Below are 54565 nucleotides of genomic sequence, written 5' to 3' on the forward strand. Positions count from 1 at the left end.
CGCCCCGCCGCGCCCGCCGCCCCGGCCACCCCGGCCGCGCGCGTGAGCGAGCCGCCGCCGGTCACCCTGTCCGACCCGGCGCGCCCGAAGGTGACGCCGCTGGCGGCGCGGGCGCAGTTCGCGCCCCTGCGCACCACGCCGCAGCCCTCGACCCCGCAGGCGCGCCTGTCCCTGACGCCGCGCGCCCGCGACGAGGGCGGCGAGGATGACCGGCGCGGCCCTGCCCGCCGTCCCGGTGGCGGCCCCGGCGGCCCGGCCGGCGCCCGCCGGCCCGCCGGCCCGCCGCCCAAGAAGACCCCGCTGGCCGGCCCGCGCCGCGAGGGCCGCATCGACGTCAACGCCGCGATGGAGGGCGACGACGACCGCGGCCGCTCCATCGCCTCCATCCGCCGCGCCCGCGAGCGCGAGCGCCGGCAGGCCGAGCTGGCCCGGCTGCGGTCGGGCAGCGAGCGCGTGGTGCGCGACGTGGTGATCCCCGAGACCATCACGGTGCAGGAGCTGGCCAACCGCATGGCGTCCCGCGCCGGCGAGGTGGTGAAGGCGCTGTTCCGCATGGGCGTGATGGCCACCATCACCCAGTCCATCGACGCCGACACCGCCGAGCTGGTGGCGCAGGAGTTCGGCCACCGCGTGAAGCGCGTGGCGGAGGACGACATCGAGGTCGGGCTGGAAGGCGCGGTGGACGAGGACGAGGCCCTGGCGCCGCGCCCGCCCGTCGTGACCATCATGGGCCACGTGGACCACGGCAAGACCAGCTTGCTGGACGCGCTGCGCAAGACCGACGTGGCGGCGAAGGAAGCCGGCGGCATCACCCAGCACATCGGCGCCTACACGGTGGACACCGCGGCCGGCCGCGTGACCTTCCTGGACACGCCGGGCCACGAGGCCTTCACCGCCATGCGCGCCCGCGGCGCCAAGGTGACGGACATGGTGGTGCTGGTGGTGGCCGCCGACGACGGCGTGATGCCCCAGACCATCGAGGCCATCAAGCACGCCCAGGCGGCCGAGGTGCCGCTGATCGTGGCCGTCAACAAGATCGACAAGCCCGGGGTGAACCTCGACCGCGTCCGCAACGAGCTGCTCCAGCACGAGGTGGTGGTCGAGTCGCTGGGCGGCGAGACGCAGGAAATCCAGGTCAGCGCCAAGAACGGCACCAACCTGGACAAGCTGCTGGAGGCCATCGCCCTGCAGGCCGAGATCCTGGACCTGCGCGCCAACCCGAACCGCGCCGGCGAGGGCACGGTGATCGAGTCCAAGCTGGACCGCGGCCGCGGCCCGGTGGCGACCGTGCTGGTGCAGAAGGGCACGCTCAAGACCGGCGACATCGTCGTCGCCGGTTCGGAATGGGGCCGCGTGCGCGCCCTGGTGGACGACAAGGGCAAGCCCGCCAAGGCGGCCGGCCCGTCCATCCCGGTGGAGGTGCTGGGCCTGTCCGGCGTGCCGGGCGCGGGCGAGACCGTGCTGGCCGTGGAGAACGAGGTCCGCGCGCGCGAGGTGAGCGAGTTCCGCCAGCGCAAGGCGCGCGACAAGGCGGCCGCCGCCCTGGGCGCGGGCCGCGGCACGCTGAACGACATGCTGGCTCGCATCGCCGAGGGCAAGCAGAAGGAGGTGGCGGTCGTCGTCAAGGCGGACGTGCAGGGCAGCGCGGAGGCGATCAACGCCACGCTGTCCAAGCTGGGCAACGAGGAGGTGCGCGTGCGCGTGCTGCACTCGGCGGTCGGGCAGATCACGGAATCCGACATCCAGCTGGCCAAGGCGTCCAACGCCGTGGTGGTGGCTTTCAACGTCCGCGCCACCTCCCAGGCGAGGGAGATGGCGCAGCGCGACGGCGTGGACATCCGCTACTACTCGATCATCTACCAGGTACAGGACGACATCGAGGCGCTCTACAAGTCGCGCCTGGCGCCGGTGCAGCGCGAGAACTTCATCGGCTACGCGCAGATCCTCCAGGTGTTCGAGGTCAAGCGCCTGGGCAACGTGGCCGGCTGCCGCGTGACCGAGGGCGTGGTGAAGCGCGGCTGCGGCGTGCGCCTGATCCGCGAGGGCGTGGTGATCCACGAGGGCGAGCTGAGCACGCTGCGCCGCTTCAAGGACGACGTGAAGGAAGTCACGAACGGCTACGAATGCGGCATGGGCTTCAAGAACTACGACGACATCCGCGTCGGCGACCAGATCGAGTGCTTTGAAACGGAGACCGTCGCCGCGGCCTGACGGCGCGGCGCGGCCTTCCGCCAGGGGCGCGGCGCTTCGGTGCCGCGCCCTTCGCGTTTCCCGAGGACCCCTCCCCATGGCCAAGCGCCCCCAGCACCATCCCGAAGGCCCCTCCCAGCGGCAGCTCCGCGTCGCCGAGGAGGTGCGCCACGCCCTGTCCGCCGTGATCGAGCGCGGCGACTGGCCGGACGACAGCCTGTGGGACGTGCGCATCACCGTCACCGAGGTGCGCGCCTCGCCCGACCTCAAGCACATGACGGCCTTCGTCTCCGGCCTGGGGCGCGACCTGCCGGCCGACAGGATGGCGGCGCTGAAAGCCCAGGCGCCCTGGCTGCGCCAGCAGGTGGCGCGCCGGGTGCGGCTGAAATACGCCCCCGAGATCCATTTCCAGACCGACACCGCGCTGGACACCGCCATGCGGATGGACGCGCTGATGCGCCGCCCGGAGGTGGCGCGCGACCTGACCCAGAAGGACGAGGATGCGTAACCACCCCCGCCGCAAGCCCAAGGGCCGCCCGCTGGACGGCTGGCTGATCGTGGACAAGCCCTCCGGCATCGGCTCGACCGACGTGGTCAACCGGGTCAAGCGCGCCTTCGACGCGCAGAAGGCCGGACATGGCGGCACGCTGGATCCGCTGGCCACCGGCCTGCTGCCCGTGGCCTTCGGCAACGCCACCAAGACCGTGCCCTACGTGATGGACGGCACCAAGGTGTACCGCTTCACCCTGCGCTTCGGCGAGGCGCGCGACAGCGACGACGCCGACGGCCAGGTGACCGCCACCAGCGAGGCCCGCCCGGACGACGCCGCCATCCAGGCCGCGCTGCCCGCCTTCCAGGGCGACATCATGCAGGTGCCGCCCATCTATTCCGCCATCAAGGTAAATGGCGAGCGCGCCTACGACTTGGCGCGCGACGGCGTGGCGGTGCAGCTGGAGGCGCGCCCGGCGCGGGTGGACCGCTTCGCGCTGGTGGAGCGCCCGGACGCCGACACCGCCATCTTCGAGGTGCAGTCGGGCAAGGGGGTGTACATGCGCTCCCTGGCGCGCGACCTGGCGCTGGCCTGCGGCACGGTGGGGCACATCGCCGCCCTGCGGCGCACGCGGGTCGGTCCCTTCCTGGAGGAGCACGGAATCCCCCTGGACAGGATCGTTCCCGCGGGCGATACCCCGCCTCCTTCGCTGGACCTCCTGCTCCCCCTCGCGACCGCGCTGGCCGACATCCCGGCACTGGCCGCGACGGAGGCGGAGGCCGCGCGGCTCGGCTTCGGCCAGGCGCTCAGCCTGGTGGACCTGATGGGCCGCGTTCCGGACGGCGCCGATCCCGAAGGGGGGCTGGTGCGCGTGCTGGCGGCGGGGCGGTTCGTGGGGCTGTGCCGGCTGGAGGATGGCTGGCTGCACCCCGAGCGCCTGATGGCGCCCGAGCCGGCACGCTAACCACCAGAGCAAGGACACCGCCGATGTCGATCACCGCCGAGCGCCGCAGCGCGCTCATCACCGAATACGCCACCAAGCCGGGCGACACGGGCTCCCCCGAGGTGCAGGTCGCCCTGCTCTCCGAGCGGATCTCCAACCTGACCGAGCACCTGAAGACCCACGCGAAGGACTTCCATTCGCGCCGCGGTCTCCTGGTGCTGGTGGGCCAGCGCCGCGGCCTGCTGGACTACGTGAAGAAGAAGGACCAGGCCCGCTACGAGGCCCTGATCGGCCGCCTCGGCCTGCGCCGCTGAGGCGCTTTGGAGATCACGCGGCCAGCCGCGTGATCTCCGCCACCAGGGTTTCGGCCGGGACCGGCTTCAGCAGCAGGGGGAAGCCCTCGCGCGCCGCCTCGCCGGCGGCGTCGCTGTAGCCGCTGACCAGCAGCACCGGCAGCCCGGGCCAGACGCGCCGGATGGCGCGCGCCAGGGCCAGCCCATCCATCTCGCCCGGCATCACCAGGTCGCTCAGCACCAAGTCGAAGCGCGCCTCGCCCTGCAGGGCGGCCAGCGCCGCCTCGGCTCCGTCGGCCAGGGTCACGGCATGGCCGCGCGCCTCCAGCAGCCCGGCGGTCGCGGCCGCCACCTCGGGCGTGTCCTCCACCAGCAGCAGGCGCAGCGGTCCGGCGGCGGAAGGGCCCGCCGGCATGGGCGGCTCGGCGGGCGCGGCCGGCGTGCCGGCGGCGGCGCGCGGGAAGCGCAGCACCAGCCGGGTGCCGGCGCCGGGCGCGCTCTCGGCCTCCACGCGGCCGCCGCTCTGCTGCACGAAGCCGAACACCTGCGCCAGGCCCAGCCCGGTGCCGCGGCCGCTTTCCCGCTTGGTGGTGAAGAAGGGCTCGCCCAGCCGGGCCAGCACCTCGGGCGGCATGCCCTCGCCGGTGTCGGCCACCTCCAGCGCCACCTCCTCGCCCTCCACCCGCAGCCGCACGGCCAGGGTGCCGCCGCGCGGCATGGCGTCGCGCGCGTTCACCGCCAGGTTGATCAGCGCCGTCTGCATCTGCGCCGCGTCCAGCTCCACCCAGGCCGGGACGGGGGAAGGGGCCAGCACCAGCCGGATGTCGGCGCGCAGGGAGCGCAGCAGCATCCCTTCCACCTCCGCCAGCAGGGCGTTCAGCTCGGTGGGCTCGGGGCGCAGGGGCTGGCGGCGGCTGAAGGCCAGCAGCTGGCCGGTGATGCGGCTGCCCTGCTCGGCGGCCTGCAGCGCGGCGCCGATCAGGCGTTCCCGCCGCGCCTCGGGCGCGCGGCGCAGCATGTCCAGGTTGCCGACCACCACCTGGAGGATGTTGTTGAAGTCGTGCGCCACCCCGGCGCTCATCTGCCCCAGCGCCTCCATCCGCTGGGCCTGGCCCAGCCGCTCCTCCAGTGCGCGGCGCTCCGTCACGTCGCGCGAGGCGCCGACGAGGTGGGTGACGCGCCCGGCCTCGTCCAGGATGGGGGCCAGGCTGCTCTCGAAGCGGCGGCGGCCGGCGGGCACCTCCAGCTCGTCCTCGTAGGTGATGGGGGCGCGGGCGGCGGCGCAGGCGGCGAAGCGTGCGCGCAGGACTGCGGCGGTCTCGGCCGGCACGGCCTCGCTTAGCTCCTTGCCCTCGACCTTCCTGGCGTCCAGGCCGCTGATCGCCTCGTTGGCCGGGCTCAGCGCCTCGATCACGAAGCGCTGCGGCTCCTCGACCGCGATGACGAACAGGCCTTCGGAGGCGTGGGCGAACCAGGCGCGGTAGCGCGCGTCCAGGCGGCGGCGCGCGGCCTCCGCCTCCTCCGCCCGCGCGGTCTCCTCGCGCAGCGCGGCCAGGGCCTCCGCCTCCCGCCCGGCCTGGCCGAGGGCGACGCGCGCCAGGGCGAACAGCGCCAGCGCCGCCGGCAGGCCGATGGCCAGCGGCAGCACCAGCCCGCGCAGCCAGGCGGCCCGCACCGTCTCGCGGCTCATGCCCACCACCACGTAGAGCGGGTGGCCGGACAGGCGGCGGTAGGCCAGCGACACCGGGCCGCCGCCCTGGGCGGACACGCCCAGGTAGGTGCCGCCTTCCGGGTTGCGGGCCATCGCCTGCGGGAAGCCGGCATTGGGCACCAGCCGCGCCTGGCCGGGGGCGATGGCGGGGTGGCGCGCCAGGATGTAGCCGTCCGGCCGGATCAACGCGGCGGAGGACAGGCCGAAGGCGCGCACCCGGGCGAAGTAGTCGCGGAAGTAGTCCGGCTGGACCGACACCGCGACCACCCCGCGGAAGGCGCCGTCCGGCCCCGGCGACAGGCGGCGCGCGTACTGGAAGAACACCGCGCTGCTCTGCGCCCGCCCTTGCAGCACGTCGGACAGGTAGGGTTCCGGCACCCCGTCGCGCAGGGCGCGCCAGTAGTTGCGGTCGCTCAGGTCCAGGTTGGGCGGGATGGGAAAGACGTTGGCGGCGGCCAGGCCGCGGCCCTGCCCGTCCACCAGCCAGACGTCCTGCACCTGGGGCAGCGCCTCCTTGAAGCGGACCAGCCGGGCGTGGATCTCCGCCTCGTCGGCGCGGATGCCGGCGGGGGAAAGGTCGCGCACCAGCTCGTCGGCGTAGGAGGCCAGCAGCTCGTAGGTGTCGAAGACGCGGGTGGCGTGCTCCAGCAGCAGGTCGGCGGCGCGGTCCAGCCGCTCCTCCGCCAGGCGCTCCTGCTGCTCCCAGGTCAGGGCGGCATAGCCGGCCAGCACCATCGCCGGCACCAGCAGCGCCAGCAGGGCCAGCGCGCGCAGGGCGCGCAGCCCGGGCGTGCGGCCCGGCGGCAGGAAACGGCGGAGAAGGTCGGAGGCCATGGCGCGGGTGTGATTCTCGGGCGTCCGGGGAAGCTGCCCGCGGATGTCAGCGTTGGTGTCGCGAACATCCTGGCCAGGGGAAGGGTTGCGCGTCCAGCGCCCATTTCGCCCGCCGCCATGCGCCGGGCGATGCGACTTTCCGCGGGCTTCCCACGTTGGGGGCTGGATGCCCGTTCCCGCCTTCCTCCACGCCGTCGGCACGGCCTGCCCGCCGCACGACGTGCACCAGGACTTCCTGGCCTATGCCCCCGCCCTGCTGGCCTCGGAGCGCGAGCGCGCCCTGTTCGCGCGCATGGCGGAACGCAGCGGCATCGCGCACCGCTTCTCGCCGCTGACGGCGGCGGAGGGGTTCTACGTCCCCGGCGCCTTCCCCTCCACCGCGGCGCGGATGCGGCGCTACGCCGCCGAGTCGCTGCCGCTGGCCCTGGCCGCGCTGGCCGAACTGGGCCGCAAGCTGGGCCGCGACTGGCGCGAGGGGGTGACGCACCTCATCCTCGTCTCCTGCACCGGCTTCGAGGCACCGGGGCTGGACCAGCGCCTCATCGCCGCCGCCGGGCTGGACCCGCGGCTGGAGCGCACGGTGGTGGGCTTCATGGGCTGCAACGCCGCCTTCCACGCCCTGAAGCTGGCGCGGCACATCGTGCGCTCCGAGCCGGCCTCGCGCGTGCTGGTGCTGAACCTGGAGCTATGCACGCTGCACTTCCAGGAAACCGCCTCGCTGGAGCAGGCGCTGTGCTTCATGCTGTTCGCTGATGGCTGTTCCGCCGCGCTGGTGGGCGCGGAGCCGCGTGGGCTGGAGCTGGAGCGCTTTCGGCAGGAAACCCTGCCGGACGGCGAGGACCTCATCACCTGGCGCATCGGCGACGACGGCTTCGACATGCGGCTGTCCGGCCAGGTGCCCGGGGCCATCCTGCGCCACCTGCCGGCGCACCTGCGGGCGCTGGACGCGCCGGGCGCCGCGCTGTGGGCCATCCATCCCGGCGGGCGCTCCATCCTCGACGCCGTGCAGCTGGCGCTGGAGCTGCCGGAGGCCGCCATGGCGCCCTCGCGCGCGGTGCTGCACGACCACGGCAACATGTCCTCCGCCACGGTGATGTTCGTGCTGGCGCGGCTGCTGGCGGCGGCGGGGCAGGGGCGGCGCGGCGTGGCGCTGGGCTTCGGCCCCGGGGTGGGCGTGGAATCCCTGGCCTTCCGCGAGGCCGGCTGATGCGGCGCGCCCGCGGCGTGACGGAGCGCATGGACGAGCCCGGGCTGGACCCGGCGGAATACCGCGGCTGCCTGCGCCAGCTGGAGCGCATCAACCGCCTGTCGCTCGGCTACCGGCCGACGCTGCGCTGGCTGGAGGGGATGGCGCGCGGGCGCGAATCGCTGTCCGTGCTGGACCTGGGCTGCGGCCACGGCGACACGCTGCGCGCCATCCATCGCTGGGGCAGCGCGCGCGGGCTGCGCCTGCGCCTGACCGGGCTGGACCTGGCGCCGCTGGCCACGCAGGCCGCGCGCGACGCCACCCCGCCCGGCATGGGCATCCGCTGGGTGACGGGCGACGCCTTCACCTGGGAGCCGCCGGAGCGGCCGGACGTGGTGGTTTCCGCCCTGTTCATGCACCACCTCGAGGAGGCGCAGGTGGTGGCGCTGCTGCGGCGGATGCAGGGCATGGCGCGGCTGGGCTGGTTCGTGAACGACCTCCATCGCCACTGGCTGCCCTGGGGCTTCCTGCGCGCCGCCTTCGCCCTGCCCGGGGTGAACCCCATCGTGCGGCATGACGGGCCGCTCTCGGTGCGGCGGGGCTGGACGCGGGAGGAATGGGCGGCGCTGTGCGCCCAGGCCGGGGTGGCGGCGCGGGTGCGCTGGCACCTGCCCTTCCGCTGGGGGGTGGGCACCGATGCGCCCGCCTGAGGTGCTCGTCGCCGGCGGCGGGCTGGCCGGCGGCGCCGCGGCGCTGCTGCTGGCGCGCCAGGGCCGCCGCGTGCTGCTGCTGGAGCGCGAGGCGGCGCCCGCCCACAAGGTCTGCGGCGAGTTCCTGTCGCCCGAGGGCGCCGCGGTGCTGGCGGGGCTGGGCCTGCCCCCGGAGGCGCTGGGCGGCGCGCCCATCGAGCGCCTGCGCCTGGCCGCCGGGCGCTGGGACGCCGGGGCGGCGCTGCCCTTCCGGGCCTGGGGCCTGTCGCGCCGCGGGCTGGACGCCCGCCTGCTGAACGCCGCCGCCGCGGCCGGCGCCGAGGTGCGCCGGGGGGCGCTGGTGCGGGAGGTGACGCCGGACGGCGCCGTGCGGCTGGCCGATGGTGCGCGGCTGCGCGGCGGGCGCACCCTGCTGGCCACCGGCAAGCACGCGCTGCGCGGCTGGGCCCGCCAGCCCGGCCGGCCGATGCTGGGCTTCAAGATGCACCTGCGGCTGGCCCCCGGGGAGGCCCGCGCGCTGGAAGGCCATGTGGAGCTGCACCTGCTGCCCGGTGGCGGCTATGCCGGGCTGCAACTGGTGGAGGACGGCGTGGCCAACCTGTGCTGGCTGCTGCGCGCCGGCGGGCCGCAGCTGCCGCGCCCGCCGGGCACGCTGCTGGCCCGGCGCCTGGCCGGGGCCGCGCCGCTGTGGCCCCGCCCCCTGGCGGTGGCCCGCGTGCCCTACGGCCACCTGCACGCGCCGGAGCCCGGCGAGCAGGTGTTCCGCCTGGGCGACCAGGCGGCGGTGACGCCCTCCTTCACCGGGGATGGCATGGCCATCGCGCTGCATTCGGCGGCGCTGGCGGCGGCGATGGTCGAGGGGGGCGCGCCCGCCTTCCACGCCGCGCTGCGCCGCGACGCCGGGCCGCAGCTTCGCCGGGCCGGGCTGCTGCTGGGGATGCTGGGCCCGCCCGCAGTGTGGGCCGCCCGCCTCCTGCCGGGGCTGCTGGGCTGGGGCGCAGCCTGGACCCGCCTGCCCGCCGCCGCGCCGCGCGCGCCCTGAGGCGGTTTTCATCGGGGGCGTTCCGGGCTAGGGCATGACCGCTCCATGACCCCCGTCCGCATCGCCCCGTCCCTGCTCGCCGCCGACTTCACCCGCTTGGGCGAAGAGGTGCGCGCCGTGGCCGCCGCCGGGGCGGACTGGCTGCACCTGGACATCATGGACGGGCACTTCGTTCCCAACATCTCCTTCGGGCCGGGCCTGGTGAAGGCGCTGCGGCCGCTGACGGACATTCCCTTCGACGTCCACCTGATGATCGCCCCCGCCGACCCTTACCTGGCCGCCTTCGCCCAGGCCGGGGCGCAATGGATCTCCCTGCACCCGGAGGCCGGGCCCCACCTGCACCGTTCGCTGCAGACCATCCGCGCTCTGGGCTGCAAGGCGGGGGTGGTGCTGAACCCCGCCACGCCGGTGGAAAGCGTGGCCCATGTGCTGGACCTCACGGACCTCCTCCTGGTGATGACGGTGAACCCGGGCTTCGGTGGGCAGTCCTTCCTGTCCTCCCAGCTGGACAAGATCGCCACGCTGCGGCGGATGATCGCCGAAAGCGGGCGCGACATCGCGCTGCAGGTGGATGGCGGGGTGACGGCGGCCACCGCGCCGGCCTGCCGCCGCGCCGGGGCGGACGTGCTGGTGGCCGGCACCGCGGTGTTCGGCGCGACGGACTACGCCGCGGCCATCGCCGCGCTGCGCGAGGAGGCGTGAGATGAGCGGCATCCTCCGCAAGGCCCAGGAGGCGCTGACGCGCCTGAAGCCGGTGAAGGTGCCCGAGGCCCCGGCCCGCGCCTTCCGCGACCTGTGGCCGGGCGACGCCGGCCGCGGCGCCCGCCTGCTGCGCGGCGAGTTCGAGCTGCTGGGCACCACCCGCCGCTTCGCCGGCTGGGGACCGGAGGGCGGGCCCGTGGCCTTCCGCGCCTGGCTGCACGGCTTCGCCTTCCTGCGCGACCTGCGCACCCTGGGCACCGACGCCGCCCGCGTGGCGGCGCGCGACATGGCGGAGGACTGGCTGGCCCGCGGCGCCCGCGACCCGCTGGGCAACGCGCCCGAGGTGGCGGCCGCGCGCATCTGCGCCTGGCTGGGCCATTGGGAATTCTTCGCCGCCACGGCGGATGACGGCTTCCGCCGCTCCCTGATGCAGCGCCTGGCGCAGGACGGGCGCGAGGTGGTGGCCAGGCTGCCCGGCGAAGCCGCCCACCGCGGCGCGCTGCTGATGCTCAAGGGCGCCGTCGCCGCCGCCATCGCCTTCGAGGAGGAGCCCTGGCTGATCCGCGCCCTGCGCTTCCTCCCCGCCGAGATGGAGCGCCAGTTCCACCCCGATGGCGGCCATGTGGAGCGCAGCCCGGCAGTGCAGCTGCTGGCGCTGCAGGACCTGATCGAGATCCGCAACTATCTGAACGGCTGCGGCGTCACCGCCCCCGCCCAGCTTTCCACGGCGCTGGAGCGCGCCGGCCAGGCGCTGCGCCTGTTCCGCCACGCCGATGGCGGGCTGGCCCTGTTCAACGGCACGCGGGAGGAAGCGGCCGGCGCGGTGGACGCGGTGCTGACCCAGGGCCAGGCCCGCGGCCGCGCGCCCATGCTGCTGGCGGAGACGGGCTTCCACCGCCTGGCAGCCGGCCGCACCCTGGTGATCGCCGATTGCGGCGCGCCGCCGCCGCCCCGCCCGGGCGACGCCGCCACCGGCCTGCCGCGCGGCGCCGACCGCCTGGCCCATGCCGGCACGCTGAGCTTCGAGATGAGCGTGGGCCGGGACCGGCTGATCGTGAACTGCGGCGCGGTGCCGGCCGCCGACCCCGGCTGGCGAGACGCCATGCGCTCCACCGCCGCGCATTCCACCCTGACCCTGGCCGACACCAACAGCGCCGAGCTGCGCGAGGACGGGCTGGGCCGCCGCCCCGAGCGGGTGGAGATCGAGCGCCACGAGGCCAACGGCGCGCAATGGCTGGAGGCCAGCCACGATGGCTGGCGCCGCACCCATGGCGTGGTGCATCGCCGCAGCCTTTACCTGAACGATGCCGGCGACGACCTGCGCGGCGAGGACACGCTGGAGCCCTTCCCAGGCGCCGGGGTGGCGGCGGTGGTGCGCTTCCACCTGCACCCCGCCGTCACCGCCTCCCTTCAGGAGGAGGAGGGCGGTGTGCTGATGCGCCTGCCCGGCGGGCAGGGCTGGCGGCTGCGCGCCCGCGGCGCCCGCGTGGCGCTGGAGGACGGCGTGAGCATGGCCGGCGAGATGCGCCGCGCCCAGCAGGTGGTGCTGACGGCGGAGGACGAGGCCGAGGGCATCCAGTGGGGCATCACGCGGGTTCCCTCGGAACCCGCTTGATTTGCTCGTGCCCTCAGACGCCGGGCGGCCGCACCCGCGGCCTTGGCTTCGCCGCGCTGCGGATGCGCCCGGCGGCACGGGCAGGTGGGCGGCGCCGGCCGTCTTGCGGCCGGGCCCCCGCGAGGTGTCGCGGCTCCTCCGAACGTAGCTCCGGTTGCACGCGATGAAGGTGGCGCAGGTCACCAACGTGGATTTCTCGTTGCGGCATTTCCTGCTGCCGCTGATGCGCGGCGCCCGCGCGCGCGGGCACGAGGTGGTGGGCATCTGCGCCGAAGGCCCGCTGCTGGACCTGCCGCGCGCCGAAGGGTTCCGCATCCTGGCCCCGCCCTTCGCGCGCTCGCTGAACCCGCTGGCGCAGGGGCGGGCGCTGCGGGCGCTGCGCGGGCTGATGCGGGAGGAACGCTTCGACCTGGTGCACGCGCACATGCCGATCTCCGGCCTGCTGGCGCGGGTGGCGGCGCGGGCCGAGGGCGTGCCGCGCGTCGCCTACACCTGCCACGGCTTCCTGTTCAACCAGCCCGGCCCGGCGTGGCGGCGCGGCCTGTCGCTGGGCCTGGAATGGCTGGGCGGGCGTCTCACCGACACCTTCCTGACGGTGAGCGAGGAGGAGGCCGCCGACGCCCGGCGCCTGCGCATCCACGCGCAGGCCATGGCGGTCGGCAATGGCCGGGACCCGGCGCTGTTCTTTCCCGATGCCGGGGAGCGCGCGGCGGTGCGCGCCGAGCTCGGCGTGGCGGAGGACGCGGTGGTGGTGCTCGCCGCCGCGCGGCTGGTGCGCCACAAGGGCTGGCCCGAACTGCTGGAGGCCGCGGCCGCCGTGCCCGGCCTGCACCTGTGGTGCATCGGCGCCCGCCTGCCCAGCGACCACGGCGAGGACATGGCGCCCCACTTCGCCCGCGCCCGCCACGCGATGGGCGAGCGCCTGCGCCCGCTGGGCTACCGCCACGACGTGGCGCGGCTGCTGCGCGGGGCGGACCTGTTCTGCCTGCCCTCGCATTTCGAGGGGCTGCCGATGAGCATCATCGAGGCCATGCTGAGCGGCCTGCCGGTGGTGGCGACCGACATCCGCGGCCCGCGCGAGCTGGTGCGGCCGGACGAGACCGGGCTGCTGGTGCCGCCCGGCGCGGTGGCGCCGCTGGCGGCGGCGCTGGAGCGCCTGGCCGGCGACGCCGCGCTGCGCGCGCGCATGGGCGCGGCGGGGCGCGACCGTGCCCTGGGGCGCTTCACCGAGGCCGAGGTGGTGGGCCGCACCCTGGACCTGCTGGGCCTATAGCTGGTCCGCCAGCGGCCAGGACAGCGCCTCGCGCAGCCGCTGGCCCAGGGGGCGCGCCGCCCAGGCCGCCGGGTCCACCGCCGCCGCGCGCGACATCCGCCCTTCCATGAAGCGCGCCAGCACGGCGTTGGAGCCGAGCAGGATGGCGTCGGCCTCGTCGTTCCAGGCGGCGGCGCGGCGGTCGAAGTTGGAGGAGCCGATGGTGCACCAGCCGTCATCCACCAGCGCCAGCTTGGCGTGCATCACCCGGTCCGTCGTTTCCAGCACGCGTACCCCGGCGCCCAGCAGCGTGGCGTAGGTGGCGCGCTGCGCGTGGGTGGCCACCGGGTGGTCCCCGGCGCGGGAAACCAGCAGCCGCACATCCACCCCGCGCCGGGCGGCGGCCTGCAGCTCCCACAACTCGCGGGGGGTGGGCACCAGGTAGCCGGTGGCGAACCAGGCACGACGGCGCGCGCCTTCCAGCGCTGCCAGCCGCACCGCGTGGAAGAAGGGCTCGCCCTCGCCGGGCGAGGAGCCGAGCACGCGCATCGCCGTGCTGCCGGGGCGGCCGGGCGGGGGGAACCAGTCGCGCCGCTCCAGCGGCGGGCCGCCCTGGCGTTGCCAGGTGTGGAGGAACAGGCGCTGGAATTGCGCCACCACCGGGCCGCGCACGCGCAGCGCCGCGTCATCCCAGCAGGCGGCGTTGGCATCCTCCTCCGGGTCCACCGCGCCGGGGCCGCAGGGGTTGGCGTAGACGTGGTCGAAGTTGACGCCGCCGGTGAAGGCGACGCGGCCATCAACCACCAGGATCTTTCGGTGGGTGCGGTGGTTGGGCCGCCAGGGCGCCCGCGCCCGCAGCGGGTTCACGGGGTTGAAGGACAGCAGCCGCACCCCGGCCTGGAGCAGCGCGTCGAACGCGGCGACGGGGGTCGTGGCCGAGCCGATGCTGTCATAGGTGGCGGCAACCGCCACGCCCTGCCGCGCCTTGGCCGCCAGCAGGCCGAACAGCGTGCCGCCGCCGGGCGCCGCCACGTCCGCCAGGGTGTAGAACTCCAGGTGGATGCTGTCGCGCGCCGCGGCCATCGCCTCCAGCTGCGCCGCCACCGCGCGCGCCCCGCCGGCCAGCAGCGCCACCGCGTTGCCCTCCGTCACCGGTGCCGCCGCCTCGGCCGCGCGATGCAGCGGAGCGCCGGCGATGCCGGGTTCCGGCAGGGCGGGGAAGCTGGCGCAGCCGGCGGCGGCCAGCGGCAGCGCCAGGGCGGCGCGGCGGGCGAGGGGCGTCAGGCAAGGCCTCCCTGGTCAGGTTGCGCCTGTGGAAAGCTTCGGGGCCGGCCAGGGTTGCCGGGGTGCGGCGGGCGGGTCTAGACCGCGCGCAAATCCCCTCGAGGCAAGGCTTCCCGATGACCGACCGGCTCCCCATCCGCCGCGCGCTGCTGTCCGTGTCCGACAAGGCGGGCATCGTGGAGTTCGCCCGCTTCCTGGCCGGGCAGGGGGCGCAGATCCTGTCCACCGGCGGCACCGCCCAGGCGATCCGCGACGCCGGCATCCCGGTGACCGACGTGAGCGAGCACACTGGCTTCCCCGAGATCCTGGACGGGCGGGTGAAGACGCTGGTGCCGCAGGTGCATGGCGGCATCCTGGGCCGGCGCGACGACGCGGCGCACCTGGCGCAGATGGAGCAGCACGCCATCGCGCCGATCGACCTGGTGGCGGTGAACCTCTACCCCTTCGAGGCGACGGTGGCCCGCGGGGCCGATTTCGAGGACTGCATCGAGAACGTGGACATCGGCGGCCCGGCGATGATCCGCAGCGCCGCCAAGAACCACGCCCATGTGGTGGTGGTGACGGAGGCTGCGCAGCTGGCCGAGGTGCAGGCGGAGCTGGAGGCCGGCGGCACCACCCTGGCGCTGCGCCGCAAGCTGGCGGCGGCGGCCTACGCCCGCACCGCGGCCTATGACGCCGCGATCAGCCAGTGGTTCGCGGCGCAGAATGGCGAGGAGTTCCCGCCGCGCCTCGCCTTCGCCGGCACGCTGGCCCAGACGCTGCGCTATGGCGAGAACCCGCACCAGCGCGCGGCCTTCTACCTGGATGGCTCGGCGCGGCCGGGCATCGCCACGGCGCGGCAGGTGCAGGGCAAGGAGCTGTCCTTCAACAACCTGAACGACACCGACGCCGCCTTCGAATGCGCCGCCGAGTTCGAGCAGGCGGCGGTGGTGATCGTCAAGCACGCCAACCCCTGCGGCGTGGCCGAGGGCGCGACGCTGAGCGAGGCCTGGGACCTGGCGCTGCGCTGCGACCCGGTGAGCGCCTTCGGCGGCATCATCGCCGTGAACCGCCGGCTGGACCGCGCGGCGGCGGAGAAGATGGCCGCGCTGTTCACCGAGGTGGTGATCGCGCCCGAGGCCGATGACGACGCCATCGCCGCCTTCGCGCGCAAGAAGAACCTCCGCCTGCTGCTGACCGGCGCCATGCCCGACCCCGCCGCGCGCGGCACGGTTTTCCGCAGCGTCGGAGGCGGCTTCCTGGCGCAGTCCCGCGATGCCGGGCGCGTGGATGCGGCGATGCTGAAGGTGGTGACGAAGCGCGCGCCCTCGCCCAGCGAGATGGCGGACCTGCTGTTCGCCTTCCGCGTCTGCAAGCACGTGAAGTCCAACGCCATCATCTACGCCAAGGACGGCGCGACGGTGGGCATCGGCGCCGGGCAGATGAGCCGGGTGGACAGCAGCCGCATCGCCGCCTGGAAGGCGGGCGAGGCCGCGAAGGCGGCGGGGCTGGACGTGTCGCTGGCCACCGGCAGCGTCGTCGCCTCCGACGCCTTCTTCCCCTTCGCCGATGGCTTGCAGGCGGCGGCGGCGGCGGGGGCGACGGCGGTGATCCAGCCCGGCGGCTCCATGCGCGATGCCGAGGTGATCGCGGCGGCGGACGAGGCCGGGCTGGCCATGGTGTTCACCGGGATGCGGCACTTCCGCCACTGAGGCCGGCCTTGGTGCCGGAAGTGGCTGCCCTCGCCGCACGCGGCCGGGCGGGCCACGTGCCACGCCGGGCGGCGGGCACCCGGCCGCCTGTGCTTCGGCACCCCGGAATGGGGCCGGCGCGCGCCGTGCGCACGCATTCTCGGTCCGGGGTGGGTGCGCTGACTGGTCGGCGCTCGCTTGCAGCGTTGCGCCTTTCGCGCTGGCGGCGGGGGCGTCTCCGCAGGTGCGCTGGCTGACCGGCGCCCGCTTGCTCCCCCGCGCCACCGAGGCTGGCGTGGCGCGGACTTGGGCGGCATGCCGCATGCCTGGGCACCACACCATGGGTGCCCGCACATGGCGCAAAGATTACGCTTGATTTACAATCCGTCGGGCCGCACATGCGGCGCAGCATCCGCCGGAGACACCGCGCCATGACCCTCGCCGCTTCCCGCCGCGCCCTGCTGCTGGGCGCGCCCGCCACCCTGCTGGCCGCCCCCGCCGTGGCGCAGGCGCAGCAGGTGCGGCTGACGCTGCCCTTCGTCGCCCAGGGCGCCACCGCCTTCGCCTTCGTGGCGCGCGAGACGGGGGCTTTCCGCCGGCGGGGGCTGGAGGTGGAGGTGGCGCTGGGCACCGGCTCGCCGGTCGCGGCGCAGGCGGTGTCGCAGGGGCAGTTCGACATGGGCATCGTCGGCGCCTCCGTGCTGGTGCAGCAGGTGGCGCGCGGGCTGAACCTGGTGGCGCTGGGCACCACCATGTACGACACCACCTTCGCCATCGCCGTGCCGGCCAACAGCCCCATCCGCACCGCCGCCGACCTGGTGGGCAAGCGCGTCGGCGCCAACCCGCGCGGGGCGGACTTCGCCTTCTGGCCGGCCTGGGCGCGGCTGGCGGGCCTGGATGTCTCCCGCGTCAACGTCACCCAGCTCGACCCCGCGGTGGTGGAGCGCACCCTGGCCCAGGGCCAGGTGGATGCCGTGACCTGCGTGGCCTCCTCCTCCCTGCCCACCTTCCAGGCGCTGAACTTCCCCGTGCGCTTCATCATGTGGCGCGAGGCCGGGCTGCAATTCTACCACAACACCATCGTGACGCGCCCCGAGGTGCTGGCCCAGCGCGCGGGCATGGTCGAGGCGGTGTGCGACGGGTTGTTCGAGGCGCTGGGCCTGACCCTGCGCGACCCCGAGGCCGCGCTGGCCGCCTTCATCCGCCAGCGGCCGGAGATCGGCATCAGCGAGGGCTCGCGCGGCTCCGCCCGCATGGGCCAGGCGCTGCTGGCGGTGACGTCCCTGGTGCCGGAGGCGATGCAGCACGGGCTGGGCCACAGCGACATGGCGGTGGTGGAGCGCATGATCGGCACGGTGATGGAGTTCTCCGTCCCCGATGGCCGCCGCCCGGTGGCGTCGGAGCTCTACACCAACCGCTTCGCCGGCAAGGTGAAGCTGAGCGAGGCGGAGTGGGCCGAGGTGCGCACCCGCAACGCCGCGGTGCGCGAGGCGCTGGCGTGAGGGCGCGCCCCGCCGCCAGCGCGCGCTGGCGGCCGACACAGCCGCGGCGCGGCGCAGCCAAGGCCGCGGATGCGGCCGCCCGGCGCCTGAGGGCGCATGATTAGTCTTCGCGGCGTCGGCAAGACCTACGCGACGCCGCGCGGCGCGGTGGAGGCGGTGGCGCAGGTGGACGCCGCCATCCGCCCGGGCGAGTTCGTCTCGCTGCTCGGCCCCTCGGGCTGCGGCAAGTCCACCCTGCTGATGATGATGGCGGGGCTGGAGACGCCCTCCGTGGGCGAGGTGGCGCTGCGCGGGCAGGTGGTGCGCGGCCCTTCCGCGAAGAACGGGCTGATCTTCCAGGACGCCACGCTGCTGCCGTGGAAATCGGCGCTGGAGAACGTGCTCTTCCCCGTCACGCTGATGCGCAAACCCGCGCGCGACTACGAGGAGCGCGCCCGCGCCCTGCTGGCCCAGGTGGGCCTGGCGGGCTTCGAGAGGAAGCGCCCCGCCGAGCTGTCCGGCGGGATGCGCCAGCGCGTCGCCATCTGCCGCGCGCTGATCGACGACCCCGACCTGCTGCTGATGGACGAGCCGTTCAGCGCGCTGGACGCCATCACCCGCGACGAGATGAACGAGGCGCTGGTCGCCATCTGGGACCGCGCGGCGGGCGCCAAGACGGCGGTCTTCGTCACGCACTCCATCCGCGAGGCGGTGTTCCTGTCCGACCGCGTGCTGGTGATGACCGGCCGACCTTCGACCATCGCGCTCGACCTGCGCATCCCCTTCGAGCGCCCGCGCCGCGCCGAGATGCAGGAGACGCCGGAATTCAACGCCCTGGTGCGGCAGCTCAAGGCCTGCATCGCCGATGGCTACGCCAGGGTGGCCGCCTGACATGCCCGATGGCACGACGATGACCCGCCCCCCTTCCGCCGAGGCGGCGCTGGAGCAGGCGCGCGCGGCGGCGCGGCGCGAGCGCATGGTGGGGCTGGTGCGCGGCATCCTCAGCCCGCTGCTGCTGGCGGCGCTGGTGCTGGGCGCCTGGGAATGGGTGGTGGCGGCGCGCAACATCCCCGCGGTCATCCTGCCCGCGCCCTCGGCCGTGGCGGCGGCGCTGGTGGCGCTGTGGCCGCTGCTGATGCAGCACGCCTGGCCCACGGGCAGCGAGGCGGTGGCGGCCTTCGTGCTGGCCTCGCTGGGCGGGGTGGCGCTGGCGGTGGCGATCTCGGGCTCGGCCTGGGTGCGGGCGGCGGTCTATCCCAACATGGTGTTCTTCCAGCTGATCCCGAAGATCGCGCTGGCGCCGCTCTTCCTGGTGTGGCTGGGCATCGGCACGGAGATGCGGCTGACCTTCGCCGTCTTCATCGCCTTCTTCCCTGTGGTGATCTCGACGCTGACCGGGCTGGCGGCGGCGCCGGCGGACATGCTGCGGCTGTGCCGGGGCCTGGAGGCGACGCCGGCGCAGGTGTTCTGGCACGTGCGCCTGCCCTATGCGCTGCCCTCCATCTTCGCCGGGCTGAAGATCGCCATCACCTTCAGCATCATCGGCGTGGTGGTGGGCGAGTTCATCACCGCCCAGGCCGGGCTGGGCTACCTGATCCTCTTCGCCTCCTCCACCGCCGAGACGCGTCTGATCCTGGCCGCCATCTGCGTGCTCTGCGCCGTCGGGCTGGGGCTGTTCGCGGCGGTGGCGGTGGCGGAGAAGCTGGTGCTGCGGCGCTTCGGCCAGGGCGTGGTCAAGTAGCTCGCTCAGGTGGAGGCCAGCGCCGCCGCGCGGCGGATGATGCGCAGCATCAGCCCGGACTCGAAGGCGGCAAGCAGGGCGCCTTCCACGAAGCGGTCCTGGCGAATGACCGTGGTGAGCAGCTTCGCCAGACGCAGCCGGCTGGCGCGCGCCAGCGCCGCCTCATCGTCGCGCAGCGCCGCCGCCTCGGGCGTCTCAAACCACCTCACCCAGTCGAAGTTCATCATCACCCAGCCATCGGCATAGGCAGCCTGGACGAGGTCCTCCACCACGGGGTCCATGGCGGCATGGGGGAACAGCCAGAGGCCGGGCACGGCCGATTCCCTGATGGGCTCCAAGTGCCCGGCGGTGAAGCCCGGCGCCTCCAGCAGCGGCAGGAAGCGGGCGAGGGTGGCGGGGTCCCTCACGGCGCCACCAGCGCGCCGACCGCCGCGCCCGACACCGCGCAGGCCAGAGTCGCCGCCAGCAGCGAGGGCAGGCCCAGGCGCAGGATTTCCGCCCGGCGTTCCGGGCACATCGCGGTCATGCCGCCCAGCATGATGCCCAGCGAGCCGAAATTGGTGAAGCCGCACAAGGCCCAGGCGAGGATGAGGCGCGTGCGCCCGCTCAACGCCGCCCCCGCGCCCTGCGACAGCTCCAGGTAGGCGACGAACTCGTTCAGCACCAGCTTCACGCCGAGCAGCCGCGCCACCGTCTCCGTTTCCGCCCAGGGCACGCCCATCAGCCAGGCGACGGGGCGGAAGGGCAGGGCGGCCAGGCCTTGCAGGGTGAGGGGCGCCAGCGCCTCGTTCACCAGCGCCACCAGGGCCACGAAGACCACCAGCAGCGCCATGATGCCCAGCAGCAGCTGCAAGCCATCCATGGTGCCGCGCACCAGCGCATCCATGCTGCCATCGTAGATGGAGGGCGCCGCGCCGCCATCGGTCGCGCCCTCGCCGGGGCGCATCAGCAGCGCCACCAGCACGGAGGCCGGGGCGGCGACCAGCGAGGCCGCCAGCAGCTGCCCCGCCGCGTCCGGCACCACGTCCTTCAGGAACAGCGCATAGACCACCAGCGTGTTGCCCGAGATGGTGGCCAGCCCCGCCACCATCACCACGAACATCTCCGAGGTGGTGAGCCGCGCCAGCCATGGCTTGATGAGCAGCGGCGCCTCCACCATGCCGACGAAGACGTTGGCGGCGACGGAGAAGCCCGCCGCGCCGCCCAGCCCGAAGGCCCGCCGCAAGGCGCCGGCGATGAGGCCGACCAGGAAGGGCAGCACCCGCCAGTGATACAGGACTGCGGACAGCGCGCCGACCACCAGCACCAGCGGCAATGCCTGGAAGAACAGGATGAAGGCCGCGCCCGGCTGCGTCTCGGCGAAGGGCAGCGGCCCGCCGCCCAGGTAGCCGAAGACCAACGTGGTGCCGGCGCGCGTGGCCCGCGCCAGCGCATCAACGCCCGCGCCGACCCAGCCGAGTGCCGCGCGCAGCGGCGGCACGTGCAGCATCAGCGCCGCGCTGCCCAGCGTGGCCAGCACGCCGCCCACCACCACCCGCGCCGAGACGCCGCGCCGGAAGCCGCCGCAGGCCCAGGCCAGCGCGCAGAGCACGCCGAGGCCCAGCAGGGACTGAAGCTGGCTCACCCCTCCTCATCCGCCGGGGCGTCGAGTTCCAGCAGCTCGGCACCGCGGCCATCGGGCAGCGCCTCCACCCCGCGCAGCTTGCGGGCGATGGCGCGGGTGCGGGTGCGCGCATCGCCGATGGTGTTGGAGACGGTGCCGACCTGCTTGCCCAGCCGCTCCAGCACGCCATCCATCTTCGCCATCTCCTCCTTGGTGGCGGAGAGCAGGTCGCGGATGCCCTCGGCGTTCTTCGACAGGGCATAGGTGGCGTAGCCCAGGTGGATGTTCTTCAGCAGCGCCGGCAGCAGGAAGGGGCCGGCGATGAAGACGCGGTGCTCGCGCGCCACCAGGTCCACCAGGCCGGGCAGGCGGGCGACCTCGGCGTAGAGGCCCTCGGTGGGGAGGAAGAGGATGGCGTAGGCGGTGGTGCGCGGCGGGCAGATGTATTTCTCGGCGATCTTGCGCGCCTCCGCGCGCACGCGGGCCTCGATGGCGCGGCGGGCCTGCTTCTCGCCCTCGGCATCGGCGGCGTCCTGCGCGGCCAGCAGGCGCTCGTAATCCTCGCTCGGGAACTTGCTGTCGAGCGGCAGCAGGGCGCGGTCGGCGTCGCCGCCGGGCATGCGGATGCAGAACTCCACCGCGTCCTGGCTGCCCTCGCGCAGCTGCACGTTGCTGTCATAGGCGCCGGCGGGCAGGAAGTCGTCCAGCATCTGCTTCAGCTGCGCCTCGCCCCAGCCGCCGCGCGTCTTCACGTTGCCGAACAGGCGCTTGAGGTCGCCCACCTGCGCGGCCACCGACTGCACGTTGCCCATCATCTGCTGGATGGCGGCGAACTGGTCGATGACGCGCTGGAAGCTCTCGCTCATCTGCTTCTCGACGGCGCCGGCCAGCTGCTCATTCACGCTCCTCTGGATCTCGGCGAGGCGCTTCTCGCTGGTCTCGCGCATCTCCGTCAGCTTGCGGTCCAGCACGTCGCGCGACTTCTGCGCCTCCTCGGTCAGCGCGGCGGTGACGCGGCCGGTCAGCGTGTCGGTGGTCTGGCGCAGCGCGTCCAGCTTCTCCGCCTGTTCCTTGCGGCCGGCCTGGGCATCTTCGGCCAGCCGCGTCCGCAGGGTCTCGACCGCCAGCTTCTCCTCCTGCGCGGCGGTGGCGATGGCGGTGGCCAGGCGGTCGCTGGCCTCGCGCAGCGCGTCCAGGCGGGTGGCCTGCTCCTCGCGCGCGGCCTTGGCGTCGGCGGCCAGGCGGTCCGTCAGGGCGGCTTGCACGGCGGCCAGTGCCTTGGCCTGGTCGAGCGCGACGGCGGCCAGCTTCTCGCCGGTCAGCGCGGCGGCGCGCTCGGGCAGGGTGCGCTGCTCGGCCAGCAGCTCGCCCAGGCGCTCGCCCTGGCGTTCCACGCCCTGCTGGCAGGTGGCCAAGGCAGGGTCGGTGGGCGGGCGGCGCAGCAGCAGCGCGGCGAGCAGCAGCGCCTGGATGGCGAGGACGGCGAGGAGCAGCGTGGCTTCGAGCGACATGGCCCCGGTATGGAACAGGCCGGGGCCGGCGTCACGCGGGGGCTTGCCGCCCTGCGACCGCTCCTGACGTCAGCTGTGCAGGCCGGGAGCTTCCTGCCCGGTGCGCGCGACGTATTCGGTGTAGCCGCCCTCATAGGGATGCACGCCCTCCGGCGTCAGCTCCAGCACGCGGGTGGAGAGGGCGTGCAGGAAGTGCCGGTCATGCGAGACGAAGAGCATCGTGCCCTCGTATTCCGCCAGCGCGGCCACCAGCATTTCCTTGGTGGCGATGTCGAGGTGGTTGGTCGGCTCGTCCAGCACCAGCAGGTTGGGCGGGTCGTAGAGCATGCGCGCCATCGTCAACCGCGCCTTCTCGCCGCCCGAGAGCACCTTGGCGCGCTTCTCCACGTCATCGCCCGGGAAGCCGAAGCAGCCGGCCAACGTGCGCAAGGAGCCCTGCGGCGCCAGGGGGAAGGCGTCCTCCAGCACGCCCAGCACGGTGCGGTCGCCGTCCAGCACCTCCATCGCATGCTGCGCGAAATAGCCCATGCGCACGCTGCCGCCGATGCTCACGCTGCCCTCATCGGGCGCGGTGCCGCCGGTGACGAGCTTGAGCAGCGTGGACTTGCCGGCGCCGTTCACGCCCAGCACGCACCAGCGCTCGCGCCGGCGCACCAGGAAGTCCAGCCCCTCGTAGATGCGCCGCTCGCCATAGCGCTTGGAGACGCCGCGCAGCGTCACCACGTCGTCGCCCGAGCGCGGCGCCGGCGGGAAGGCGAAGGACACCGATTGCCGGCGCCGCGGCGGCTCCACGCGCTCGATCTTGTCCAGCTTCTTCACCCGGCTCTGCACCTGCGCCGCGTGGGAGGCGCGGGCCTTGAAGCGCTCGATGAAGGCGACCTCCTTCGCCAGCATCGCCTGCTGGCGCTCGAACTGCGCCTGCTGCTGCTTCTCCGCCAGCGCCCGCTGCGTCTCGTAGAAGGCGTAGTCGCCGCTGTAGGAGGTGAGGCTGCCGCCATCGATCTCGATGATGCGGCCGACCACGCGGTTCATGAACTCGCGGTCGTGCGAGGTCATCAGCAGCGCGCCCTCATGCCCGGCCAGGAACTTCTCCAGCCAGATCAGGCTTTCCAGGTCGAGGTGGTTGGAGGGCTCGTCCAGCAGCATCACGTCCGGGCGCATCAGCAGGATGCGCGCCAGCGCCACGCGCATCTTCCACCCGCCCGACAGCGCGCCGACATCGCCATCCATCATCGCCTGGGAGAAGCCCAGCCCGGCCAGCACCTCGCGCGCGCGGCCCTCCAGCGCGTAGCCGCCCAGTTCCTCGAAGCGGGACTGCACCTCGCCGAAGCGCTCCAGGATGGCGTCCATCTCGTCGCCGCGCGCGGGGTCGCACATCGCGGCCTCTAGCGATGCCAGCTCCGCTGCCACGGCGCTGACCGGGCCGGCGCCGTCCATCACCGCGGCGGTCGCGGTCATGCCCGACATCTCGCCCACATCCTGGCCGAACAGGCCGATGGTGACGCCGCGATCCACCAGCACTTGGCCCTCATCGGGCTGCTCCTCGCCGGTGATCAGGCGGAACAGGGTGGACTTGCCGGCGCCATTGGGGCCGACCAGGCCGATCTTCTCGCCGCGCTGGAGCGCCGCCGAGGCCTCGACGAAGAGGAGCTGGCGGCCATTCTGCTTGGTGACGTTGTCGAGGCGGATCATGGGGCGGGGGAGTGGCACGCCCTGGGTGGGGTGTCACCCCGGGGGCGCTGCCCCCGGACCCCCGCCGGGTGGCAGGGCCACCCGGACCCGCCGACTGATGGGATTTGCGGTGGGGCCTTCGGCCCCGCCGAAAATCCCATTGATGGGGTTCCGAGGGGCGTGCCCCTCGGCGGGGGTCCAGGGGGCGGAGCCCCTTGGCGGCTTCACCCCACCCGGTTCTCCACCAGCTCCTGCACCACCGCCGGGTCCGCCAGCGTCGAGGTATCCCCCAGCGCGTCCGTCTCGTTCGCGGCGATCTTGCGCAGGATGCGGCGCATGATCTTGCCCGAGCGCGTCTTGGGCAGCCCCGGCGCCCATTGGATGGCATCCGGCGTGGCGATCGGGCCGATCTCCTTGCGCACCCAGGCCACCAGTTCCTTCTTGAGCGCGTCGGAGGGCTCCTCGCCGGCGTTCAGCGTCACGTAGCAGTAGATGCCCTGGCCCTTGAGGTCGTGCGGCATGCCGACCACCGCGGCCTCCGCCACCTTGGGGTGGGCCACCAGCGCGGACTCAACTTCCGCCGTGCCCATGCGGTGGCCGGCGACGTTGATCACGTCATCCACCCGGCCGGTGATCCAGTAATAGCCATCGGCGTCGCGCCGCGCGCCGTCGCCGGTGAAGTAGAGGCCCTTGAAGGTGGAGAAGTAGGTCTGCGCGAAGCGGGCGTGGTCGCCGTAGATGGTGCGCATCTGGCCGGGCCAGCTGTCGGTGATGACCAGGTTGCCCTCGGTCGCGCCCTCCAGCAGCACGCCCTCGGCATCCACCAGCGCCGGCTGCACGCCGGGCAGCGGCAGCGTGGCGGAGCCGGGCTTCTGCGCCACCGCGCCGGGCAGCGGCGAGATCAGGATGCCGCCCGTCTCGGTCTGCCACCAGGTGTCCACGATGGGGCAGCGCTCCTCGCCCACCACGCGGTAGTACCACAGCCAGGCCTCGGGGTTGATCGGCTCGCCCACGCTGCCCAGCACGCGCAGGGAGGTGCGCCTGTGCTGCTTCACCGGGCCTTCGCCGTCGCGCATCAGGGCGCGGATGGCGGTGGGGGCGGTGTAGAAGATGTTGACCTGGTGCTTGTCCACCACCTGCCAGAAGCGGCCATTGTCGGGCCAGGATGGCACGCCCTCGAACATCAGCGTCGTCGCGCCGTTCGCGAGCGGGCCGTAGACGATGTAGGTGTGCCCGGTCACCCAGCCCACATCGGCCGTGCACCAGTAGATCTCGCCCGGGCGGTAGTCGAAGACCAGCTCATGGGTGAAGGACGCCCAGACCATGTAGCCGCCGGTGGTGTGCAGCACGCCCTTCGGCTTGCCGGTGGAACCGCTGGTGTAGAGGATGAACAGCGGGTCCTCGGCGTTCATGCGCTCCGGCTCGCACTCGGCCGGCTGCGCGGCGCAGAGGGCGTTCCAGTCGTGGTCGCGCCCCTCCTGCATCGCCACCTTCGTGCCGGTGTTGGTGGCGACGATGACGTGGCGGATGGAGGGGCAGGTCTTCAGCGCCTCGTCGGCATTGGCCTTCAGCGGCACCTTGCGGCCGCCGCGGCGGCCCTCGTCGGCGGTCAGCAGCAGGCAGCACTCGCTGTCCTGGATGCGGCTGGACAGGCTGTCGGGCGAGAAGCCGCCGAAGACGATGGAATGGATGGCGCCGATGCGCGCGCAGGCCAGCATCGCCACCGCGGCCTCGACGATCATCGGCAGGTAGATGCAGACGCGGTCGCCCTTGCCCACGCCCAGCGCGCGCATGGCGTTGGCCAGCCGGCAGACCTGCGCGTGCAGCTCGCGGTAGGTCACCTTGCTGTCGCTGGCCGGGTCGTCGCCTTCCCAGATGATCGCCACCTGGTCGCCGCGGCCGGCGGCGATGTGGCGGTCGAGGCAGGAGACGGAGGCGTTCAGCTCGCCATCCTCGAACCACTTGATGCTGACATCGCCGGTGAAGTCGGTGTTCTTGATCCTGGTGGGTGCCTTCATCCAGGCGATGCGCTGCGCCTCCTCGCGCCAGAAGCCGTCCGGGTCGTCCTTGGCGCGCTGCGCCATGGCGGCGCGGGTGGCGGCGTTCACCTTGGTGGTGGACGCGACGGCATCCTTCACCGCGATCAGCGTGTCGTCGGACATGGCGTTCGGCCCCTCTTCCCGTGGTATTGTTGGGGGCACTCACGCATGGCGCCTTGCGCCGCGTCAATGGTGTGATGCCAAAATTCGTGCAATTCGTTGCGCGATACGACTGTATCCTGTTGGATTCTTGCGCGGGGTCCGGCCCGCCCTCCCCCCGGAAGGCGGGCCGTCCCGTGGTGTCAGTTGGCGCGCGGCGCGGTGGGCGCGGGCGCCACGGTGCCGTGCTGCTGGCCCTGGGCGGCCGGGCGCTGCTGGGCGGTGGCGGGCGTGCCAACGGCCTGGGTGCCCGTCGCCTGGGTGCCGGTCGCCTGCGCCGGGCGCGGCGCCTGGGCCGGCGTGGCGCTGGACTGGGTGACGGCGGGGCGCGCCGGGGTGGCGGCCGGCGCCTGGGCCGGGCTCACCGCCTGGGCGAAGGCGGGCGCCGCGCCGAGCAGCAGGGCGGTGGCGAGCAGCGAGAGGCGGAAGGTCATCGGCAAGTCCTCCATCGCGTCCGCCGGGTTCGGTGTGGGGCGGCGCGTGGGATGGAGGTTGCGGGCCGGCCGCGGCGGGCTTGCGATGCGGGCAAGGTGATTCCGCGGCAGGCGTGGCGAAGACGGGGCGACCATGGCGGCGTGCCATGATCTCCCCCTTCGCGCTGGGATCAGCGCGCGCGCATCCGCACGTTGCGCAGCTCAAGGTCCTCATTCACCCGCAGGGCGAAGTCCCCCACCGTCTCGCGCACGCCGAAGATCTGCGGCTCCTGGTGCAGCGGGATCATCGGCACCAGCTCGCGGAAGCGGGCCCAGTACTGCCGGGCCAGGGCGTCGCGCTCCGCGCCCAGCGCCGTCTGGCCGATCTGGGTGGCCAGCGTGTTCATGTGCTCGTCATCCAGCTTGCCCCAATTGAAGGAGCCGGCGCCCAGCAGCTCGCGCGCAGGGTTGGTGATGTCGAAGTTGCCCGGCGTCCAGCCCAGCAGCCAGAACTGGAACTCGCCATTGCCGCCGCGCTGCAGGAAGCGGCCGAAGGGCATGGCGTCCAGCCGCGCCTGGATGCCGACGCGCTGGAGCATGGCGACGATGGACTGGCAGATCGCCTCGTCATTCACGTAGCGGTTGTTGGGGCAGCCCAGCGCCACGCGGAAGCCCTGCGCGAAGCCGGCCTCGGCCAGCAGGCGGCGCGCCTCGTCGGGGTTGAAGGGCAGGCGCTCGTTACTCTGCGCGTCGAAGCCGACGATGGCGGGCGCGATGGGCAGGCCGGTCGCCGTCGTGGAGTTGCGCAGCACCACGCGGCGGATCGTCTCCATGTCGATCGCCTGGTACATGGCGCGGCGCACCCGCACGTCGCGCAGCGGGTTGGGCGTGCCCGGCGCCTCCAGGCTCTCGGGGCGCGACACGTCCAGGCCCAGGTAGATGGTGCGCGCCGTCGGCCCCTGCACCACGCGGATGCCCTGCTGGCCCTGCAGCCGCGGCAGGTCCTGCAGCGGCACGTGGTACATCACGTCCAGCTCGCGGCTCAGCAGCGCCGCGACGCGCGTGGGCGCCGAGGCGACGGGGCGGAAGACGGCGCGGGTGATGCCGTGCTCGGCGCGGTCCCACCAGTTGGGGTTGGGCACCAGCACCGTGCGCTCATCGGCCAGGCGCTCGGCCACGCGGAAGGGGCCGGTGCCGTTGGCGTTGAGCTGCACGAAGGAGTTGGTCGCCCCCGCCTGGCCGGCGCGCGCCACGGCGAAGGCGTTGTTCGCCTCGATCCAGGGGCGCGAGGTGATGAACAGCAGCGTCAGGTCCTGCAGCAGCACCGGGTTGGGGCCGCGGGTCTCGATCTCCACCGTCAGATCGTCCACCGCGCGCACGGCGGCGATGCTCTGCGCGGTGTAGGCCATGTCGTTCTGGCGCACGCGCTCGACGCTGTGCACCACGTCGGCGCTGGTGAAGGCCTCGCCGCCGTGGAAGCGCACGTTGGGGCGCAGGTGGAAGCGCCAGGTGGTGGGGTTCACCGTCTCCCACCGCACCGCCAGCGCGGGGGAGAGCGAGCCATCGGCGTCGCGCCGCACCAGCGGCTCGTAGACGTTGCTCTTCATGGCGTTGGTGACGCCATGGTTGTTGGCATGCGGGTCCAGGCCGAGGATGTCGTTGGCCGTGGCCCAGGTGAAGGTGGTGGCCTGCGCCGCAAGGGGCGCCACGGCCATCAGCGCGGCGACGAGGGCGCCGCGCAGGGCGGAGAGACGCATGGTTCCGGTTCCCCCAGGAATTGTGAAGCGCGCGTAACATCGGCGTTGCCCGGCGGCTTGTCCAGCCGCGCCGGCGCTGGTTTCCTCCCCGCCCATGATCGTCATCGAGAACGCGGCCATCGTGGATGGCGCGCTGGACCACCCCCTGCCGGGCATGCACGTCGCCATCGAGGGCGGCAGGGTGCGCGAGGTGTCCGACCGCCCGATCCGGCTGGAGGGCGCCGCGCGGCTGGACCTGAGGGGCGGCACGCTGATGCCGGGGCTGGTGGACTGCCACGTGCACGTCATCGCCACGCTGGTGAACGTGGGCGCCAACGCCCTGCTGCCGGATGCGCTGGTGGCGCACCGCGCGGCTGCCATCATGCGCGGGATGCTGCATCGCGGCTTCACCACCGTGCGCGACCTGGGCGGCGCCACCCTGGGCCTGCGCCTGGCCTGGGAGGAAGGGCTGTTCGACGGCCCGCGCCTGGTGCTGTGCGGCAAGGCGCTGAGCCAGACCGGCGGCCATGGCGACTTCCGCGGCCGCCACGACGCCCGCCCCTTCGATTTCTTCGAGCGCCGCCTGGGCAGCCTGGGCCGAGTTGCCGACGGGGTGGACGCGGTGCGCCGCGCCGCGCGGGAGGAGCTGCAGGCCGGCGCCGACTACATCAAGGTGATGGCCAATGGCGGCGTCGCCTCGCCCACCGACCCCATCGCCTACCTGCAATACTCCGAGGAGGAGCTGCGCGCGGCGGTGGAGGAGGCGCGAATGGCGCAGACCTACGTCGCCGCGCACCTGTACACGGACGAGGCCATCGCCCGCGCCCTGCGCTGCGGCGTGCGCAGCCTGGAGCACTGCAACCTGATCACGCCGGAAACCGCCCGCGCGGCGGCGGCGGCCGGCGCCATGGCCTGCCCCACCCTGGTCACCTACCAGGCGCTGAAGGAGGAAGGCGCGGCGCTGGGCCTGCCGCCCGAAAGCGTGGCCAAGGTGGACGACGTGCGCCTCGCCGGGCTGCGCTCGCTGGAGGTGATGCGCGCCGCCGGCCTGCCCATGGCCTTCGGCACCGACCTGCTGGGCGGCATGCACCGCCGCCAGAGCGAGGAGTTCCGCATCCGCGCCGAGGTGCTGCCGGCGCACGAGGTCATCCGCTCCGCCACGCTGGACGCGGCGCGGCTGCTGCGGATGGAGGGGCGCATCGGCTGCCTCGCGCCCGGCGCGCATGCCGACCTCATCGTGGTGGCGGGCGACCCGTTGCGGGACATCGCCGTGCTGGAGCACGGCGTGACCCACGTCATGCAGGGCGGGGCGTGGAAGAAGCAGCCGAACTGAGGGCCTCGGCCAGGGTGGGCAGCGGGCGGTCCTCGTAGGGCAGGTCCCAGGCGGCGCAGTTGGCGGCGTCCACCAGCGCCACCGGCAGCTCGATCTCCTCCGGCACCGCCTCGCCCCGCCCGTGGCGGATGGCGCATTCGGTGGCCAGGTGGCACAGCGCCATGGCGTTGAAGTCCGCCGTCACCAGCATCCGCCCGGCCTGGATGGCCCGGATGGCCTCGGGGATGGCGTTGATGCCGGCGATGGTGGCGCGGCGCCCGGCCTCGTCCAGCGCCTCCAGCGCGCCCAGCGCCATGGCGTCGTTCACCGCCAGCACGGCGTCCAGCCGCGGCAGCCGCGGCAGCAGGGCGGCCATGGCGGCGCGGCCGGGCCCGCGCAGGTTCAGCCCGGTGGCGCGGCCGGCGACGGCGATGCCAGGGAATTCGGCCAGCGCGGCGGCGATGCCGCGCAGCCGGTCGGTGTTGGTGACGGCGCCGGGCGGACCTTCCAGGATGGCCACCTGCCCGGCGCCGCCCAGCTGGGCGAACAGCCGGCGCGCCACGTCCGCGGCCAGCGCCGCGTCGTCGGCGCCCACATGGGACACGGCGCGCCCGGGCGCCAGCCGCCCGACGAAGGAGAACACCGGGATGCCCGCCGCGCGCACCGCGTCCAGCGCCGGCTCCAGCCGGGTCTGGTGCACGGCGGTGAACACCAGCGCGTCGGGCCGCTCGGCCAGCGCGGCGTGGACCAGGGCGATTTGCTGGTCGGCGTCGTCGGGCGTCTCGGGCACGTAGTGGCGCAGGGTGGCGCCCAGCCGGGCGGCCGCGCGCTCCGCGCCGATGCGCGCGGCCTCGTAGGCCGGGTTGGAGCGGTTCTTGGTGAACACCGCCAGCCGCAAGGCGGCGCTCATTCGGCGGTGATGTTGGCGGCGCGGACCACGCCGTTCCACAGCGCCGTGTCCTCGCGCCGCTTGCGCTCGGCATCGGCCAGGCTGCCGCCCAGCGGGGTGATGCCCAGCGCCGCCCAGCGCGGCCGCAGCTCGGGCGCCATGATGGCCGCGTTGAGGTCGGTGTTCAGGCGCTGGAGGATGTCCGGCGGCGTGGCGCTGGCGACGGAGAAGCCGTACCAGGCCTCGAAGGCGTAGCCGGGCACCCCGGCCTCGGCGATGGTGGGGATGCCGGGCAGGGCGGGGCTGCGCGCGTGGCCCGTGACGGCCAGGGCGCGCAGCCGACCGGCCTGGATGAAGGGCAGCGCGCTGGTGAGGTTGTCGAAGACGGCGTTGATCTGCCCCGCCAGCAGGTCGTTCAGCGCGGGGGCCGAGCCGCGGTAGGGCACGTGCGTCATCCGCACCTGCGCCATGTGCTCGAACAGCGCCGCGCCGAGGTGGATGGCCGAGCCCGCCCCGGCCGAGCCGTAGGTGACGCCGCCGGGGCGTTCCCTGGCCATGGCGATGAACTGCGCCACGTCCCGCGCGGGGAAGGCCGGCGGCACCGCCAGCACGCCCATGCTCTCGCCCACCAGGATGGCGGGGCGCAGGTCGGCCAGCGGGTCGTAGCCCAGGTTCTGGTAGATGGCGGTGACGGCGTTGTGCGCCATGGTGGTCAGCAGGATGGCGTGGCCATCCGCCGGGGAGCGCGCCACCTCCGCCCCCGCCGCGTGGCCGGAGGCGCCAGGGCGGTTCTCCACCATCACCGGCCGGTCCCAGATGCGGCCGAGCTGCGGCGCGACCAGGCGGCAGATGATGTCCGAGATGCCGCCGGGCGCGTTGCCCGAGACGACGCGCACCGGGCGGCTGGGGAAGCGCGCCTCCTGCGCGGCGAGCGGGCGCGCGGCCAGGAGCGCCGCCGCCACCGGGGCCAGGGTCCTGCGGTGCATGTGTCCTCCGTCGCGCCCTTGGCGGGCGCTGCCGGACATTCATGCAAGCCGGCGCATGCGGCGCAAGCCCAAAGCTACAGCCCCTGCGGCTCCCCCGCCACGGCGGCGGAGAGCGCCGCCGCGTCCAGCCGCCGCGCCGCCTGCGCCACCTGGGCGCGGGTGAGGGCGGCGAGGCGCTGGCCGCGGTCGGCCAGCCATTCGGGCGCCCGCCCGGCCTGCCGCAGCCCCAGCAGCAGGGCGGCGGTGCGGCGGGTGTCGGTGAACTGCAGCGGCAGCGTGCCGGCCAGGAAGGCCACCGCCTCGCGCACCTCCTCCTCCGTCGGGCCCTCGGCGGCCATCTTCGCCCATTCGGCGCGCAGCAGCTCCCACACCTGCCCGGCGGTGGCGTTGTCCGTCTGCACCTGGCCGGTGACGACCCCGCGCCCGAAGGCCAAGTCCAGCCCGGCGCCGATGCCGTAGGTCAGGCCGCGCGCCTCGCGGATCTCCTTGGTGAGGCGGGACTGGAAGCCGCCGCCGGCCAGGATGCGCAGCGCCACCTGGAAGGCCTCCCAGTCCGGGTCGGTGGGCAGCAGCCCGTCCTGGCCGAACACCAGCGTGGCCTGACCCGCCGCCTTGGGCACCACGCGCACGCCGAAGCGCGCGGGGGCGGGCAGGCGGGGCGGGGCGTCCGGCGCGCCCTCGGGCAGGCCGTCGAACAGGGCGCGCAGCGTGGCGCGCAGCGCCGCCGCGTCCAAGTCGCCCGCCGCGGCCACCAGCAGCCCGCCGCGGCGGAGCTGGCGGGACAGGCCCTCGCGCAGCTCCTCGCGCGTCGTCGCCATCAGGCTCTCGGGCGAGGAGAGGCGCCCGGCCGGATGGTCGGGGAAGGCGGCCGAGACGTAGGCGCGGCGCGCCAGCCCGGCCGGCGTTTCCAGCGCCTGGCGGGCGCCCAGCACGGCGCGCGCCCGCACGCGGGCGATGGCGGCCTCGTCCAGCCGCGGGGCGGTCATCGCCAGGCGGGCCAGGCGGATGGCCTCGGGCAGGGCGGGGGACAGGGCGCGGAAGGAGCCGTCGAAGGAATCGCGGGTGGCGGAGAAGCCCAGGCTGATGCCGGCGTCGCGCAGCGCGTCGGCGAAGGCCAGGTTGGTCAGGTCGCCCGCGCCCTCGCTCAGCAGGGCGGCGGCCATGGCCATCGCGCCCTCGCGCCCCGGCGCGTCCAGCGCGGCGCCGCCGGGCCAGGCCCAGGCCAGCGAGACCACGGGCAGCGAGCGGTCCTCCACCAGCCAGGCGGTGACCGCGCCTTCCTCGATGACCTGGATGGGCACGGAGAAGGGGCGGCGCGGCGGCAGGGTCACGCCGAACAGGGTGTCGCTCATCGGGGGGGACGCCTCATGGTGTCAGGCCACAGGGGGCCGGGGTCCGTCCCCCGGCCTTGGTCGGCGTGAGCGGGATGGCCGGGGGCCGCGCCCGGTGGGCGGCGCAGGCGGGGCACCTCACGCCCCCGCCGGCAGCAGCCAGCCGGCGGTGTTCACCGGGTTGTCCCGCAGCACGGCGCGGGCGGCGCGGCTGGCCTGCTCGGCGGACACGCGGGACAGCTTCTCGGCCCAGAACTCCACGTCCTCCAGCGGCAGGCCGATGGCCAGGGAGCCGCCGATCATGCGCGGCGCGGCGCCCAGCCCGTCCAGCGCCAGCAGGTTGCCCGCCGTCATCTGCCGGATGGCGCGGCGCGTCTCGGCCTCGGAAACGCCTTCCTGCACCAGCCGCTCCAGCGTGTCGCGCAGCGCGTGCTCCAGCTGGGCGGGCGTGACGCCAGGGCGCGGCGTGGCGAAGACGCCCAGCGTGCCCACCCCGAAGGTGTCGCCGTCATAGGAGGCGCCGGCCCCGACGGCGAGGCCGCTTTCCACCAGCGCCCCATGCAGGCGCGAGCCGGTGCCGCCGCCCAGCGCGTGCGCCACCACCTCCAGCGGGTCGGCCAGGGCGGTGTCGCCCCAGGTGGCGGAGGGCGCGGCGAAGGAATGGATGAAGGAGGGCTCGCGCACCGCCGGGTCACGCGCCTCGACCCGCGCCTGGGGCGAGCGCGCGGGCGGCGCGGCGCGGTCGCGGCTGGTGGGCGCGCGGGCGGGGATGGGGCCGTAGAACTCGTCCGCCCAGCGGCGCAGCTCGGCCTCGCGCACGTCGCCGGCCACCACCAGCACGCAGTTGCCGGGGCCGTAGAAGCGCGCGTTGAAGTCCAGCATGTCCTGCCGGGAGATGGCGCGGATCTCCTCCTCCCAGCCGATCAGCGGGCGGCCGCGCCAGTGCTGGTCGCCCCACATCGCGGCGTCGAACCCTTCCATGAAGCGGGCGCGCGGGTTGGCGACGACGCGGGAGCGCCGCTCCTCCAGGATGACGCCGCGCTCGGGCTCCACCTCCTCGGCGGGCATCAGCACGCCGCCCAGCCGGTCAGCCTCCATGCGCATCATCAGGGGCAGGCGGGAAGCCTCGACGATCTGGAAGTAGCCCGTCACGTCGCGCGAGGTGAAGGCGTTGTCCTGCCCGCCCTCGTTCGCCACGGTGCGGGAGAAGGCGCCGGAGGGCACGCCGGGGCTGCCCTTGAAGGCCATGTGCTCCAGGAAGTGCGCGACGCCGGAGCGCCCGGCCGGGTCATCCCCCGCGCCGGCGGCGACGTAGAGGTAGTGCGCCGCCACCGGGGCGCGCCGGTTCTCGGCCAGCACCACGCGCAGGCCGTTGGCCAGCCGCCATTCCACCGCGCCGAACAGCGGGCGGCGCGGCGCCTCGCGCTCCGTACGGGAGGGCGCCTGGGCGAGCGCCGGGGCGGCGAGGGGAAGCAGCGCGGCGGCCGTCAGGGCGTCGCGGCGGGAAAGCTCGGGCATGCGGGCAAGATGGGGCCGCGCCCGGGAATGCTCAACTCTCCGGCCGGATGTTCAGGCGGCGCACCACCGGGCCCCAAAGGCCCGCCTCCTCGCGGATGAGGGTGCGCAGCGCCTCGGCGTCGGTGCCCAGCAACTCGAAGCCCGCGGCCTCCAGCGCGCGCACGGTGTCCGGGGCGCGCATGGCGGCCTGGGCCTCGGCGCTGATGCGCGCCAGGCGCTCGGCCGGGAAGGCGGCGGGGGCGAACAGGCCGATCCAGGCGTAGACGTCGCGCGCGCCCTCGCCCTGCTCGGCGAAGGTGGGCAGGTCGGGCAGGGTGGCCATGCGCGCGGCGCCGGAGGCGGCGATGGCGCGCACCTGCCCGGCCCGGGCCTGCGCCACCACGGCGCCGGCGGCGGCGGCGGTCATCTCGACGCGCCCGGCCACCACCTCCGTCACGCTCTGCGGCACCGAGCGGAAGGGGACGTGGGTGATGTCCAGCCCGTGCCGGGCGGCGAACTCGGCGACGATGAGGTGCCCGGTGGAGCCGGCGCCGACCGAGCCGTAGTTCAGCTTGCCAGGATTGGCGCGGGCATGGGCCACCAGCTCGGCCAGGTTGCGCACCGGCAGGCCCGGGTTCACCGACATCACGAAGGGCATGCGCGCCAGCAGCGAGACGGGCGCGAGGTCGGTGACGGGGTCGTAGGGCAGGGCCGGGTTCAGGATGCGGGCGATGGAGCCCGGCCCGCCGATGGTGACGCCTAGGGTGTGGCCGTCATTCGCCTTGGCCACCGCGTCGGCGCCGATGGTGCCGCCGCCGCCGGCCCGGTTGTCCACCACCACCGGCTGGCCCAGCACGGTGGTCAGGTGCGCCGCCACCGCGCGCGCCGCGATGTCGGGCGTGGAGCCGCCGGGGAAGCCGACGATGAGGCGGATGGGACGGTCGGGCCAAGCCGGCTGGGCCAGGGCCGGCGTGGCCAGCAGCGGCAGGGCGAGGGCGGCGCGGCGGTTAAGCGTCATGCGACGCCTCTACACAAACTTCAGTCCACGCGCCAGCATTGACGTCTTATTTCATTTCTACAAATATATATGGGACAAACGCAATAATAAAAGCTGTACAAGCCGCCAAAAATGTCAACGTAGTTGAAAATGCCCGCCATATCATCCGCATTTTATTTTCTGTGTACTCAGAATTTTTACATTTAGAAGCGGTAAACTTTACGATACTTATTTTAAATGACCCAATTAAACCTATTTTTACTTCTTTCGGAGTGCGGATTGTAGTAAAAACAAGAATAAATAAAGTAAATACAATAAATACTGGGAGAAGATACTTATTATATAATAACAAATTTTCCCATGATAGGTAACGACCTCGAACCACTTCCCCCAGTAAATTTGTAACGATCAGGTAGAAAGCTATTGGAAGCGCGAAAATTAACGTTATAGATGTTGTACACCAAGCAATTTTATCGAGTTTTTTCTGCATCAACGGTTCGTTCGGCGCTATCAGCAACTTCGCGTCCTGAATTCGACCTGCCGCTGCCAATACAGCAAAAATTATTGTCAAAAAAATAACTGTGATGTGTAAAAGATAATCCATTGTCATATTTCACCTTCTTTATATTCTGCTTTTCGATTTGGCCCCACGAAGCCGTGCGCGGCGAACTGGCTGGTGCCGTAGTCGCCGGCGGGCGGGAACCACACCCGCACCAGCGACCAGTCGTTGCCGGCCGAGACGTCCAGCACCGGCTGGTCGCGCGCCACCCGGCCCTTGTCGCGCCCGCTGGCCCAGTTGGCGTGGTCCACCCGGATCTCGCGCGGGCCGGTAACGCGGGCCACCACCGCCACGTGGCCCTGCGGCAGCCGCCCCGTGCGGGCCAGCACCAGCACCGCGCCCGGCTCCGGCCGTCGGGCGCGGGCGTAGCGGCCGGCGGCGGCGTCCCACCACTGCCAGGCGTCGCCGCGCAGGGTGAGGCCGGAGCGCGCGCGGGCATAGGGCACGCAGGAGATGTCCTCGAAGCCGCCGGGCGCGGGCACGCCGGCGATGCGCGGCGCGCGCGACGTGCCGCAGCCGGCCAGCGCCAGCAGCGGCCACAGGCCCAGCGCCCCCCGCCGGTCCAGCATGCGGTCCCCCGTTCCGCCGCGCGCTCTCCCCCGAGGCGCGGCGGGCGAAGCCTACCGCGGCGGCGGGGGCCGGTTCAACGGTCGATGGGGTCCAGCCCGGCGGCGCGGATGGCGGCGTGCGCCTCCGGCCCCGCCAGGAAGGCCAGCAGGGCGGCGGCGGCCTCCGGCTCCGTGCTGCGCGCGGCGATGCCGGCGCTGAAGGTGGTGACGCGCTGGAGCGGTTCGGGGATGGGGCCCAGGAAGTCCAGCCCGGCGATGGGCAGCAGCTCGCTCACCTGCTGGAAGCCCAGCGCGGCCTCGCCGCGCGCCACCACGCTGCCCACGCGCTCGGAGTAGATGCGGCGGGCCTTGCTGGCCATCAGCTCGGCCAGGCCGAGGCGGGCGAACAGCTCGCGCGACAGGTACTCGCCGGAGGCGGAGGCGCTGTAGGCGACGGAGGGCGCCTCCTCCAGCGCCCGGCGCAGCCCTTCCTCCGTCGCGATGTCCCAGCGCGGGGCGCCGGCGCGCACGGCGGCGCCGATGCGGCTCTCCACCAGGTCGGTGCGCGAGCCGGGGCGGACGTGGCCGGCGGCGGCCAGGGCGTCCAGCGCCTCGCGCGCCAGGATGACCACGTCGGCGGCCTCGCCCCGGCCCAGCCGGTTGGGGATGGCGTCGGGCGCCGCCCCCATGGAGGCGCCCTGCACGGTGACGAGGCGGTGCCCCGTCGCGCGCTCGAAGGCCGGGGCCAGGGCCTGGTAGGGGGCGTTGAAGCCGCCCGAGGTCATGACCACCAGCTCCGCCGCGCCCGCCGCCGCCGGCAGCAGCAGCGCGAGGAGCAGGAGCGCGCGGCGCAGCATCACCCGCGCTGCTCCACCGCCACGCGGGCGCTGTCGGCCGGCTCGGGCGCGTCGCGGTCCAGCCAGCGGTGCAGCAGGCCCGCGCCCACGGCGCCGAGGATGGGCGCCACCCAGAACAGCCACAGCTGCGCGATGGCCCAGCCGCCGACGAACACCGCCTGCGAGGTGGAGCGCGCCGGGTTCACCGAGGTGTTGGTGACCGGGATGGACACCAGGTGGATCAGCGTCAGGCACAGCCCGATGGCCACCGGCGCCAGCGAGGCCGGCGCCCGGCGGGAGGTGGCGCCCAGGATCACCAGCAGGAAGAAGCCGGTCATCGCCAGTTCGGCCAGGAAGGCGGATCCCAGCCCGTAGCCGCCGGGCGAGTTGGCGCCGAAGCCGTTGGCGGCGAAGCCCCCCAGCTCGAACCCCGGCTTGCCGGAGGCGATGCCGTAGAGGATGGCCGCCCCCAGGATGCCGCCGACGACCTGCGCGGCGATGTAGGGCAGGGCCTCGCCGGACGGGAAGCGCCCGGCGGCGACCAGCCCGAGGGTGACGGCCGGGTTCAGGTGGCAGCCGGAGATGTGGCCGATGGCGAAGGCCATGGTGAGCACCGTCAGGCCGAAGGCCAGCGACACGCCGAGCAGCCCGATGCCGACATCCGGGAAGGCGGCCGCCAGCACGGCGGAACCGCAGCCGCCGAGCACCAGCCAGGCGGTCCCGATGGCCTCGGCAGCGAGTTTCTGGGGGGTCATGACGGACTCCGTTGGATGTTTCCGGGCGCAGCAGACCCCAATTGCCCAGGGTTGGAAAGTGAAGATGACGCGCAAGCGCCGGCAGGGCAGGCTGTCGGCATGACGCCCCTCCTCCTCGCCGCGCTGCTCTGGGTCGGGGTGCATGTCGGCATCGCCGGATCGCCGCTGCGGGGCCGGCTGGCGGGGCGGCTGGGCGAGGGGGGGTTCCGCCTGCTGTTCTCCCTGCTGTCGGTGGCGGCCATCACCGCGCTGGTGCTGGCCTGGCGCGCGGCGCCGCCGACGCCGCTGTGGAACCTGCCGGCCGGGGCGCGGTGGGCCCTGGCGCTGGCCATGCTGCCGGCCTTCTGGCTGTTCGCCGCCTCCGTGCTCTCGCCCAACCCCACCAGCCTGGGGCAGCCGCTGGGCGGGGCGGTGCGCGGCGTGCAGCGCATCACCCGCCACCCGATGCTGTGGAGCTTCGCCATCTGGGCGGCGGTGCACCTGCTGGCGAAGGGCACGCTGGAAGGCGCGCTGTTCTTCGGCGCCTTCCTGGCGACCGCGCTGCTGGGCATGCCCTCCATCGACGCCAAGCTGCGCGCGCGGGACCCCGAGGGCTTCGCGGCGCTGGCCGCCCGGACCTCCATCCTGCCCTTCGCCGCGGGCCCCGTGGCCTGGAGCGAGATCCCCCGGCGCGTGTGGGTGGCCGGGCTGCTGGCCTGGGGGCTGACGCTGTGGCTGCACCCGGGGGCCTGGCCCCCCACTTGATCCCGGCGGGCGCGGGGGCCATTGCATCCGCGTCATCCGGGAGAAAGACATCATGCAGGAGGCCGTGACCGCGGCGGATGCCGGGGAGTCGCCGCGCGCCCGCGCCGCGCGGCTGACGACGTCCGCGCCCTTCCAGCGCGCCGTGGTGGCGCTGATCCTGCTGAACGCCGTGACGCTGGGGCTGGAAACCAGCGACTCGGTGATGGAGCGCTGGGGCGGCGTGCTGCTGGCGCTGGACGCGGCGCTGCTGTGGCTGTTCACGGCGGAGCTGGCGCTGCGGATCTACGCCTTCCGCGGCCGCTTCTTCCGCGACCCCTGGGGCATCTTCGACCTGCTGGTGGTGCTGGTGGCCTGGCTGCCCGCCTCCGGCCCGCTGGCGGTGCTGCGGGCGCTGCGGGTGCTGCGCGTGCTGCGGCTGATCTCCGTGGTGCCGTCGCTGCGCAACGTGGTGGAGGCGATGCTGCGGGCCCTGCCCGGCATGGGCTCCATCGTGCTGCTGATGGGGCTGATCTTCTACGTCTTCGCGGTGATGGCCACCAAGCTGTACGGCGGCGTGATGGAGGAGCAGTTCGGCGACCTCGGCGCCTCCTTCTTCACCTTGTTTCAGCTGATGACGCTGGACGACTGGGCCAACATCGTGAAGCCGGCGATGGAGGCGCAGCCGCTGGCCTGGCTGTTCTTCATGCCCTTCATCGTCATCAGCACCTTCGTGGTGCTGAACCTGTTCATCGGCGTCATCGTGGAAAGCATCCAGGCCCTGCGCGACGAGCGCCACGCGCCCGAGCTGGCGGCCGAGGCGGCGGCCGAGAGCGCCGAGCGGGCGGAGCAGCGGCAGATCCTGCTGGAGCTGCAGGCGCTGCGGCGCGAGGTGGCGGAGCTGCGGGCGGCTCAGCCCGGCAGCCAGGCGTGAAGCAGGCGGCCGGGGGCCGCCACGGCGAAGGCGCCGGCCACCAGCAGCGCCCCGGCACTGCCCAGCATGCGGCGCCGGTGCTCGCGCATCCGGCCGGCGCGCGCGGCGCGCACCGCCAGCGGCAGGTTCACCAGCGTCAGCACCGACAGCGCGTGGATCCAGGACAGCGCCCCCAGCCGCGGGATGCCGAAGGAGGTGAGGGCGGCGGCCATCATCCCGCCCGCCGCCAGCCAGCCCCAGGCGCGGTGCGCGCCCCGGCCCTTGGGCAGCGCCAGCACCGCCAGCACGCCCGCCAACGCCAGGGCGGCAGCCAGCAGGTGCAGGGCGATGGCGGTGGACATGGGCGGCGCGCCCCTTATGTTGACGGTGTTCACTTGACCATGGATATGTGAGCAGTGTCAACATCTGCCCGTCCCTACCATCACGGCGACCTGCGCGCCGCCCTGCTCGACGCCGCCGACGCCCTGCTGGAAGCCGGCGAGGTGTCGCTGCGCGAGGCCGCCCGCCGGGCCGGCGTCTCGCCCGCCGCCGCCTATCGCCACTTCGCGGACAAGGAGGCGCTGCTGGCCGCCCTGGCGGCGCGCCACTTCGCGCAGTTCGGCGCCGCCCTGGCCGGGGCGGGCATCCGCGCCCAGGGACTGGCCTATGTGCGCTTCGCCCTGGAGCGCCCGGGCCGCTTCCGCCTGATGTTCGGCCCGCTGCTGTGCCGCGCCGGGGCGCACCCTGAACTGCGCGCCGCCGCCGACGCCGCCTTCGCCGCCCTGGCCCGCGCGGCGGGCGGGCGGGAGGCCGGCATCCGCGCATGGGCGCTGGTGCATGGCCTGGCCCACCTGATGCTGGACGGCGCCATCCCGGGCGAGGTGGACCTGGACACCTTGCTGAAGTAGGCACGCGGGCATGAGCAAGACGCCCGTGATGCTGGCAATCCTCGATGGCTGGGGCTGGCGCGAGGACGCGGCCGACAACGCCGTGCGCCAGGCCGCCACGCCGCATTTCGACCGCCTCTGGGCCGCGGGGCCGCGCGCCTTCCTCGACACCTCCGGCCTCGATGTCGGGCTGCCGCCGGGGCAGATGGGCAACAGCGAGGTCGGGCACCTCAACATCGGCGCCGGGCGGGTGGTGATGCAGGACCTGCCGCGGATTGACGCCGCCATCGCCGATGGCTCGCTGGCGGGCATGGCGCCGCTGCGCGGCTTCATCGCGGCGATGCGCGCCTCCGGCGGCACGGCGCACCTGCTGGGGCTGCTCTCGCCCGGCGGGGTGCATGCCCACCAGGACCAGGCGGTGGCGCTGGCCCGCGTGCTGGCGGAAGCGGGCATCCCCGTGGCTATCCACGCCTTCACCGATGGGCGCGACACGCCGCCGCGCTCCGCCCCCGGCTTTCTCGCGGATTTCGCGGCGAAGCTGCCGGCCGGCGCGCGGCTGGCCACGGTGACGGGCCGCTACTGGGCGATGGACCGCGACAACCGCTGGGAGCGCGTGGAGAAAGCCTGGCGCGCCCTGGTGCTGGGGGAGGGCGAGCGGGCGCCGGACGCCGCCTCCGCCATTGCCGCCGCCCATGCGAAGGACGTGACCGACGAGTTCATCCCCGCCACCGTGCTGCCCGGCCACGCGGGCATCGCCGATGGCGACGGCGTGCTGTGCTTCAACTTCCGCGCCGACCGCGTGCGCGAGATCCTGCACGCCCTGCTGGACCCCGCCTTCGCCGGCTTCGCCCGCCCGCGCACGGCGCGCGTGGCGGCGGCGCTGGGCATGGTGGAGTATTCGCGCGAGCTGAACGCCCACATGGCGACGCTGTTCCCGCCGCAATCCATGGCGGACATCCTGGGCGCCGCCGTCAGCGCCGCCGGCCGCACCCAGCTGCGCATGGCGGAAACGGAGAAGTACCCGCACGTCACCTGGTTCCTCAACGGCGGCGAGGAAACGCCCTATCCGGGAGAGGAACGCATCATGGTGCCCTCGCCCAAGGTCGCCACCTACGACCTGCAGCCGGAGATGAGCGCGCCGGAACTGGCGGCGAAGGCCGTGGCCGCCATCGGCGAGGGGCGCTTCGACCTCATCGTGCTGAACTTCGCCAATGCCGACATGGTGGGCCACACCGGCAGCCTGGCGGCCGCGACGGCGGCCTGCGAGGCGGTGGATGCGGGGCTGGGCGCCATCGCCGCGGCCATCGCCGCCACGGGCGGCGCGCTGCTGGTGACGGCCGACCACGGCAATGCCGAGCTGATGAAGGACCCCGCCACCGGCGGCCCGCACACCGCCCACACCACCAACCGCGTGCCGGTGCTGCTGATGGGCGGCCCGCCCGGCGTGGCGCTGCGCGATGGCCGGCTGGCCGACATCGCGCCCACCCTGCTGGCGCTGCTGGGCGTGGCGCAGCCGGCGGCGATGACAGGCCGCTCGCTGCTGTCCTGACGGCAGGCTACCAGGTGTAGGCCACGCCCACCCCGCCCACCCAGCTGTCGCGCGAGCCGACGCGGACGATGGGGCTGCCGGACACGCCGTCGCCCAGGCGGGTGTAGGCGAAGCCCACGCCCACCGCCCAGGAATCCGTCACCCGCCACACCACGGAGGGCCAGGCGGTGACATGGGTCAGCCCGCTGCCGGGGCGGAAGGGCGCCAGGCCGCTGGCCGCCGCCCCCTGCGGGCTGACGCCGAAATAGTAGTTGTTCTGCGAGGCGGAGCCGAAGCGCGCCGCCACCCCGGCGCCGACGAAGACGGTGTGCGACAGCGGCACCCAGATGCTGGCCGAGGGCAGGAACTGCACGCCGCCGTAGCGCCCGGTGGAATCGCCCGTCACCGTCAGCCCGGCCCGCGCCCGGAACGGGACGCCCTGGGTGTTGACGTAGGAGAGGCTGACCCGCCCGCCGAGTTCCAGCGCCATGTCCAGGTCGCCCAGGGCGCGCACGCGCGTGTCCTCGGCGTTCGAACGGCCGAGCCGCACCACCGCCGCCGGGCCAGCCTGGATGAAGCGGTTGTCGATGACGTTGGATTCCAGGAACGGCCCGTAGAGGCCGACGAAGCGCTCGCCGCCCAGGGCCACGCGCGCGGTCGGCGCGAAGCCGAAACTGGTGTGGCGGGAGCCGAGGTACTCACCCATGAACCCCACCCCGCCACCGGCCAGGTTGGGCAGGATGTCGTTCAGGCTGGGCTGCGCCACCGCCGGGCCGGCGGCCAGCAGGACGGGGAGGGTGGCGGCGAGGAAGCGCTTCATGCCCATCGTGCTGCCACAGTGGCAGGGCCGGCGCCACGCGCGCGGCTGTGCGCCGTGTCCCGCCCCTGGGCCGGCGGGCCCGCGGGCGCAACCAGCGTCCATCACCCGAACCCGCGGCCGGAGGTTTGGGCGACGCGGCGTGATGCTCTAGGCAGCGCCGCATGGACCCTTTGCCGATCGAGGAGGCGCTGCCCGCCCTGCGCGACGCCCTGCGCGCGGGCAGCAACGCCGTGCTGGTGGCCCCGCCCGGCGCGGGCAAGACCACCCGCGTGCCGCTGGCGCTGCTGGAGGAACCCTGGGCGCAGGGCGGCAAGCTGCTGGTGCTGGAGCCGCGCCGCGTCGCCGCCCGCGCCGCCGCCCGCCGCATGGCCGACACGCTGGGCGAGGCGCCGGGCCAGACAATCGGCCTCGCCACCCGGCTGGACCGCGCGCACAGCGCCGCCACCCGCGTGGAGGTCATCACCGAAGGCCTGCTGGTGCGCCGCATGCAGTCCGACCCCGGGCTGGAGGGCGTGGCGGCCGTGCTGTTCGACGAGGCGCATGAGCGCCACCTGGACACCGACCTCGGCCTGGCGCTGTGCCTCGACCTGCAGCGCGGGCTGCGGCCGGAGCTGCGGCTGCTGGCCATGTCCGCCACGCTGGACGGCGCCGGCTTCGCCCGGCTGATGGAGGCGCCGCTGGTGGAAAGCCAGGGCCGCGCCTTTCCCGTGCGGATCGAGCACGCCAAGCGCGACGTCACCGAGCCGCGCGACCTGCCCGAGGCGATGGCCCGCGCCATCCGCGACGTCATGGCGCGCGAGGGCGGCGACGTGCTGGCCTTCCTGCCCGGCTGGGGCGAGATCCGCCGCACCATGGAGCGCCTGGGCGGGCTGGACGCCGCCGTGCTGCCCCTGCATGGCGAGCTGCCGCCGGCCGAGCAGGACCGCGCGCTGAACCCCATCCCCGGCCGGCGCAAGGTGGTGCTGGCCACCTCCATCGCCGAGACATCGCTGACCGTGCCGGGCGTGCGCATCGTGGTGGATGGCGGCTTCCGCCGCACGCCGCGGCTGGACGGCGCCACGGGGCTGACGCGCCTGGTCACCGCCCGCATCTCCCGTGCCGCCGCCGAGCAGCGCGCCGGCCGCGCCGGCCGCACCGAGCCCGGCGTGGCGCTGCGGCTGTGGAGCGAGGCGACGCAGCGCGGCATGGCGATGCAGGACCGGCCGGAAGTGCTGGAAAGCGAGCTTTCGGGACTCGTGCTGGACTGCGCCGCCTGGGGCGCGCCGCCCGAGGCGCTGCCCTTCCTCGACCCGCCGCCGGCCGGCCAGGTGGCCGCCGCCCGCGCCCTGCTGCGGGACCTGGATGCGCTGGACGCCGATGGCCGCATCACCACCACCGGCAAGCGCATGGCCCGGCTGGGCACCCACCCGCGGCTGGCGCGGATGATGGCCGCTGTGGCCGATGAGGGCGAGGCCGCGCTGGCCGCGGAGCTCGCCGCGCTGCTGGAAGAGCGCGACCCGCTGCGCGGCCGCGAGCCGCCCGCCGACATCACCTTGCGGCTGGACGCCCACGACGCCGACCCGGTGGCGATGCGCGCCATCCGCCGCACCGCTGCGCTGCACCGCCGCCGCCTGGGCGTGCACGGCGCCACGCGCGCCGAGGGCGATGCCGGCGCCCTGCTGGCCGCCGGTTTCCCCGACCGCATCGCCCTCAAGCGCGCGGGCATGGACGGCGCCTTCCGCCTCGCTTCCGGCCAGGGTGCCCGGCTGCCGGCGAGCGACCCTCTGTCGCGCGAGCGGCTGCTGGCGGTGGCGGAGCTGGAGCTGAAGGGCACGGAGGCGCGCATCCGCATGGCCGCGCCCATCACCCTGGCGGCGCTGGAGGCGCGCTTCCCCGAGCGCTTCCGCGTGGAGGAAGGCGCCGCCTTCGACGCCCGCGCCGGCGCGGTGCTGGCGCGGCGGCGGCGGCTGTTCGGCCCGCTGGTGCTGGAGGAAACCCCGCTGCCCAGCGCCGACCCCGCGGCGATGGCGCAGGCGCTGGCCGAGGCCGCGGCGGCGCGCGAGTTCCGCGACCTGGACTGGACGCAAGCCGCGCTGCAGCTGCGCGCCCGGCTGGCGCGGATGCGCGCGCTGGAACCGGGCCAATGGCCGGGGGAACTGGACGCGGCAATGCTGGCCCCCTCCCTGCACGGCATGACCAAGCTGGCGGAATTGCGCGGCGTGGAGGTGGCGCAGGTCCTGGCCCCGCACGAGGCCCGCCGCAAGTTGGACGCGCTGCTGCCCGCGCGCATCGCCCTGCCGGCGGGGCGCAGCGCGGCGGTGGACTACGCGGCGGAGGTGCCGACGCTGGAGGCCCGCGCGCAGCACCTCTACGGCATGGCGTCGCTGCCGGTGCTGGCGGGCGGGCGCGTGCCCTTGCAGGTGGCGCTGCTCTCGCCGGCCGGGCGGCCCATCGCCATCACCCGCGACCTGGCGGGGTTCTGGAAGGGCGGCTGGCTGGACGCGCGCAAGGACATGCGCGGACGCTACCCCAAGCACGACTGGCCGGAAGACCCCTCGACGGCGAGCGCGCCGCCGCAGCGCTGAGCGATGGTTCCCGCCGGCCGCGATCCGGCGCTAGGCTGCCTTCCAACCAAGGGGAGGGAACGGCCATGGCCGGACGGTTGCAGGGCAAGCGCGTCTTCGTCAGCGCGGCGGGGCAGGGCATCGGGCGCGCGGCGGCCATCATGATGGCGAAGGAGGGCGCCGACGTGCTGGCCACCGACCTGCACGCCGACAAGCTGCGCGGCCTGGAGGGCATGGAGATCGCCCCGCTGGACGTGATGGACGACGCCGCGCTGAAGGACGCGCTGGAGCGCGGCGGCCCCTTCGACGCCATGTTCAACTGCGCCGGCTTCGTGCACCAGAACGACGCGCTCTCCTGCACCGATGCGGAGTGGGAGTTCGGCTTCGGCCTGAACGTGCGCGCCATGTGGAAGGCGATGCAGGCGGCGCTGCCGGCGATGCTGGAGCGCGGGCGCGGCTCCATCGTCAACATGTCCTCCGCCGCATCCTCCATCAAGGGCGCGCCCAACCGCTTCCTCTACGGCGCCACCAAGGCGGCGGTGATCGGCATGACGCGCGCGGCGGCGGCGGACGTGGTGACCAAGGGCGTGCGGGTGAACTGCATCTGCCCCGGCACGGTCGAGACGCCGTCCTGGGAGGAGCGCGTGGCGGCCAATGCCGCGCAGGCCGGCGGGATGGCGGCCGCGCGCGCCGCCTTCGTCGCCCGCCAGGCGATGGGCCGTCTGGCCCAGCCGGAGGAGATCGCCGCCCTGGTCACCTACCTGTGCAGCGAGGAGAGCGCCTTCGTCACCGGCCAGGCCATCGTGATCGACGGGGGTTGGACGCTGTAGCGCTTCCTGGCACCTTCGGGCGCAGCGAAACGGGAGAAACCGCCACATGAAGCTGCTGCGCCACGGGCCGAAGGGCCAGGAGAAGCCGGGGATGCTGGATGCCTCCGGCACCATCCGCGACCTGTCGGGCATCTGCCACGACATCGCGGGCGAGGTGCTGTCGCCCAACGGGCTGGCCAAGCTCGCCAGGCTGGACCCCGCGACGCTGCCGGTGGTGGATGCCGCCACGCGGCTGGGCCCGCCGGTGGCCGGCTTCACCCAGCTGATCTGCATCGGCCTGAACTACGCCGACCACGCGGCGGAGACGGGTGCGGCCATCCCCAAGGAGCCCATCGTCTTCCTCAAGGCCAACGGCGCCATCAGCGGGCCGAACGACGACGTCATCATCCCCAAGAACTCGGTGAAGACCGACTGGGAGGTGGAGCTGTGCATCATCATCGGCACGCGCGCCACCTGCGTGAGCGAGGAGCAGGCGCTGGACCACGTGGCGGGCTATGCCGTGGGCAATGACGTGAGCGAGCGCGAGTGGCAGATCGAGCGCGGCGGCGCCTGGGACAAGGGCAAGGGCTGCGACACCTTCGGCCCCGTCGGCCCCTGGCTGGTCACCAAGGACGAGGTGCCCGACCCGCAGGACCTCCGCCTGTTCTGCGAGGTGGACGGCGTGATGCGCCAGGACGGCTCGACCAAGACGATGATCTTCGGCGTGAAGACCATCGTCTCCTACGTCTCGCACTTCATCACCCTGCATCCGGGCGACGTCATCTTCACCGGCACGCCGCCGGGCGTCGGGCTGGGGGTGAAGCCGCAGCCGGTCTTCCTCAAGCCCGGGCAGACCATGCGCCTGGGCGTGCAGGGGCTGGGCGAGCAGACGCAGCGCACCGTGGCCTATGCGGGGTGACGCCATGCGATCGCAAGCGGGCACCGGAGGCGTGAATCGCATGGCCCGGCGATGCCGGTGATCCTCGCGATGGATTTCGCCTCGCCGCCGCCCTTCGGCCCGGCGCGCGACGCCGCGCTGGCGCCGCTTGCGCAGTCCATCGCGCGCGACACGCCCGGGCTGCTGTGGAAGATCTGGACGGAGGACGCCCAGGCGGGCCGGGCCGGCGGCCTCTACGCCTTCGCCGACCGCGCATCCGCCGAGGCCTACCGCGCCATGCACGAGAGGCGCGTGCTGGCGCGCGGCGGCAGCGACGTGCAGGCGCGCATCTGGGAAGCGAACATGGCGCTGGGCGCCGTCACGCGCGCGCCGCTGTGACCCGCCGGATCCTCATCACCGGCGCGTCGTCGGGCATCGGCGCCGCCACCGCGCGCGCCCTGGCCGGGCCGGGGGTGGCGATGGTGCTGCACGCCCGCCGCAGCGAGGACGCGCTGCGCGCCGTGGCGCGCGAGGCGCAGGCCAAGGGCGCCGAGGCCTTCCCCGTGCTGGCCGACCTGGCGGAGCCCGAGGCCCCGGGCGGGCTGGTGGACGCCGCGGCCGAGCGGCTGGGCGGGCTGGACGTGGTGGTGAGCAACGCCGGCTTCGCCGACCGCACCCCGGCCGGCGAGCTGGCGGACGCGGCGCTGGCGCGCAGCCTGGACACCGTGCTGTGGGCCTTCCACCGGCTGGCCCGCGCCGCCGGGCCGCACCTGCGCGCCGGCACCCACCCGCGGCTGGTGGCCGTCTCCTCCTTCGTGGCGCACCTGTACCGGCACGACGCGGCCAACTTCCCGGCCACCGCGGCGGCCAAGGCGGGGGTGGAGGCGCTGCTGCGCGCCTTCGCGATGGAATGGGCGCCGCAGGTGACGGTGAACGCCGTCGCGCCGGGCTACGCCCAGAAGGACCCCGGCGCGCACGCCGCCTTCACCGAGGCGCAGCGCCAGGCGGTGGCGGCGCGGGTGCCGATGGGCCGGCTGGGGACCCCGGCGGAGATGGCGGCCGCCGTGCGCTTCCTGTGCTCGGAGGAAGCCGGCTACGTCACCGGCCAGGTGCTGCACGTGAATGGCGGCCTCGTCCTCTGAGGGGCCGCCCGTCACGCCGGACGGGCGCTACATCCTGGTGCGCGGCCGGCTGTGGCGCGCCGCCAACCCGCATCTGCCCGAGGAGGAGCGCGCCCGCCACGTCCGGGCGCTGATGGCGGCGCGGCGCGCCGTGGGCGCCGCCCGCCGGGCCGGCGACCGCGCCGCGCTGGCCGCCGCCGGGCAGGCGGTGGATGCCGCCAAGGTGGCGCTGGGCGAGCGCGGGCCGGTGTGGTGGCCGGATGGCGCGCCTGATTTCAACCGCCGCATGGCGCGCACCACGCCCTATGCGGAATGGGCGGCCTCGGTCAGCGGCGGAAGCTGAGCAGCAGGTTGTTGGCTGGCATCTCCGTGACCGCCGGCGGCCGCCAGCCGTGGTGCGCTGCCTCCGCCGCCACGTCCTCCAGCCGGCGCAGGCCCCAGCCAGGGTCGCGCCCGCGCAGCTCGGCGTCGAAGGCGAGGTTGGAGGGGGCGGTGGGCAGGCCCGCGCGCAGGAAGGGGCCGTACAGCAGCAGCAGCGCGCCCGGCGCCTTGGCCACCAGGGCTTGCGTGGCCGCCCAGGGCGCGATGTGCAGCAGGTTGATGCACAGCGTCGCCGCGGCGGCGGGCAGGGCGTCGGACAGCACGTCCAGCCGCAGCGGGGGCCGCAGGTTGGGCAGGGCGGCGTCGCGCACCCGCGCGGCCAGCGGCGCCAGCGCCGCCGGGTCGGCCTCGCTGGGCTGCCAGCACAGCGCCGGGAAGCGGCGCGCCAGCAGGGCGGCGTGCTGGCCGGTGCCGCTGGCGACCTCCAGCACGGTGCCGCCTGGGGGCAGCAGCGGCGCCAGCGCCTCGGCGATGGGGCCGCGGTTGCGCTCGGCGGCCGGGCTGTCCTCCCTCAAGGGGCGGGCCTCAGGCGACGGGCACGCCCTTGGAGGTGGAGTATTCGAAGTGCAGCGCCTCGCCGGGGAAGACCAGGGGGTGGATGGCGTGCATGGCCATCGCCGCCTCGCTGAAGCCCTGCAGGATCAGCTTCAGCTTGCCGGGATAGGTGGCGACGTCGCCGATGGCGTGCACGCCGGGGATGTCCGTCGCGCAGGTCGCGGGGTCCACGCGCACGTGCTTGTGCTCGATGCCCAGGCCCCATTCGGCGATCGGGCCGAGCTCCATGGACAGGCCGAAGAAGGCCAGCAGGTGGTCGGCCGGCACGCGGCGCTCCTCGCCCTTCAGGGTGGCCAGCGTCACCGCCTCCAGCCGCCCGGCCTCGCCCTCCAGCGCGTGCAGCTGGTAGGGGATGGCCATCTCGATCTCGCCGCGCGCCGCGGCGTCGGCCAGCTGGCGGGCGGATTCGGGGGCGGCGCGGAACTTGTCGCGCCGGTGCACCATGGTGACGCGGGCGATGTCCTTCAGGCTCAGCGCCCAGTCCACCGCGCTGTCCCCGCCGCCGGCGATGACGACGCGCCGCCCGCGGAACTCCTCGCGCTTGGTGACCATGTAGCGCACGGCGCCCGTCGCCTCGAACTCGGCCAGGCCGGGCAGGGGCGGGCGGTTGGGGCCGAAGGCGCCGGCCCCGGCGGCGACCACCACCGCCTTGCAGCGGATGGCGGTGCCCGCGCTGGTGCGCAGGGTGAAGGCGCCGGCCGCGCCCTCCAGCGCCTCGACGCGCTGGCCCAGCAGGTAGCGCGGCTCGAAGGGCAGGGCCTGCTCGGCCAGCTTCTCGATCAGCGCGGCGCCGGCGATGCGCGGGTGGGCGGGGATGTCGAAGATGGGTTTCTCGGGGTACAGGGCGGCGCATTGGCCGCCGATCTCCTCCAGCGTGTCCACCACGGCGCAGCGCATCTTCAGCATGCCCGCCTCGAACACGGCGAACAGGCCGCAGGGGCCGGCGCCGATGATGCAGATGTCCGTCTCGACCGTCTCGCTCATGTGCCGCCGGATGGCACGGCTTTGCCCACCGCGTCCAGGGCGTGCGACAAGCCCGGAATGGAGATGACCCTGGAGGACGAGGGCGCGACGGCGGCGCTGGGGGCCCGGCTGGCCCGCGCGCTGCGGCCGGGCGATGCCGTGCTGCTGGACGGGCCGCTGGGCGCCGGCAAGTCGGCGCTGGCGCGGGCCGTGCTGCGCGCCCTGGCCGGCGACCCGGCGCTGGAGGTGCCCAGCCCCACCTTCACCCTGGTGCAGAGCTATGACATGCCCGGCGGCATGGTGGCGCATCACTTCGACCTGTATCGCCTGGACGGCCCCGCCGCCCTGCATGAGCTGGGCTGGGAGGACGCGCTTGCCGGCGTCGCGCTGGTGGAATGGCCCGGGCGGCTGGGCCCGCTGGCCCCGCCCGGCGCGCTGCGCGTGCGGCTGGACCATGCCGGCGGCGACAGGCGACGCGCCACCCTGTCGGGCTGGGAGGGGCGCGCATGGTGAGCGCCCTGCTGGAGCGCACCGGCTTCGCCGCCGCCGTGCGGGAGGAGCTGCCCGGCGACGCCTCTAAGCGCTACGCCCGGCTGCATGGCGGCCCTTCGCCGGCCCTGCTGATGCAGACCCCCACCGCCGCCTACATGGACGCCTTCTGCCGGGTGGCCGGGCACCTGCGCGCGCACGCCATCCCGGCCCCCGCCGTGCTGGGGCGCGAGGGCGCGGCGGCGGTCGTGGAGGAGATCGGCCAGGGCACGATGGCCGCGGCGCTGGATGCCGGGGCCGACCCCCTGCCGCTGTACGGGGAAGCGGCCCGCCTGCTGGCGCGGCTGCACGCCGCCCCGCCCCCCGCCGGCCTGCCGGCCTGGGACACGGCGGCGATGGAGCAGGCGGCCGCCGCCACCTTCCTGGACTGGTGGTGGCCCGCCATCTACGGCGCCCCGCCGGCCGACCACGTGCGCGCCAGCTTCCGCGCCGCCGTGATGGAGACGCTGGCGCCCTTCGCGGCGCAGGGCTTCGTCCACCGCGACTTCTTTCCCGCCAACCTGCTGCGGGTGGGGGAGGGGCTGGCGGTGATCGACTTCCAGGACGCCGCCCTGGGCAACGGGCTGTACGACCTCGTCTCCCTGGTGGAGGACGCCCGACGCGACGTCCCGCCCGCGGTGCGCGAGGCCGCCGTGCGGGCCTATGGCGGCGGGGCGGACCCGGCGGCCATGGCGGCGCTGGCGGCGCAGCGCCACCTGCGGGTGGCCGGGCTGTGGGTGCGGCTGGCGCGGCGGGACGGCAAGGGGCACTACCTGGCCCACGGGCCGCGCGTCTGGGCCCACCTGTCCCGCGCGCTGGAGCACCCGGCCTGCGCGCCGCTGGCGGCCTTCATGGTGCGCCAGGTGCCCCCCGCGCTGCGCGGCAACCCGGCATGAGGCGCGCCATGGTGCTGGCCGCCGGGCTGGGCACGCGGATGCGGCCGCTGACCGCCGCCACCGCCAAGCCGCTGCTGCCGCTGATGGGCCGCAGCCTGCTGGACCACGCGCTGGACCGGCTGGCGGAGGCCGGGGTGGAGGACGCGGTGGTGAACACCCACTGGAAGCCGGAAAAGGTGGCGGCGGCGCTGGCCGCCCGCGCCGCCGCGCCGCGCACCCGGCTGCAGCTGGAGCCCGACCTGCTGGAAACCGGCGGCGGCCTTCTGCGCGCCCTGCCGCTGCTGGGCCCCGGCCCCTTCGCCGTGGTGAACGGCGACGCCTTCTGGCTGGACGGCCCGGAACCGGCGCTGCACGCGCTGTTCCGCCGCTTCGACCCGGCGCGGATGGACGCGCTGCTGCTGCTGGTGCCCACCGCGCGGGTGCGCGGCGAGGCCGGCCGCGGCGACTTCTTCCTGGACGGCCAGGGCCGCCTGCGCCGCCCGAAGCCGGGCGAGCTGGCACCCTTCCTGTTCGCCGGGGTGCAGGTGATGGCGCCGTCCCTGCTGGACGGCGAATCGCCCGGGCGCTTCAGCCTGAACCGCCCGTTCGACCGGGCGCTGGCGGCCGGGCGTCTGCATGGCTGCGTGCATGACGGCGAATGGTTCCATCTCTCCACCCCGCCCGACCTGGCGCGCACGGAGCGCTGGCTGCAGGAGAACTTGGCATGATGGCCCGGCGCCCCTGGGCCTGGGCGCTGGGCCTGGGCGCCGCCTCGGCCCTGGCGCTGCCGCCGGTGCACGCCCTGCCGGTGCTGCTGCTGACCTTTCCGGCCTTTCTCTCCCTGCTGGGGCGGGCGGCGACGTGGCGGCGGGCGGCGTGGCTGGGCTTCCTGTTCGGTTGGGGGCACCACGTGGCGGGCACCTACTGGGTGACCCATTCGCTGTTCACCGACATCGGGCGCTGGTGGTGGCTGGTGCCGGTGGCCGCGCCGGGCATCGCCCTGCCGCTGGCGGCGTTCAGCGTGCTTCCTGCCCTGGTGGCTTGGCGCGCCCGGCCGGGTTGGCGGCGCTGGCTGGGCTTCGCCGCGGCCTGGACGGTGGCCGAATGGCTGCGCGCCCAGGGGCCGCTGGGGGGCTTTCCCTGGAACCTGCTGGGCAGCGCCTGGGCCTTCCACGCGCTGCCGCTGCAACCGCTGGCGGTGGTCGGCGCCTATGGCCTGTCCTTTGCGACAGCGCTGCTGGCCGCCCTGCCGCACTGGCGCAGCCGCCGCGCCTGGGCCGGCGGGGCCGCGGCGCTGGCCCTGTGCTGGGGCTTCGGCGCCTGGCGCCTGTCCCAGCCGGAGCCGCCGGCGCCCGGGGTGCGGCTGGTGCTGGTGCAGGGCAACGTGCCGCAGGACACCAAGTGGAGCGAGGCGCAGCGCCTGCCCATCTTCCGCCGCTACCTGGAGTTGACGCGGGAGGCGACGGAACGGGCCGCGACGCGCGGGGAGCCCGTGGTGGCCATCTGGCCGGAAACCGCCAGCCCCTTCCTGCTGGCGCAGGATCCCGAGGCCATCGCCGCCGCCGCCGAGTCGCTGGCGCCGGGCGCCACGCTGCTGGCCGGCACGGTGCGCGCCGAGTGGGACGCGCGCGGCCGGCTCTCCGCGCTGTGGAACAGCCTGGTGGCGCTGTCGGATGGCGGGCAGGTGGGGGCGGTGTTCGACAAGTTCCACCTGGTGCCCTTCGGCGAGTACATGCCGCTGGGCGGGCTGCTGCCCATCCGGGTGGTGACGGGCGGGGTGGACTTCTCCGCCGGGCCCGGGCCACGCACCCTGGCGCTGCCCGGGCTGCCGCCGGTGTCGCCGCTGATCTGTTACGAGGTGATCTTTCCCGGCCGCGTCTGGGCGGGCGAGCGGCCGGCCTGGCTGCTGAACGTGACCAATGACGCATGGTTCGGGGTGTCGGCCGGGCCCTTCCAGCATTTCGCCGCGGCGCGGATGCGCGCGGTGGAGGAAGGGATTCCCCTGGCCCGCGCGGCGCAGACCGGGATAAGTGCGGTTGTGGACGCCCACGGGCGCGTCATCGCCCGCCTGGGCCTGAATGCGACCGGCACGCTGGAGGTGCCGCTGCCCGGCGCGCTGCCGATGCCACCCGCGGGTGCCCTGGCACGTTGGACGGTGGTGCTGGTCGCGTTGCTCGCGCTCTGGATGGTCCTGCGACACAATGATGCAACCGGATGAACACGGCGCCGTTTACTGCTCGGCAATTCGCGGGCCGGGCGATATCCATTTTTTGCGACAACTCAAAGTTATTGACTAATCCTAAATGCCCCGTGTAGGAGGGTCAGGGCGGCGCGAGGTCGCGCCGTCGTCGTAAGGCACGCGCCAGAAAGGCCGAAGGGGCTGGGCTCCAGCCCTGGTTGAACGCCAGCGAAGGTGAGAGGACCAACGATGAGGCAGGTGATGGCGGAGGAAGGCCTTGAGCGCGGCACGGAGCGGGAGCACCGTCCCAGCCCGATCGACGTGCATGTGGGCTCGCGCGTGCGGCTGCGGCGCACCCTGCTCGGCATGAGCCAGGAGCGCCTGGGCGAGGCGCTGGGCCTCACCTTCCAGCAGGTGCAGAAGTACGAGCGCGGGGTGAACCGCATCGGCGCCTCGCGCCTGTATGACCTGTCGCGCGTGCTGGACGTGCCCATCTCCTTCTTCTTCGACGACATGCCGATGGGCGGCGGCTCGGTGTCCTTCGCGCAGCGCAACCATGGCGTGAGCGAGCCGGGGCAGGAGCCCTTCGGCGGCCCGGCCTCCCACGGCCTGCCGCCCGACCTGATGCAGCAGCGCGAGACGCTGGAGCTGGTGCGCGCCTACAACCGCATCCAGGACCCCGCCATCCGCAAGCGCGTGTTCGACCTCATCAAGGCCATGACGCCGCCGGAGTGACCGGCGGCCGGGCCACCCGGCTTGTCCCGCCGGGAGGCCCGGCCTAGAACCCGGCCCATCGCCGGAGCCCGGAACACCCTTGGCCACCACCGAACCCGACACCCTTCCCCGGGCGGAGCCGACGCCCGCCCAGGCCGCCCAGGCC

General features: G+C 74.2%; 53 protein-coding genes (1 of these 53 cut by a window edge). 31 read left to right on the forward strand and 22 right to left on the reverse strand.

Annotation, left to right across the window (positions count from 1 at the left end):
- From infB to rpsO, 4 genes are all read left to right on the forward strand, one after another.
- On the forward strand, window positions 1-2211 hold a 2211-nt coding region (gene infB / locus ACI6QG_RS10425; RefSeq protein ID WP_407024489.1), incomplete at its 5' end, for a translation initiation factor IF-2.
- Between the two features lie 76 nt (window positions 2212-2287).
- On the forward strand, window positions 2288-2698 hold the full coding sequence (gene rbfA / locus ACI6QG_RS10430) for a 30S ribosome-binding factor RbfA (RefSeq protein ID WP_407024490.1): 411 nt from the start codon (window positions 2288-2290) through the stop codon (window positions 2696-2698).
- Window positions 2691-3644, forward strand: a complete 954-nt coding sequence (truB, locus tag ACI6QG_RS10435; RefSeq protein ID WP_407024491.1) for a tRNA pseudouridine(55) synthase TruB — start codon at window positions 2691-2693, stop codon at window positions 3642-3644. Before rbfA ends, truB begins: the two co-directional genes overlap by 8 nt.
- Window positions 3645-3667: 23 nt before the next feature.
- Window positions 3668-3937, forward strand: coding sequence for a 30S ribosomal protein S15 (rpsO, locus tag ACI6QG_RS10440; RefSeq protein WP_407024492.1), 270 nt, complete (start codon window positions 3668-3670; stop codon window positions 3935-3937).
- A 13-nt stretch (window positions 3938-3950) separates the two neighbouring features.
- On the opposite strand, the gene ACI6QG_RS10445 is transcribed toward rpsO, so the two are convergent.
- Complete coding sequence (locus ACI6QG_RS10445) at window positions 3951-6461, reverse strand: ATP-binding protein (RefSeq protein ID WP_407024493.1); 2511 nt, start codon at window positions 6459-6461, stop codon at window positions 3951-3953.
- 166 nt (window positions 6462-6627) lie between these two features.
- Here ACI6QG_RS10445 and ACI6QG_RS10450 point away from each other — a divergent pair, with 166 nt between their 5' ends.
- The 6 genes from ACI6QG_RS10450 to ACI6QG_RS10475 all read left to right on the forward strand — a co-directional run bounded on the left by ACI6QG_RS10450 (window position 6628) and on the right by ACI6QG_RS10475 (window position 12989).
- On the forward strand, window positions 6628-7668 hold the full coding sequence (locus tag ACI6QG_RS10450; RefSeq protein ID WP_407024494.1) for a type III polyketide synthase: 1041 nt from the start codon (window positions 6628-6630) through the stop codon (window positions 7666-7668).
- Window positions 7668-8357, forward strand: coding sequence for a methyltransferase domain-containing protein (locus ACI6QG_RS10455; protein WP_407024495.1), 690 nt, complete (start codon window positions 7668-7670; stop codon window positions 8355-8357). Before ACI6QG_RS10450 ends, ACI6QG_RS10455 begins: the two co-directional genes overlap by 1 nt.
- Window positions 8344-9399: an NAD(P)/FAD-dependent oxidoreductase gene (locus tag ACI6QG_RS10460; RefSeq protein ID WP_407024496.1), complete on the forward strand. Its 1056-nt coding sequence runs from the start codon at window positions 8344-8346 to the stop codon at window positions 9397-9399. The genes ACI6QG_RS10455 and ACI6QG_RS10460 overlap by 14 nt, the downstream gene beginning before the upstream one ends.
- Window positions 9400-9444: 45 nt before the next feature.
- Entirely contained in the window at window positions 9445-10101 is a 657-nt protein-coding gene (gene rpe / locus ACI6QG_RS10465) for a ribulose-phosphate 3-epimerase (RefSeq protein WP_407024497.1), read from the forward strand.
- Window position 10102: 1 nt separating this feature from the next.
- Entirely contained in the window at window positions 10103-11716 is a 1614-nt protein-coding gene (locus ACI6QG_RS10470) for a heparinase II/III family protein (RefSeq protein ID WP_407024498.1), read from the forward strand.
- Window positions 11717-11879: 163 nt separating this feature from the next.
- Complete coding sequence (locus ACI6QG_RS10475) at window positions 11880-12989, forward strand: glycosyltransferase family 4 protein (protein WP_407024499.1); 1110 nt, start codon at window positions 11880-11882, stop codon at window positions 12987-12989.
- Here the strand turns inward: ACI6QG_RS10475 and ACI6QG_RS10480 are convergent.
- Window positions 12984-14120: a phospholipase D-like domain-containing protein gene (locus ACI6QG_RS10480; RefSeq protein ID WP_407024500.1), complete on the reverse strand. Its 1137-nt coding sequence runs from the start codon at window positions 14118-14120 to the stop codon at window positions 12984-12986. The two genes, ACI6QG_RS10475 and ACI6QG_RS10480, sit on opposite strands and share 6 nt — an antisense overlap.
- 248 nt (window positions 14121-14368) lie before the next feature.
- Between ACI6QG_RS10480 and purH the strand changes: the two genes are divergently transcribed.
- From purH to ACI6QG_RS10500, 4 genes are all read left to right on the forward strand, one after another.
- Complete coding sequence (purH, locus tag ACI6QG_RS10485; protein WP_407024501.1) at window positions 14369-15943, forward strand: bifunctional phosphoribosylaminoimidazolecarboxamide formyltransferase/IMP cyclohydrolase; 1575 nt, start codon at window positions 14369-14371, stop codon at window positions 15941-15943.
- A 410-nt stretch (window positions 15944-16353) separates the two neighbouring features.
- Window positions 16354-17424, forward strand: coding sequence for an ABC transporter substrate-binding protein (locus tag ACI6QG_RS10490; RefSeq protein ID WP_407024502.1), 1071 nt, complete (start codon window positions 16354-16356; stop codon window positions 17422-17424).
- A 96-nt stretch (window positions 17425-17520) separates the two neighbouring features.
- On the forward strand, window positions 17521-18294 hold the full coding sequence (locus ACI6QG_RS10495; protein WP_407024503.1) for an ABC transporter ATP-binding protein: 774 nt from the start codon (window positions 17521-17523) through the stop codon (window positions 18292-18294).
- A gap of 19 nt (window positions 18295-18313) precedes the next feature.
- Entirely contained in the window at window positions 18314-19144 is an 831-nt protein-coding gene (locus ACI6QG_RS10500; RefSeq protein ID WP_407024504.1) for an ABC transporter permease, read from the forward strand.
- A gap of 5 nt (window positions 19145-19149) precedes the next feature.
- Here the strand turns inward: ACI6QG_RS10500 and ACI6QG_RS10505 are convergent, their stop codons facing one another.
- From ACI6QG_RS10505 to ACI6QG_RS10535, 7 genes are all read right to left on the reverse strand, one after another.
- Entirely contained in the window at window positions 19150-19551 is a 402-nt protein-coding gene (locus tag ACI6QG_RS10505) for a DUF6508 domain-containing protein (RefSeq protein ID WP_407024505.1), read from the reverse strand.
- Complete coding sequence (locus ACI6QG_RS10510; protein ID WP_407024506.1) at window positions 19548-20768, reverse strand: NupC/NupG family nucleoside CNT transporter; 1221 nt, start codon at window positions 20766-20768, stop codon at window positions 19548-19550. The genes ACI6QG_RS10505 and ACI6QG_RS10510 overlap by 4 nt, the downstream gene beginning before the upstream one ends.
- Window positions 20765-22258 (reverse strand): DNA recombination protein RmuC, encoded by a 1494-nt coding sequence (locus tag ACI6QG_RS10515; RefSeq protein WP_407024507.1) that lies wholly within the window; start codon window positions 22256-22258, stop codon window positions 20765-20767. Before ACI6QG_RS10515 ends, ACI6QG_RS10510 begins: the two co-directional genes overlap by 4 nt.
- 69 nt (window positions 22259-22327) lie before the next feature.
- The gene (locus ACI6QG_RS10520; RefSeq protein ID WP_407024508.1) at window positions 22328-23950 is read right to left on the reverse strand and encodes an ABC-F family ATP-binding cassette domain-containing protein; all 1623 of its coding nucleotides are present in this window, start codon (window positions 23948-23950) and stop codon (window positions 22328-22330) included.
- Between the two features lie 203 nt (window positions 23951-24153).
- The gene (acs, locus tag ACI6QG_RS10525) at window positions 24154-26091 is read right to left on the reverse strand and encodes an acetate--CoA ligase (RefSeq protein WP_407024509.1); all 1938 of its coding nucleotides are present in this window, start codon (window positions 26089-26091) and stop codon (window positions 24154-24156) included.
- A gap of 179 nt (window positions 26092-26270) precedes the next feature.
- Entirely contained in the window at window positions 26271-26561 is a 291-nt protein-coding gene (locus tag ACI6QG_RS10530; protein WP_407024510.1) for a hypothetical protein, read from the reverse strand.
- A gap of 170 nt (window positions 26562-26731) precedes the next feature.
- On the reverse strand, window positions 26732-28297 hold the full coding sequence (locus ACI6QG_RS10535) for an ABC transporter substrate-binding protein (protein ID WP_407024511.1): 1566 nt from the start codon (window positions 28295-28297) through the stop codon (window positions 26732-26734).
- Between the two features lie 94 nt (window positions 28298-28391).
- On the opposite strand from ACI6QG_RS10535, the gene ACI6QG_RS10540 reads away from it, so the two are divergent.
- Window positions 28392-29609, forward strand: a complete 1218-nt coding sequence (locus ACI6QG_RS10540; protein ID WP_407024512.1) for a metal-dependent hydrolase family protein — start codon at window positions 28392-28394, stop codon at window positions 29607-29609.
- Here the strand turns inward: ACI6QG_RS10540 and ACI6QG_RS10545 are convergent.
- From ACI6QG_RS10545 to aqpZ, 9 genes are all read right to left on the reverse strand, one after another.
- On the reverse strand, window positions 29572-30498 hold the full coding sequence (locus ACI6QG_RS10545; RefSeq protein ID WP_407024513.1) for a sugar ABC transporter substrate-binding protein: 927 nt from the start codon (window positions 30496-30498) through the stop codon (window positions 29572-29574). The genes ACI6QG_RS10540 and ACI6QG_RS10545 overlap by 38 nt on opposite strands.
- The gene (locus tag ACI6QG_RS10550) at window positions 30495-31463 is read right to left on the reverse strand and encodes a tripartite tricarboxylate transporter substrate binding protein (protein WP_407024514.1); all 969 of its coding nucleotides are present in this window, start codon (window positions 31461-31463) and stop codon (window positions 30495-30497) included. The genes ACI6QG_RS10545 and ACI6QG_RS10550 overlap by 4 nt, the downstream gene beginning before the upstream one ends.
- Before the next feature lie 74 nt (window positions 31464-31537).
- Window positions 31538-32815 (reverse strand): M16 family metallopeptidase, encoded by a 1278-nt coding sequence (locus ACI6QG_RS10555; protein WP_407024515.1) that lies wholly within the window; start codon window positions 32813-32815, stop codon window positions 31538-31540.
- 117 nt (window positions 32816-32932) lie between these two features.
- Window positions 32933-34312, reverse strand: coding sequence for a M16 family metallopeptidase (locus ACI6QG_RS10560; protein ID WP_407024516.1), 1380 nt, complete (start codon window positions 34310-34312; stop codon window positions 32933-32935).
- Between the two features lie 31 nt (window positions 34313-34343).
- Window positions 34344-35309, reverse strand: coding sequence for a Bug family tripartite tricarboxylate transporter substrate binding protein (locus ACI6QG_RS10565; RefSeq protein ID WP_407024517.1), 966 nt, complete (start codon window positions 35307-35309; stop codon window positions 34344-34346).
- A gap of 46 nt (window positions 35310-35355) precedes the next feature.
- The gene (locus tag ACI6QG_RS10570) at window positions 35356-35898 is read right to left on the reverse strand and encodes a hypothetical protein (protein WP_407024518.1); all 543 of its coding nucleotides are present in this window, start codon (window positions 35896-35898) and stop codon (window positions 35356-35358) included.
- Complete coding sequence (locus ACI6QG_RS10575) at window positions 35895-36416, reverse strand: CHAP domain-containing protein (protein ID WP_407024519.1); 522 nt, start codon at window positions 36414-36416, stop codon at window positions 35895-35897. The genes ACI6QG_RS10570 and ACI6QG_RS10575 overlap by 4 nt, the downstream gene beginning before the upstream one ends.
- Window positions 36417-36490: 74 nt before the next feature.
- The gene (locus tag ACI6QG_RS10580; RefSeq protein WP_407024520.1) at window positions 36491-37252 is read right to left on the reverse strand and encodes a substrate-binding domain-containing protein; all 762 of its coding nucleotides are present in this window, start codon (window positions 37250-37252) and stop codon (window positions 36491-36493) included.
- Window positions 37252-37986 (reverse strand): aquaporin Z, encoded by a 735-nt coding sequence (gene aqpZ / locus ACI6QG_RS10585; protein WP_407024521.1) that lies wholly within the window; start codon window positions 37984-37986, stop codon window positions 37252-37254. Before aqpZ ends, ACI6QG_RS10580 begins: the two co-directional genes overlap by 1 nt.
- A 99-nt stretch (window positions 37987-38085) precedes the next feature.
- Here aqpZ and ACI6QG_RS10590 point away from each other — a divergent pair, with 99 nt between their 5' ends.
- Together ACI6QG_RS10590 and ACI6QG_RS10595 are read left to right on the forward strand one after the other, a co-directional pair.
- Complete coding sequence (locus ACI6QG_RS10590) at window positions 38086-38730, forward strand: NnrU family protein (RefSeq protein ID WP_407024522.1); 645 nt, start codon at window positions 38086-38088, stop codon at window positions 38728-38730.
- Window positions 38731-38782: 52 nt separating this feature from the next.
- Window positions 38783-39640 carry an ion transporter gene (locus ACI6QG_RS10595; RefSeq protein ID WP_407024523.1) on the forward strand — a complete coding sequence of 286 codons (858 nt, stop codon included), beginning with the start codon at window positions 38783-38785 and terminating at the stop codon, window positions 39638-39640.
- On the opposite strand, the gene ACI6QG_RS10600 is transcribed toward ACI6QG_RS10595, so the two are convergent.
- On the reverse strand, window positions 39619-39981 hold the full coding sequence (locus tag ACI6QG_RS10600) for a DUF2306 domain-containing protein (protein WP_407024524.1): 363 nt from the start codon (window positions 39979-39981) through the stop codon (window positions 39619-39621). The genes ACI6QG_RS10595 and ACI6QG_RS10600 overlap by 22 nt on opposite strands.
- A 54-nt stretch (window positions 39982-40035) precedes the next feature.
- Between ACI6QG_RS10600 and ACI6QG_RS10605 the strand changes: the two genes are divergently transcribed.
- Both ACI6QG_RS10605 and gpmI read left to right on the forward strand, forming a co-directional pair.
- A complete protein-coding gene (locus tag ACI6QG_RS10605) occupies window positions 40036-40527 on the forward strand; it encodes a TetR/AcrR family transcriptional regulator (RefSeq protein WP_407024525.1) in 492 nt (163 codons plus the stop codon).
- 10 nt (window positions 40528-40537) lie between these two features.
- Entirely contained in the window at window positions 40538-42055 is a 1518-nt protein-coding gene (gpmI, locus tag ACI6QG_RS10610; RefSeq protein ID WP_407024526.1) for a 2,3-bisphosphoglycerate-independent phosphoglycerate mutase, read from the forward strand.
- A 7-nt stretch (window positions 42056-42062) separates the two neighbouring features.
- Here the strand turns inward: gpmI and ACI6QG_RS10615 are convergent, their stop codons facing one another.
- Window positions 42063-42854: a MipA/OmpV family protein gene (locus ACI6QG_RS10615; protein ID WP_407024527.1), complete on the reverse strand. Its 792-nt coding sequence runs from the start codon at window positions 42852-42854 to the stop codon at window positions 42063-42065.
- 161 nt (window positions 42855-43015) lie between these two features.
- On the opposite strand from ACI6QG_RS10615, the gene hrpB reads away from it, so the two are divergent.
- The 6 genes from hrpB (at window position 43016) to ACI6QG_RS10645 (ending at window position 48547) form a co-directional block, all read left to right on the forward strand.
- Entirely contained in the window at window positions 43016-45418 is a 2403-nt protein-coding gene (gene hrpB, locus ACI6QG_RS10620; protein WP_407024528.1) for an ATP-dependent helicase HrpB, read from the forward strand.
- A 65-nt stretch (window positions 45419-45483) separates the two neighbouring features.
- A complete protein-coding gene (locus tag ACI6QG_RS10625) occupies window positions 45484-46227 on the forward strand; it encodes an SDR family oxidoreductase (protein ID WP_407024529.1) in 744 nt (247 codons plus the stop codon).
- A 46-nt stretch (window positions 46228-46273) separates the two neighbouring features.
- Window positions 46274-47125 (forward strand): fumarylacetoacetate hydrolase family protein, encoded by an 852-nt coding sequence (locus ACI6QG_RS10630; RefSeq protein WP_407024530.1) that lies wholly within the window; start codon window positions 46274-46276, stop codon window positions 47123-47125.
- A 51-nt stretch (window positions 47126-47176) separates the two neighbouring features.
- Window positions 47177-47482 carry a YdhR family protein gene (locus ACI6QG_RS10635; protein WP_407024531.1) on the forward strand — a complete coding sequence of 102 codons (306 nt, stop codon included), beginning with the start codon at window positions 47177-47179 and terminating at the stop codon, window positions 47480-47482.
- Window positions 47479-48225, forward strand: coding sequence for an SDR family NAD(P)-dependent oxidoreductase (locus ACI6QG_RS10640; protein WP_407024532.1), 747 nt, complete (start codon window positions 47479-47481; stop codon window positions 48223-48225). Before ACI6QG_RS10635 ends, ACI6QG_RS10640 begins: the two co-directional genes overlap by 4 nt.
- Entirely contained in the window at window positions 48206-48547 is a 342-nt protein-coding gene (locus tag ACI6QG_RS10645; protein ID WP_407024533.1) for a hypothetical protein, read from the forward strand. Before ACI6QG_RS10640 ends, ACI6QG_RS10645 begins: the two co-directional genes overlap by 20 nt.
- On the opposite strand, the gene ACI6QG_RS10650 is transcribed toward ACI6QG_RS10645, so the two are convergent.
- Window positions 48531-49100 carry a DUF938 domain-containing protein gene (locus ACI6QG_RS10650; RefSeq protein ID WP_407024534.1) on the reverse strand — a complete coding sequence of 190 codons (570 nt, stop codon included), beginning with the start codon at window positions 49098-49100 and terminating at the stop codon, window positions 48531-48533. The two genes, ACI6QG_RS10645 and ACI6QG_RS10650, sit on opposite strands and share 17 nt — an antisense overlap.
- 10 nt (window positions 49101-49110) lie before the next feature.
- Window positions 49111-50124, reverse strand: a complete 1014-nt coding sequence (locus ACI6QG_RS10655) for an NAD(P)/FAD-dependent oxidoreductase (protein ID WP_407024535.1) — start codon at window positions 50122-50124, stop codon at window positions 49111-49113.
- 57 nt (window positions 50125-50181) lie between these two features.
- Between ACI6QG_RS10655 and tsaE the strand changes: the two genes are divergently transcribed.
- The 6 genes from tsaE to tkt all read left to right on the forward strand — a co-directional run.
- Window positions 50182-50616 (forward strand): tRNA (adenosine(37)-N6)-threonylcarbamoyltransferase complex ATPase subunit type 1 TsaE, encoded by a 435-nt coding sequence (tsaE, locus tag ACI6QG_RS10660; RefSeq protein WP_407024536.1) that lies wholly within the window; start codon window positions 50182-50184, stop codon window positions 50614-50616.
- Window positions 50610-51527 carry an aminoglycoside phosphotransferase family protein gene (locus ACI6QG_RS10665; protein ID WP_407024537.1) on the forward strand — a complete coding sequence of 306 codons (918 nt, stop codon included), beginning with the start codon at window positions 50610-50612 and terminating at the stop codon, window positions 51525-51527. The genes tsaE and ACI6QG_RS10665 overlap by 7 nt, the downstream gene beginning before the upstream one ends.
- Complete coding sequence (locus ACI6QG_RS10670) at window positions 51524-52234, forward strand: nucleotidyltransferase family protein (protein WP_407024538.1); 711 nt, start codon at window positions 51524-51526, stop codon at window positions 52232-52234. Before ACI6QG_RS10665 ends, ACI6QG_RS10670 begins: the two co-directional genes overlap by 4 nt.
- The gene (gene lnt, locus ACI6QG_RS10675) at window positions 52231-53724 is read left to right on the forward strand and encodes an apolipoprotein N-acyltransferase (protein ID WP_407024539.1); all 1494 of its coding nucleotides are present in this window, start codon (window positions 52231-52233) and stop codon (window positions 53722-53724) included. Before ACI6QG_RS10670 ends, lnt begins: the two co-directional genes overlap by 4 nt.
- Before the next feature lie 222 nt (window positions 53725-53946).
- Window positions 53947-54420, forward strand: coding sequence for a helix-turn-helix domain-containing protein (locus ACI6QG_RS10680; protein WP_491630729.1), 474 nt, complete (start codon window positions 53947-53949; stop codon window positions 54418-54420).
- 79 nt (window positions 54421-54499) lie between these two features.
- On the forward strand, window positions 54500-54565 hold the beginning of the coding sequence (tkt, locus tag ACI6QG_RS10685; RefSeq protein WP_407024541.1) for a transketolase. It continues 1992 nt past the right edge of the window; only the first 66 of its 2058 coding nucleotides appear in the window; the start codon lies at window positions 54500-54502; the stop codon falls past the right edge of the window.

The organism is Sabulicella flocculans (genome assembly GCF_045449635.1).
Lineage (GTDB): Bacteria > Pseudomonadota > Alphaproteobacteria > Acetobacterales > Acetobacteraceae > Roseococcus.

What these genes read in the sequence shown, in the direction of transcription:
- rbfA (WP_407024490.1), top strand. Translation starts at nt 2,288, where the DNA reads ATGGCCAAGCGCCCCCAGCACCATCCCGAAGGCCCCTCCCAGCGGCAG.
- truB (WP_407024491.1), top strand. Translation starts at nt 2,691, where the DNA reads ATGCGTAACCACCCCCGCCGCAAGCCCAAGGGCCGCCCGCTGGACGGC.
- rpsO (WP_407024492.1), top strand. Translation starts at nt 3,668, where the DNA reads ATGTCGATCACCGCCGAGCGCCGCAGCGCGCTCATCACCGAATACGCC.
- ACI6QG_RS10445 (WP_407024493.1), bottom strand. Translation starts at nt 6,461, where the DNA reads ATGGCCTCCGACCTTCTCCGCCGTTTCCTGCCGCCGGGCCGCACGCCC.
- ACI6QG_RS10450 (WP_407024494.1), top strand. Translation starts at nt 6,628, where the DNA reads ATGCCCGTTCCCGCCTTCCTCCACGCCGTCGGCACGGCCTGCCCGCCG.
- ACI6QG_RS10455 (WP_407024495.1), top strand. Translation starts at nt 7,668, where the DNA reads ATGCGGCGCGCCCGCGGCGTGACGGAGCGCATGGACGAGCCCGGGCTG.
- ACI6QG_RS10460 (WP_407024496.1), top strand. Translation starts at nt 8,344, where the DNA reads ATGCGCCCGCCTGAGGTGCTCGTCGCCGGCGGCGGGCTGGCCGGCGGC.
- rpe (WP_407024497.1), top strand. Translation starts at nt 9,445, where the DNA reads ATGACCCCCGTCCGCATCGCCCCGTCCCTGCTCGCCGCCGACTTCACC.
- ACI6QG_RS10470 (WP_407024498.1), top strand. Translation starts at nt 10,103, where the DNA reads ATGAGCGGCATCCTCCGCAAGGCCCAGGAGGCGCTGACGCGCCTGAAG.
- ACI6QG_RS10475 (WP_407024499.1), top strand. Translation starts at nt 11,880, where the DNA reads ATGAAGGTGGCGCAGGTCACCAACGTGGATTTCTCGTTGCGGCATTTC.
- purH (WP_407024501.1), top strand. Translation starts at nt 14,369, where the DNA reads ATGACCGACCGGCTCCCCATCCGCCGCGCGCTGCTGTCCGTGTCCGAC.
- ACI6QG_RS10490 (WP_407024502.1), top strand. Translation starts at nt 16,354, where the DNA reads ATGACCCTCGCCGCTTCCCGCCGCGCCCTGCTGCTGGGCGCGCCCGCC.
- ACI6QG_RS10495 (WP_407024503.1), top strand. Translation starts at nt 17,521, where the DNA reads ATGATTAGTCTTCGCGGCGTCGGCAAGACCTACGCGACGCCGCGCGGC.
- ACI6QG_RS10500 (WP_407024504.1), top strand. Translation starts at nt 18,314, where the DNA reads ATGACCCGCCCCCCTTCCGCCGAGGCGGCGCTGGAGCAGGCGCGCGCG.
- ACI6QG_RS10515 (WP_407024507.1), bottom strand. Translation starts at nt 22,258, where the DNA reads ATGTCGCTCGAAGCCACGCTGCTCCTCGCCGTCCTCGCCATCCAGGCG.
- ACI6QG_RS10520 (WP_407024508.1), bottom strand. Translation starts at nt 23,950, where the DNA reads ATGATCCGCCTCGACAACGTCACCAAGCAGAATGGCCGCCAGCTCCTC.
- acs (WP_407024509.1), bottom strand. Translation starts at nt 26,091, where the DNA reads ATGTCCGACGACACGCTGATCGCGGTGAAGGATGCCGTCGCGTCCACC.
- ACI6QG_RS10530 (WP_407024510.1), bottom strand. Translation starts at nt 26,561, where the DNA reads ATGACCTTCCGCCTCTCGCTGCTCGCCACCGCCCTGCTGCTCGGCGCG.
- ACI6QG_RS10535 (WP_407024511.1), bottom strand. Translation starts at nt 28,297, where the DNA reads ATGCGTCTCTCCGCCCTGCGCGGCGCCCTCGTCGCCGCGCTGATGGCC.
- ACI6QG_RS10540 (WP_407024512.1), top strand. Translation starts at nt 28,392, where the DNA reads ATGATCGTCATCGAGAACGCGGCCATCGTGGATGGCGCGCTGGACCAC.
- ACI6QG_RS10545 (WP_407024513.1), bottom strand. Translation starts at nt 30,498, where the DNA reads ATGAGCGCCGCCTTGCGGCTGGCGGTGTTCACCAAGAACCGCTCCAAC.
- ACI6QG_RS10550 (WP_407024514.1), bottom strand. Translation starts at nt 31,463, where the DNA reads ATGCACCGCAGGACCCTGGCCCCGGTGGCGGCGGCGCTCCTGGCCGCG.
- ACI6QG_RS10555 (WP_407024515.1), bottom strand. Translation starts at nt 32,815, where the DNA reads ATGAGCGACACCCTGTTCGGCGTGACCCTGCCGCCGCGCCGCCCCTTC.
- ACI6QG_RS10560 (WP_407024516.1), bottom strand. Translation starts at nt 34,312, where the DNA reads ATGCCCGAGCTTTCCCGCCGCGACGCCCTGACGGCCGCCGCGCTGCTT.
- ACI6QG_RS10565 (WP_407024517.1), bottom strand. Translation starts at nt 35,309, where the DNA reads ATGACGCTTAACCGCCGCGCCGCCCTCGCCCTGCCGCTGCTGGCCACG.
- ACI6QG_RS10570 (WP_407024518.1), bottom strand. Translation starts at nt 35,898, where the DNA reads ATGACAATGGATTATCTTTTACACATCACAGTTATTTTTTTGACAATA.
- ACI6QG_RS10575 (WP_407024519.1), bottom strand. Translation starts at nt 36,416, where the DNA reads ATGCTGGACCGGCGGGGGGCGCTGGGCCTGTGGCCGCTGCTGGCGCTG.
- ACI6QG_RS10580 (WP_407024520.1), bottom strand. Translation starts at nt 37,252, where the DNA reads ATGCTGCGCCGCGCGCTCCTGCTCCTCGCGCTGCTGCTGCCGGCGGCG.
- aqpZ (WP_407024521.1), bottom strand. Translation starts at nt 37,986, where the DNA reads ATGACCCCCCAGAAACTCGCTGCCGAGGCCATCGGGACCGCCTGGCTG.
- ACI6QG_RS10590 (WP_407024522.1), top strand. Translation starts at nt 38,086, where the DNA reads ATGACGCCCCTCCTCCTCGCCGCGCTGCTCTGGGTCGGGGTGCATGTC.
- ACI6QG_RS10595 (WP_407024523.1), top strand. Translation starts at nt 38,783, where the DNA reads ATGCAGGAGGCCGTGACCGCGGCGGATGCCGGGGAGTCGCCGCGCGCC.
- ACI6QG_RS10600 (WP_407024524.1), bottom strand. Translation starts at nt 39,981, where the DNA reads ATGTCCACCGCCATCGCCCTGCACCTGCTGGCTGCCGCCCTGGCGTTG.
- gpmI (WP_407024526.1), top strand. Translation starts at nt 40,538, where the DNA reads ATGAGCAAGACGCCCGTGATGCTGGCAATCCTCGATGGCTGGGGCTGG.
- ACI6QG_RS10615 (WP_407024527.1), bottom strand. Translation starts at nt 42,854, where the DNA reads ATGAAGCGCTTCCTCGCCGCCACCCTCCCCGTCCTGCTGGCCGCCGGC.
- hrpB (WP_407024528.1), top strand. Translation starts at nt 43,016, where the DNA reads ATGGACCCTTTGCCGATCGAGGAGGCGCTGCCCGCCCTGCGCGACGCC.
- ACI6QG_RS10625 (WP_407024529.1), top strand. Translation starts at nt 45,484, where the DNA reads ATGGCCGGACGGTTGCAGGGCAAGCGCGTCTTCGTCAGCGCGGCGGGG.
- ACI6QG_RS10630 (WP_407024530.1), top strand. Translation starts at nt 46,274, where the DNA reads ATGAAGCTGCTGCGCCACGGGCCGAAGGGCCAGGAGAAGCCGGGGATG.
- ACI6QG_RS10635 (WP_407024531.1), top strand. Translation starts at nt 47,177, where the DNA reads ATGCCGGTGATCCTCGCGATGGATTTCGCCTCGCCGCCGCCCTTCGGC.
- ACI6QG_RS10645 (WP_407024533.1), top strand. Translation starts at nt 48,206, where the DNA reads ATGGCGGCCTCGTCCTCTGAGGGGCCGCCCGTCACGCCGGACGGGCGC.
- ACI6QG_RS10655 (WP_407024535.1), bottom strand. Translation starts at nt 50,124, where the DNA reads ATGAGCGAGACGGTCGAGACGGACATCTGCATCATCGGCGCCGGCCCC.
- tsaE (WP_407024536.1), top strand. Translation starts at nt 50,182, where the DNA reads ATGGAGATGACCCTGGAGGACGAGGGCGCGACGGCGGCGCTGGGGGCC.
- ACI6QG_RS10665 (WP_407024537.1), top strand. Translation starts at nt 50,610, where the DNA reads ATGGTGAGCGCCCTGCTGGAGCGCACCGGCTTCGCCGCCGCCGTGCGG.
- ACI6QG_RS10670 (WP_407024538.1), top strand. Translation starts at nt 51,524, where the DNA reads ATGAGGCGCGCCATGGTGCTGGCCGCCGGGCTGGGCACGCGGATGCGG.
- lnt (WP_407024539.1), top strand. Translation starts at nt 52,231, where the DNA reads ATGATGGCCCGGCGCCCCTGGGCCTGGGCGCTGGGCCTGGGCGCCGCC.
- ACI6QG_RS10680 (WP_491630729.1), top strand. Translation starts at nt 53,947, where the DNA reads ATGGCGGAGGAAGGCCTTGAGCGCGGCACGGAGCGGGAGCACCGTCCC.